The 56,629-nt window shown below is 68.3% G+C and carries 54 protein-coding genes and 1 tRNA gene (2 of these 55 only partly in view); 45 read left to right on the forward strand and 10 right to left on the reverse strand.

The features are described 5' to 3' along the window. Positions 1-844: the 5' portion of an MFS transporter gene (locus AC1DSA_RS16295; RefSeq protein WP_477891007.1), read on the reverse strand. Its footprint begins 371 nt before the window's first position; the window shows 844 of its 1,215 coding nt (coding positions 1-844); its start codon is at positions 842-844; its stop codon lies beyond the left edge, outside the window. Positions 845-936: 92 nt separating this feature from the next. Here AC1DSA_RS16295 and AC1DSA_RS16300 point away from each other — a divergent pair, with 92 nt between their 5' ends. The 10 genes from AC1DSA_RS16300 to rimO all read left to right on the forward strand — a co-directional run bounded on the left by AC1DSA_RS16300 (position 937) and on the right by rimO (position 10,246). Next, positions 937-1,830, forward strand: coding sequence for a LysR family transcriptional regulator (locus AC1DSA_RS16300; RefSeq protein ID WP_477891009.1), 894 nt, complete (start codon positions 937-939; stop codon positions 1,828-1,830). Between the two features lie 435 nt (positions 1,831-2,265). Further along, positions 2,266-2,826, forward strand: coding sequence for a YSC84-related protein (locus AC1DSA_RS16305; protein WP_477891011.1), 561 nt, complete (start codon positions 2,266-2,268; stop codon positions 2,824-2,826). Between the two features lie 169 nt (positions 2,827-2,995). Beyond that, on the forward strand, positions 2,996-3,784 hold the full coding sequence (locus AC1DSA_RS16310; protein WP_477891013.1) for a DUF2189 domain-containing protein: 789 nt from the start codon (positions 2,996-2,998) through the stop codon (positions 3,782-3,784). A 91-nt stretch (positions 3,785-3,875) separates the two neighbouring features. Continuing rightward, on the forward strand, positions 3,876-4,202 hold the full coding sequence (locus tag AC1DSA_RS16315; protein ID WP_477891015.1) for an ArsR/SmtB family transcription factor: 327 nt from the start codon (positions 3,876-3,878) through the stop codon (positions 4,200-4,202). Positions 4,203-4,225: 23 nt separating this feature from the next. Then, positions 4,226-4,714: an ArsI/CadI family heavy metal resistance metalloenzyme gene (locus tag AC1DSA_RS16320; RefSeq protein WP_477891017.1), complete on the forward strand. Its 489-nt coding sequence runs from the start codon at positions 4,226-4,228 to the stop codon at positions 4,712-4,714. A 100-nt stretch (positions 4,715-4,814) separates the two neighbouring features. After that, complete coding sequence (locus AC1DSA_RS16325; RefSeq protein ID WP_477891019.1) at positions 4,815-5,303, forward strand: arsenate reductase ArsC; 489 nt, start codon at positions 4,815-4,817, stop codon at positions 5,301-5,303. A gap of 1 nt (position 5,304) precedes the next feature. Beyond that, positions 5,305-6,399, forward strand: a complete 1,095-nt coding sequence (gene arsB, locus AC1DSA_RS16330) for an ACR3 family arsenite efflux transporter (protein ID WP_477891021.1) — start codon at positions 5,305-5,307, stop codon at positions 6,397-6,399. A 190-nt stretch (positions 6,400-6,589) separates the two neighbouring features. Beyond that, the gene (locus tag AC1DSA_RS16335; RefSeq protein ID WP_477891023.1) at positions 6,590-8,221 is read left to right on the forward strand and encodes a mechanosensitive ion channel family protein; all 1,632 of its coding nucleotides are present in this window, start codon (positions 6,590-6,592) and stop codon (positions 8,219-8,221) included. 86 nt (positions 8,222-8,307) lie between these two features. After that, positions 8,308-8,844: a polyhydroxyalkanoate synthesis repressor PhaR gene (phaR, locus tag AC1DSA_RS16340; RefSeq protein ID WP_477891025.1), complete on the forward strand. Its 537-nt coding sequence runs from the start codon at positions 8,308-8,310 to the stop codon at positions 8,842-8,844. A 28-nt stretch (positions 8,845-8,872) separates the two neighbouring features. Continuing rightward, the gene (rimO, locus tag AC1DSA_RS16345) at positions 8,873-10,246 is read left to right on the forward strand and encodes a 30S ribosomal protein S12 methylthiotransferase RimO (protein ID WP_477891027.1); all 1,374 of its coding nucleotides are present in this window, start codon (positions 8,873-8,875) and stop codon (positions 10,244-10,246) included. A 145-nt stretch (positions 10,247-10,391) separates the two neighbouring features. Here the strand turns inward: rimO and AC1DSA_RS16350 are convergent. After that, positions 10,392-10,476 (reverse strand) — tRNA-Leu (locus tag AC1DSA_RS16350). 18 nt (positions 10,477-10,494) lie between these two features. Here AC1DSA_RS16350 and rnr point away from each other — a divergent pair. Both rnr and AC1DSA_RS16360 read left to right on the forward strand, forming a co-directional pair. Then, on the forward strand, positions 10,495-12,765 hold the full coding sequence (rnr, locus tag AC1DSA_RS16355; protein WP_477891029.1) for a ribonuclease R: 2,271 nt from the start codon (positions 10,495-10,497) through the stop codon (positions 12,763-12,765). Between the two features lie 35 nt (positions 12,766-12,800). Beyond that, the gene (locus AC1DSA_RS16360; protein WP_477891031.1) at positions 12,801-13,562 is read left to right on the forward strand and encodes an SDR family oxidoreductase; all 762 of its coding nucleotides are present in this window, start codon (positions 12,801-12,803) and stop codon (positions 13,560-13,562) included. Here AC1DSA_RS16360 and AC1DSA_RS16365 read toward each other — a convergent pair. From AC1DSA_RS16365 to AC1DSA_RS16375, 3 genes are read right to left on the reverse strand one after another with little or no spacing between them, the layout of a single operon-like run. Continuing rightward, positions 13,559-14,995: an NAD(P)H-hydrate dehydratase gene (locus tag AC1DSA_RS16365; RefSeq protein ID WP_477891033.1), complete on the reverse strand. Its 1,437-nt coding sequence runs from the start codon at positions 14,993-14,995 to the stop codon at positions 13,559-13,561. The two genes, AC1DSA_RS16360 and AC1DSA_RS16365, sit on opposite strands and share 4 nt — an antisense overlap. A 23-nt stretch (positions 14,996-15,018) precedes the next feature. After that, positions 15,019-16,293, reverse strand: a complete 1,275-nt coding sequence (locus AC1DSA_RS16370; protein WP_477891035.1) for a D-amino acid dehydrogenase — start codon at positions 16,291-16,293, stop codon at positions 15,019-15,021. Continuing rightward, a complete protein-coding gene (locus AC1DSA_RS16375) occupies positions 16,293-17,633 on the reverse strand; it encodes an amidase (protein ID WP_477891037.1) in 1,341 nt (446 codons plus the stop codon). The genes AC1DSA_RS16370 and AC1DSA_RS16375 overlap by 1 nt, the downstream gene beginning before the upstream one ends. A gap of 180 nt (positions 17,634-17,813) precedes the next feature. Here AC1DSA_RS16375 and rpsB point away from each other — a divergent pair, with 180 nt between their 5' ends. The 16 genes from rpsB (at position 17,814) to AC1DSA_RS16455 (ending at position 32,971) form a co-directional block, all read left to right on the forward strand. Beyond that, positions 17,814-18,569, forward strand: coding sequence for a 30S ribosomal protein S2 (gene rpsB / locus AC1DSA_RS16380; RefSeq protein ID WP_477891039.1), 756 nt, complete (start codon positions 17,814-17,816; stop codon positions 18,567-18,569). Positions 18,570-18,655: 86 nt separating this feature from the next. After that, positions 18,656-19,579 (forward strand): translation elongation factor Ts, encoded by a 924-nt coding sequence (gene tsf, locus AC1DSA_RS16385; RefSeq protein ID WP_477891041.1) that lies wholly within the window; start codon positions 18,656-18,658, stop codon positions 19,577-19,579. A gap of 117 nt (positions 19,580-19,696) precedes the next feature. After that, positions 19,697-20,413, forward strand: a complete 717-nt coding sequence (gene pyrH, locus AC1DSA_RS16390) for a UMP kinase (protein WP_477891043.1) — start codon at positions 19,697-19,699, stop codon at positions 20,411-20,413. Between the two features lie 14 nt (positions 20,414-20,427). Continuing rightward, complete coding sequence (gene frr, locus AC1DSA_RS16395; RefSeq protein WP_477891045.1) at positions 20,428-20,991, forward strand: ribosome recycling factor; 564 nt, start codon at positions 20,428-20,430, stop codon at positions 20,989-20,991. Positions 20,992-21,007: 16 nt separating this feature from the next. Next, positions 21,008-21,745, forward strand: coding sequence for a polyprenyl diphosphate synthase (uppS, locus tag AC1DSA_RS16400; protein WP_477891047.1), 738 nt, complete (start codon positions 21,008-21,010; stop codon positions 21,743-21,745). Between the two features lie 13 nt (positions 21,746-21,758). Next, positions 21,759-22,613: a phosphatidate cytidylyltransferase gene (locus tag AC1DSA_RS16405; protein ID WP_477891049.1), complete on the forward strand. Its 855-nt coding sequence runs from the start codon at positions 21,759-21,761 to the stop codon at positions 22,611-22,613. Continuing rightward, the gene (gene ispC / locus AC1DSA_RS16410) at positions 22,610-23,800 is read left to right on the forward strand and encodes a 1-deoxy-D-xylulose-5-phosphate reductoisomerase (protein ID WP_477891050.1); all 1,191 of its coding nucleotides are present in this window, start codon (positions 22,610-22,612) and stop codon (positions 23,798-23,800) included. The genes AC1DSA_RS16405 and ispC overlap by 4 nt, the downstream gene beginning before the upstream one ends. 12 nt (positions 23,801-23,812) lie before the next feature. Further along, positions 23,813-25,189, forward strand: a complete 1,377-nt coding sequence (rseP, locus tag AC1DSA_RS16415) for an RIP metalloprotease RseP (protein WP_477891051.1) — start codon at positions 23,813-23,815, stop codon at positions 25,187-25,189. 54 nt (positions 25,190-25,243) lie between these two features. Beyond that, complete coding sequence (gene bamA, locus AC1DSA_RS16420) at positions 25,244-27,538, forward strand: outer membrane protein assembly factor BamA (RefSeq protein WP_477891053.1); 2,295 nt, start codon at positions 25,244-25,246, stop codon at positions 27,536-27,538. Beyond that, positions 27,538-28,050 carry an OmpH/Skp family outer membrane protein gene (locus tag AC1DSA_RS16425; RefSeq protein ID WP_477891055.1) on the forward strand — a complete coding sequence of 171 codons (513 nt, stop codon included), beginning with the start codon at positions 27,538-27,540 and terminating at the stop codon, positions 28,048-28,050. Before bamA ends, AC1DSA_RS16425 begins: the two co-directional genes overlap by 1 nt. 12 nt (positions 28,051-28,062) lie before the next feature. Beyond that, positions 28,063-29,031, forward strand: a complete 969-nt coding sequence (gene lpxD, locus AC1DSA_RS16430; protein ID WP_477891057.1) for a UDP-3-O-(3-hydroxymyristoyl)glucosamine N-acyltransferase — start codon at positions 28,063-28,065, stop codon at positions 29,029-29,031. A gap of 8 nt (positions 29,032-29,039) precedes the next feature. Then, the gene (gene fabZ, locus AC1DSA_RS16435; protein ID WP_477891059.1) at positions 29,040-29,477 is read left to right on the forward strand and encodes a 3-hydroxyacyl-ACP dehydratase FabZ; all 438 of its coding nucleotides are present in this window, start codon (positions 29,040-29,042) and stop codon (positions 29,475-29,477) included. A gap of 90 nt (positions 29,478-29,567) precedes the next feature. Beyond that, positions 29,568-30,356 (forward strand): acyl-ACP--UDP-N-acetylglucosamine O-acyltransferase, encoded by a 789-nt coding sequence (gene lpxA, locus AC1DSA_RS16440; RefSeq protein ID WP_477891061.1) that lies wholly within the window; start codon positions 29,568-29,570, stop codon positions 30,354-30,356. Between the two features lie 2 nt (positions 30,357-30,358). Next, the gene (lpxB, locus tag AC1DSA_RS16445; RefSeq protein ID WP_477891063.1) at positions 30,359-31,504 is read left to right on the forward strand and encodes a lipid-A-disaccharide synthase; all 1,146 of its coding nucleotides are present in this window, start codon (positions 30,359-30,361) and stop codon (positions 31,502-31,504) included. A 58-nt stretch (positions 31,505-31,562) separates the two neighbouring features. Continuing rightward, a complete protein-coding gene (gene rnhB, locus AC1DSA_RS16450; RefSeq protein WP_477891121.1) occupies positions 31,563-32,186 on the forward strand; it encodes a ribonuclease HII in 624 nt (207 codons plus the stop codon). Further along, positions 32,183-32,971: a TrmH family RNA methyltransferase gene (locus AC1DSA_RS16455; RefSeq protein ID WP_477891065.1), complete on the forward strand. Its 789-nt coding sequence runs from the start codon at positions 32,183-32,185 to the stop codon at positions 32,969-32,971. Before rnhB ends, AC1DSA_RS16455 begins: the two co-directional genes overlap by 4 nt. Positions 32,972-33,018: 47 nt before the next feature. Here AC1DSA_RS16455 and AC1DSA_RS16460 read toward each other — a convergent pair whose 3' ends face one another. Continuing rightward, entirely contained in the window at positions 33,019-34,218 is a 1,200-nt protein-coding gene (locus tag AC1DSA_RS16460; RefSeq protein ID WP_477891067.1) for an ATP-binding protein, read from the reverse strand. A gap of 225 nt (positions 34,219-34,443) precedes the next feature. On the opposite strand from AC1DSA_RS16460, the gene AC1DSA_RS16465 reads away from it, so the two are divergent. The 7 genes from AC1DSA_RS16465 (at position 34,444) to AC1DSA_RS16495 (ending at position 41,736) form a co-directional block, all read left to right on the forward strand. Continuing rightward, positions 34,444-35,268 (forward strand): beta/gamma crystallin-related protein, encoded by an 825-nt coding sequence (locus AC1DSA_RS16465; RefSeq protein ID WP_477891069.1) that lies wholly within the window; start codon positions 34,444-34,446, stop codon positions 35,266-35,268. 55 nt (positions 35,269-35,323) lie between these two features. Next, positions 35,324-35,635 (forward strand): BON domain-containing protein, encoded by a 312-nt coding sequence (locus tag AC1DSA_RS16470; RefSeq protein WP_477891071.1) that lies wholly within the window; start codon positions 35,324-35,326, stop codon positions 35,633-35,635. Between the two features lie 14 nt (positions 35,636-35,649). Then, positions 35,650-36,024, forward strand: coding sequence for a hypothetical protein (locus tag AC1DSA_RS16475; RefSeq protein WP_477891073.1), 375 nt, complete (start codon positions 35,650-35,652; stop codon positions 36,022-36,024). 227 nt (positions 36,025-36,251) lie between these two features. Next, complete coding sequence (gene carA, locus AC1DSA_RS16480; protein ID WP_477891075.1) at positions 36,252-37,421, forward strand: glutamine-hydrolyzing carbamoyl-phosphate synthase small subunit; 1,170 nt, start codon at positions 36,252-36,254, stop codon at positions 37,419-37,421. 3 nt (positions 37,422-37,424) lie between these two features. Continuing rightward, positions 37,425-40,694, forward strand: a complete 3,270-nt coding sequence (gene carB / locus AC1DSA_RS16485) for a carbamoyl-phosphate synthase large subunit (RefSeq protein WP_477891077.1) — start codon at positions 37,425-37,427, stop codon at positions 40,692-40,694. A 126-nt stretch (positions 40,695-40,820) separates the two neighbouring features. Next, the gene (gene greA, locus AC1DSA_RS16490; RefSeq protein WP_477891079.1) at positions 40,821-41,300 is read left to right on the forward strand and encodes a transcription elongation factor GreA; all 480 of its coding nucleotides are present in this window, start codon (positions 40,821-40,823) and stop codon (positions 41,298-41,300) included. Position 41,301: 1 nt separating this feature from the next. After that, on the forward strand, positions 41,302-41,736 hold the full coding sequence (locus AC1DSA_RS16495) for a DUF4149 domain-containing protein (protein ID WP_477891081.1): 435 nt from the start codon (positions 41,302-41,304) through the stop codon (positions 41,734-41,736). Here AC1DSA_RS16495 and AC1DSA_RS16500 read toward each other — a convergent pair. Beyond that, positions 41,714-42,187, reverse strand: coding sequence for a YhbY family RNA-binding protein (locus AC1DSA_RS16500; RefSeq protein WP_477891083.1), 474 nt, complete (start codon positions 42,185-42,187; stop codon positions 41,714-41,716). The genes AC1DSA_RS16495 and AC1DSA_RS16500 overlap by 23 nt on opposite strands. 20 nt (positions 42,188-42,207) lie before the next feature. Between AC1DSA_RS16500 and AC1DSA_RS16505 the strand changes: the two genes are divergently transcribed. The 5 genes from AC1DSA_RS16505 (at position 42,208) to AC1DSA_RS16525 (ending at position 47,903) form a co-directional block, all read left to right on the forward strand. Continuing rightward, positions 42,208-42,870 carry an RlmE family RNA methyltransferase gene (locus AC1DSA_RS16505; RefSeq protein ID WP_477891085.1) on the forward strand — a complete coding sequence of 221 codons (663 nt, stop codon included), beginning with the start codon at positions 42,208-42,210 and terminating at the stop codon, positions 42,868-42,870. 140 nt (positions 42,871-43,010) lie between these two features. Next, entirely contained in the window at positions 43,011-44,918 is a 1,908-nt protein-coding gene (gene ftsH, locus AC1DSA_RS16510; RefSeq protein WP_477891087.1) for an ATP-dependent zinc metalloprotease FtsH, read from the forward strand. 77 nt (positions 44,919-44,995) lie between these two features. After that, a complete protein-coding gene (gene folP, locus AC1DSA_RS16515; protein ID WP_477891123.1) occupies positions 44,996-45,850 on the forward strand; it encodes a dihydropteroate synthase in 855 nt (284 codons plus the stop codon). Next, on the forward strand, positions 45,847-47,181 hold the full coding sequence (glmM, locus tag AC1DSA_RS16520) for a phosphoglucosamine mutase (protein WP_477891089.1): 1,335 nt from the start codon (positions 45,847-45,849) through the stop codon (positions 47,179-47,181). Before folP ends, glmM begins: the two co-directional genes overlap by 4 nt. 239 nt (positions 47,182-47,420) lie before the next feature. Next, a complete protein-coding gene (locus AC1DSA_RS16525) occupies positions 47,421-47,903 on the forward strand; it encodes a hypothetical protein (RefSeq protein ID WP_477891091.1) in 483 nt (160 codons plus the stop codon). A gap of 3 nt (positions 47,904-47,906) precedes the next feature. On the opposite strand, the gene AC1DSA_RS16530 is transcribed toward AC1DSA_RS16525, so the two are convergent. From AC1DSA_RS16530 to AC1DSA_RS16540, 3 genes are all read right to left on the reverse strand, one after another. After that, entirely contained in the window at positions 47,907-50,210 is a 2,304-nt protein-coding gene (locus AC1DSA_RS16530; RefSeq protein ID WP_477891093.1) for a PhoX family protein, read from the reverse strand. Positions 50,211-50,409: 199 nt separating this feature from the next. Continuing rightward, a complete protein-coding gene (locus AC1DSA_RS16535) occupies positions 50,410-51,537 on the reverse strand; it encodes an ABC transporter substrate-binding protein (RefSeq protein ID WP_477891095.1) in 1,128 nt (375 codons plus the stop codon). 76 nt (positions 51,538-51,613) lie between these two features. Beyond that, positions 51,614-52,096 (reverse strand): fasciclin domain-containing protein, encoded by a 483-nt coding sequence (locus AC1DSA_RS16540; RefSeq protein ID WP_477891097.1) that lies wholly within the window; start codon positions 52,094-52,096, stop codon positions 51,614-51,616. A gap of 196 nt (positions 52,097-52,292) precedes the next feature. Between AC1DSA_RS16540 and pstS the strand changes: the two genes are divergently transcribed. The 5 genes from pstS to phoU form a co-directional block, all read left to right on the forward strand. Then, positions 52,293-53,330: a phosphate ABC transporter substrate-binding protein PstS gene (pstS, locus tag AC1DSA_RS16545; RefSeq protein ID WP_477891099.1), complete on the forward strand. Its 1,038-nt coding sequence runs from the start codon at positions 52,293-52,295 to the stop codon at positions 53,328-53,330. 141 nt (positions 53,331-53,471) lie between these two features. After that, on the forward strand, positions 53,472-54,437 hold the full coding sequence (gene pstC / locus AC1DSA_RS16550; protein ID WP_477891125.1) for a phosphate ABC transporter permease subunit PstC: 966 nt from the start codon (positions 53,472-53,474) through the stop codon (positions 54,435-54,437). Between the two features lie 53 nt (positions 54,438-54,490). Beyond that, entirely contained in the window at positions 54,491-55,318 is an 828-nt protein-coding gene (gene pstA, locus AC1DSA_RS16555) for a phosphate ABC transporter permease PstA (protein ID WP_477891127.1), read from the forward strand. Positions 55,319-55,323: 5 nt separating this feature from the next. Then, a complete protein-coding gene (gene pstB, locus AC1DSA_RS16560) occupies positions 55,324-56,106 on the forward strand; it encodes a phosphate ABC transporter ATP-binding protein PstB (protein ID WP_477891101.1) in 783 nt (260 codons plus the stop codon). Between the two features lie 12 nt (positions 56,107-56,118). After that, positions 56,119-56,629: the 5' portion of a phosphate signaling complex protein PhoU gene (phoU, locus tag AC1DSA_RS16565; protein ID WP_477891103.1), read on the forward strand. It continues 194 nt past the right edge of the window; 511 of the gene's 705 nt are visible here — the first part of the coding sequence; the start codon lies at positions 56,119-56,121; its stop codon lies off the right edge, out of view.

The following is a 56,629-nucleotide window of genomic DNA, read 5'->3' on the forward strand; positions in this document are numbered from 1 at the left end:
GGAACCAGCCGATGACCGTTGTGCCAATGAAGCCCGCCACGCCGATCGCGAGCAGTACCAGGGATAGGGTCGAGGCGTCGACGTTCGTCGTCCCTTCCAGGAAGGGGCGGACGTAGGTGAAGAGCGCGAACTGCCCCATGAAGAAGAGGCTGATCGCCGTCATCCCCAGCAGCACCAGCGGATCCCCCAGCAGGCGCAGCACATTGCGGGATCCGGGAGCAGGTGCGCCCGCGGGCATCGACGGGAGGCTGGCCCACTGCCAGGCGAAGGCGAGCGCCGCGACGGGCACGAGGCCGAAGAAGGCACCACGCCACCCGACCAGCGACCCGATGAAGCTGCCCAGCGGAGCGGCGATCACCGTGGCGAGGGCATTGCCTCCGTTGACGATCGCCAGCGCTCGCGGCACCTTGGGCCCGGGCACCAGCCGGATGGCGGTCGCGGCGGACATGGACCAGAAGCCGCCGACGGACACGCCAATGAGCATTCGGCCCATCATGTACGTCGCCAGGCCCTGCGCCGAAGCGATCAGGGCGCCGGACGCGGCCAAGAAGGCGGTCATCCACAGCAGGATGGACTTGCGATCGATCCGCCGGGCCAGCGCCGGAAGTCCGAGGCTCGTCAACACCGCGAAGACACCGGAGACGGCGATCCCCTGGCCGGCCACGCCCTCGCTGACGCGCAGGTCCGCCGCGATCGGCGTCAGCAGGCTGACCGGCATGAACTCCGATGCGATGAGCGCGAACACGCACAGCGCCATGGCGAAGACGCCGCTCCAGGGGCTCGGCTGCTCGTCCGTGGCAGGACTGTGGAACTCGGGGGGTAGGGTCGATGCCGCTTCGGTCATGCCATCAACTATGGCGACGACCCGCGCGCGTGACTAGATAATGAATCCTGAATGCATTTAGAAGGCGCGCTAATGGATCGGAGGACGCAGGCTTGGCCAGGAGAAACCTGAACGATCTACTGGGGTTCGTGACCGTCGCGCGGGAGGGCAGCTTCACGCGCGCCGCGGCGACCCTGGGCGTGACGCAATCCGCGTTGAGCCAGTCGATCCGCGGCCTGGAGGAGCGGCTGCAGATCCGCCTGTTGACGCGGACGACACGCAGCGTGTCGACCACGGCGGCCGGGGAGCGCCTGATGCGGGCCATCGGCCAGCGCTTCGACGAGATCGAATCCGAGCTGGATGCCTTGACCGAGCTGCGGGACAAGCCTGCCGGCACGGTGCGCATCACGTGCGGCGACCACGTGCTGCAAAGCATCCTTCTGCCCAGGCTCGCCCCCTTGTTGCGGGACTACCCGGACATCACGGTGGAGTTCGACGTGAACTACGGGTTCCGCGACATCGTGGCCGACCGCTTCGATGCCGGCGTGCGCATGGGCAGCACCATCGACAAGGACATGATCGCCGTCGCGATCGGGCCATCATTGCGCCTCGCGGTGGTCGCATCTCCCGGCTATTTCGCGGCCCACCCGGCGCCGAAGGTGCCCCGGGACCTGACGGAGCATCGTTGCATCAACCAGCGCATGTTGACCTCGGGCGGCCTGTACGTCTGGGACTTCGAGCGGCGCGGCCGCAAGGTCAACGTGCGCGTGGACGGCCCCCTCATCTTCAACACCTCGCCCCCGCAGGTGGACGCGGCGCTCGCTGGCTTGGGCGTCGCCCTGCTGCCCGAAGACGAGGTGATGTCCCATGTCAGCGCCGGGCGGCTGGTGCGCGTGCTGGAGGACTGGTGCCCGAAGTTTGCCGGGTACCACCTTTACTACCCGAGCCGACGGCAGCCTTCTCCGGCGTTCTCGCTGGTCGTGGAAGCCTTGCGGTTTCGCGGGTGAGGTGATCGCGGTGAGGGCTGCACGCTGATACGAGCCCTCGGGGAACCATTTTGGGGAAATTGAAGGGGCGCGCAGGGCATCGAGGGGGCGCCGCCTCGCCGGCTCCTCCAATAAGGCTTGTGTTTGCTGAGGCCACTTTTGGTTCGAGTCCAATCGCGCCGACCAATCCCGCAGGCCCGGAACCCCATCCACGTTGGGTTCCGGGCCTTTTCCATTGCGTGGCGGGAACGCGCGCCCCCGGCCCAAGGCTGGCGGCGCCTCAGGCTTCCGGGCTCTTTCCTTTCCGCGCTGCGGCCCGGCAGGCGCCGCCGGCATGGGACCTAGGTCCAATGCGCACCAGCAGCGAGTGCCCGAATAATGTCCACTGGACTGCCCGGGCTTTTTCCGTCCGCGAGCGCCGTCCGTTCCATCGATATCGGCCCAACCGGAGGTTGCATGCAACGACGCAAACTACTCTTCATCGCTCCTGCGCTCGTCGCAGTGGGAGCCCGTGTCCACGCTCAGGGCGACAAGGCCGCCAAGCAGAAGGAAGTCAAGGTGAAGGCCATGCAGGCCCTCGACGACTTCTACAAGGCCGACCCCAAGCTCAAGGACGCCGTTGCCACGGCGCCGGGTTTTGCGGTCTTCACGACCTATGGCCTGAGCTTTGGCCTGGGCGGAGCCGGCGGCAAGGGCGTTGCCCGTGACGCCGCATCGGCCAAGGAGACCTACATGAGCATCGCGCAGGCCAGCGCGGGCCTGCAACTCGGCGCTTCCGACACCCGGTACCTTTTCATCTTCAACTCGCCGAAGGACCTGACCGAGTTCATCGACAAGGGCTGGGATGCATCGGCCGGCGCGTCCGCGGGTGCTGGTGCCGGCAGCAAGGACGCCAACGCCAAGGCAGGCGCCGGAACCTTCACGGGCGGGAAGATGTACGCCCTGACCAAGACCGGCCTGCAGGTCGGCGTCGCGGTGTCCGGCATGAAGGCCTGGAAGGACGACGACCTGAACTAGGGCGGCTGCGCCGGCGAAGCGTCGGCCGCTCCTGGTGTCCTGCTGTCGAGCGAATTCGCGCCCAGCGCCTTTGCTCGAGGACACCCGTGGCGCTGCCGCGGCGCCCGCACCACTGGCGCGCGCTCCCTCCAAGGAATAGGATTTCTGTCCCATTCCAAGGGGGATCGCCATGGACCATTCGTTCGATCACGCCCACGCCCTGCAACCGGTGGCCGAGCCGCAGGTGAACCAGGTGGCCTGGGGGGCGCCCTTCCATTGGCTGCGCTTGGGCGCGCGCGACCTGCGGGGCAGCCTGCGTCCCAGCCTGGCGGTGGGGGCCGCCGTGGCGGCGGCCGGATGGCTGCTGATGGCGGCGAGCTGGAAGGTCGCCTACCTCGCGCCGGCGCTGCTCGGCGRCTTCCTGTATGTCGCGCCCTTCGCCGCCATCGCGATCTACGGATACTCGCGCCAGCTCGAGCGCGGCGACATCCTCGACCCGGCCGAAGCGCGTCGCGCCTGGCGCGCCAACGCGCAATCCATCGCGCTGTTCGGGCTGATGCTCGCGGTGGCCGTGATCTTCTGGGAGCGGGTGGCCGCGATCGTGTTCGCCGCGTTCTATCGCGGCGAGCCGCTGCAGTTCTCCAGCCTGTTCATGACGTTGCTGTTTTCCGGGGCGCATGTCCCGCTGCTGCTCGCCCTGGGCAGTGCGGCGCTGCTGATCGCCGCGGTCGTGTTCGCCCTCAGCGTGGTCACCGCGCCGCTGCTGCTGGATCGGCCGGTCGACGTCATCACCGCGGCCATCACCAGCGTGCGCTGCTGCCTGCGCAACCCCGCGGCGATGCTGCTGTGGGCGGCGCTGATCGCGGTCATCACCTGGGTCGGCCTGGCCACCTTCATGCTGGGCCTGGTCGTGGTCTTCCCGTGGCTCGCGCATGCCAGCTGGCACGCCTATCGCGCACTGGTCGCGCCGGAGGGCTGACCCCCCGCATCCGGAGGAGCCAGCTGCGCTGGCCTGCGGCGAATCTGGGAACGCGCCGCAGCCCGCCTCATAGTTCGATATACTTCGAACTATGGAAGAAAAACAGGCCGTCGCGTCCCTGGCTGCCCTGGCCCAGCCAAGCCGCCTGCGGGTGTTCCGCGCGCTCGTCGGCGCTGGGCCCGAAGGCATGAACCCCGGCGCGCTCGGGCTCATGCTGGACGTCGCGCCCTCCACGCTGTCGTTCCACCTGAAGGAGCTGACGCATGCCGGCCTGGTGCAGCAGGAGCGGGACGGACGCAACCTGATCTATCGCGCTGCCCTGGAGCAGATGGGCGCCCTGATGGATTACCTGACCGCCCATTGCTGTCTCGGCGCCGGTTGCGAGGAGATCACCTCGCCTGCCTGCAAGAACTGCTGATTCCCCCGCCCCGGAGAACCCCGATGAAGCGTTTCCATGTCCACCTGCACGTCGACGATCTCGACCGGAACATCGCGTTCTACAGCAAGCTGTTCGCCAGCGACCCGGCCCGGCGCGAGGCCGATTACGCCAAATGGATGCTGCAGGATCCGCCGGTGAACTTCGCCATCTCCAGCCGCGGCCATGCGGTGGGGATCGACCACCTGGGAATCCAGGCCGACAGTGCCGAGGAACTGGACGTCCTGAAGGCGCGCGCCGCGGCCGCCGACCTAGCGCTGCGCGACGAAGGCGAGACCACCTGCTGCTACGCCCGCAGCGAGAAGCACTGGATCAGCGACCCGCAGGGCGTCGCCTGGGAGCACTTCCACACGCTGGGCGACATTCCCCTGTTCAACGAGCAGGCGCCGGAGCCGGCAACGATGGCCGGCGAGGCGCCCGCCTGCTGCGCGCCGCGCCAGCCCACCGGCCAGCCCGTCGGCGTTCCGGTCCGGGCCGGATCCTCCTGCTGCTAGGGTCGCCGCGTCGCCGGCAGTCGCCCGGCAAGTCGGGGGCGCGACCCGGGGGACCGCCTCGCCTTCCAGAATGCCCGCCGCGCCAGCCGTACTGCCTGACATGACCACGAACGTCCTGATCCTCTGCACCCACAACTCCGCGCGCAGCGTCCTGTCCGAGGGCATGCTGAACCACTGGGCCGGCCAGCTTGGCAAGGACGTCCGGGCTTTCAGCGCCGGCAGCGCACCCAGCGGCCGCATCAACCCGCATGCGCTGCAAGCGCTGGCCGAAGCCGGGGTGGACGGCTCCGGCTTCCGCAGCAAGAGCTGGGACGAGTTCACTGCGCCCGGCGCTCCGGAGATGCGCATCGTGATCACCGTCTGCGACAGTGCCGCCGCCGAGCCGTGCCCGTACTGGCCCGGCAGCCCGGTGCGGGTGCACTGGGGCTACCCGGACCCCTCCAACGCTCCGGAGAGCGAGAAGAAGAAAGCCTTCGAGCTGACCCGCCAGGCGATTGCCTACCGCATGCTGCAGCTGCTGCGGCTTCCCCTGGATTCCATGGGAGACGCCGACCTCCAGAAGGCGCTGGCCGCCATCTCCGCGAGCTGACATGAGCACCTCCCAACTCGCGCGCACCACCGCGCCGCAGGCGCCTGCCGCCATCGGCTTCTTCGAGCGCTACCTCACGGTGTGGGTGGCGCTGTGCATCGTCGCCGGAGTGCTGCTGGGACAGGTGCTGCCCGGCTTCTTCCACGCGGTTGCGGCGCTCGAAGTCGCCAAGGTCAACATCCCCGTGGGCATCCTCATCTGGGTGATGATCATCCCGATGCTGCTGAAGATCGACTTCGCGGCACTCGGGCAGGTGAAGTCCCATGTCCGCGGCATCGGTGTCACGCTGTTCATCAACTGGGCGGTCAAGCCGTTCTCGATGGCGCTGCTCGGGTGGATCTTCATCCGCCACGTGTTCGCGCCCTGGCTTCCCGCGGAGCAGATCGACAGCTACATCGCCGGCCTGATCCTGCTGGCGGCGGCACCCTGCACGGCCATGGTGTTCGTCTGGAGCCAGCTGTGCAAGGGTGATCCGTACTTCACGCTGTCGCAAGTGGCCCTGAACGACGCGATCATGGTCGTCGCGTTCGCGCCCATCGTGGCGCTGCTGCTCGGGCTGTCCTCCATCACGGTGCCCTGGGACACGCTGCTCACCTCGGTGGCGCTGTACATCGTGGTGCCGGTGATCGTGGCGCAGCTTTGGCGCAGGTCGCTGCTGGCCAAGGGGGCGACGCACTTCGCGGCGGTGGCCGGCAAGCTCGGGCCGTACTCAATCTCGGCACTGCTGCTGACCCTGGTGCTGCTGTTCGCCTTCCAGGGCAAGGCGATCCTGGACCAGCCGCTGGTGATCGCGCTGCTCGCGGTGCCGATCCTGATCCAGGTGGTCCTGAACTCGGGGCTGGCCTACTGGCTGAACCGGCGGATGGGGGTCCGGCATTGCGTCGCCGGCCCGTCGGCGCTGATCGGCGCCAGCAACTTCTTCGAGCTGGCGGTCGCGACTGCGATCAGCCTGTTCGGGTTCCAGTCCGGAGCCGCGCTCGCCACCGTGGTCGGCGTGCTGATCGAAGTGCCGGTCATGCTGGCCGTCGTCGCGATCGTGAATCGCTCGCAAGGCTGGTACGAGTCCGGCCTGAGAGCGGGGCCGCGCGCCTCCTGAGGCTGGCCCGTCCCCCAGGGGCGCTTTCGACCCCGACGAGCGGGCAACCACGGCGCGGGGAATCCCTCGCATTGGCCCAAAGGCCAGTTGCCGGCGCAAGGCAAAGCAAGCACATTGGCGCAGCCCGGCCTGGTGGAGGAGGGCGCCGGCCACCTTGCCGGACCGATGGATGCCTGGAAGAGGACCCCCGATGCCGACGATCCCGTCGACGACTCCCTGGTGGCTGCGAGGCCTGGCCCTGCGCTGGCTGCTGGCACTTTGTTGCGGCCTGGTTGCCGCCGGCGCGTTGGCGCAGCCGTCCCCCGCGAAGGCCGATGCCCCCCGTTCGGAGGCGACGGTGTCGCTGTACAACCGTCCGATCGCGGTCTTCCGGGCGCCGTTCCTGGGCCTGTCGCCCGCCGAACGGGCGGAGCGCACGCAGCGTGCGATCGCCGACCTGCTCGATCGCGGCGGCCCGGGCCAGGTGAGCGTGCAGAAGGAGCCCCAGGGCAGCGTGCTCCTGGTCGATGGCGGACTGGCGCTGATCCTGACGCCGCAGGACGTCGACGCCCTGCGCGGCGAGACCCTCGACTCCGCGACGCGCACGGCGGCCGCGGCCCTGTCGCGGGTGATCGACGACAAGAAGGAGGAGCGCGACCGCCGCCGGGTGCTCGGAGCCGTCGGCCTCTCGCTGCTGGCCACCGCGCTCTTCGCAGTGGCCCTGCACCTGCTGGGCCGGCTGCGGGCGATGCTCTGGCGCCGGGCGAGCGCGCTGCTGGAGCGGGCCCACATCGCGGCGACTCCGCTCGGCCAGGCGACCGGCTTCCAGACCTCGGCCCTGTGGATCGTCCGGGGGCTGGGCTGGCTGCTGGCCGCGGTGCTCACCTACCAATGGCTGGTCTTCGTGCTGCTGCAGTTCCCGCGCACGCGCGCGGCGGGCGAGCAGCTCGGGTCGTTCGTGCTGGACATCCTGGGCCGCCTCGGCGCCGGCGCCCTCGACGCGTTGCCGGACCTCGCAGTGGCGGTCGTCATCTTCGTCATGGCCCGCCTTCTGGTCGCGGTGCTCGGCGCGCTGTTCGACCGGGTGGAGGAGTCGCGCGACACCCTGGGGTGGATGCCGTCGGACCTGGCCCCGCCGACGCGCCGCCTGGTGAACGTCGGCATCTGGATCTTCGCCGTCGTGATGGCCTATCCGTACCTGCCGGGGGCGCACAGCGAGGCGTTCAAGGGCATGTCCGTGTTCGTGGGCCTCATGATCACGCTGGGCGGGTCCAGCCTGTTCGGGCAGGGCGCGAGCGGGCTGATCCTGATGTACACGCGCAGCCTGCGCAAGGGCGACTACGTGCGCATCAGCGGGGAGGAGGGCACGGTGGTGGGGCTGGGCATGTTCACCACGCGCGTGCACACGGGCATGGGCCACGAAGTGACCCTGCCGAACGCCGTGGTCATGGGCAGCGTGATCCGGAACTTCTCGCGCGCCAGCGTGGCAAGCAACACGCTGATCGACACCTCCGTGACCATCGGGTACGACGCGCCATGGCGCGAGGTGCACGCGATCCTGCTGGAGGCCGCCCGGCGCACGCCCGGCGTGGTGTCCGAGCCCAAGCCGTGGGTGGCGCAGACGGCGCTGTCGGACTTCTATATCGAGTACCAGCTGATCGCCCAGATGGACGCGACGCGTCCGGAAAAGCGGCTGGAGGTGCTGACCACGCTGAACGCCAACGTGGTGGACGTGTTCAATGAACACGGCGTGCAGATCATGTCGCCGCACTACATGGGCGACCCGCAGCAGGCCAAGGTGGTGGACCCGGGCAACGCGTACGCGGCGCCCCGTAAGGGTTAGACCTTGGGCAGGGGGGCGGGCCGGTCCCTAGAATCTGTTGCAATGCAATAGAAAGCGGGGCGCGCGCCCCGTCGGGAGAATCCTTCGTGAGCACCAGGAAAGCCAGCGCCGGTCCCCGGCCGACGCAGCGCGTCATCAAGAAGTATCCCAACCGCCGGCTCTACGACACGGAGACCTCGACGTACATCACGCTGACCGAGGTCAAGCAGCTGGTGATGGACAGCCAGCCGTTCGTGGTGCGCGACGCCAAGACCAACGAGGACCTGACGCGCAGCATCCTGCTGCAGATCATCCTGGAGGAAGAGGCCGGCGGCGCGCCGATGTTCAGCGAGCCCGCGCTGGCGAACATCATCCGCTTCTACGGCCACGCGATGCAGGGCTTCATGGGCACCTACATCGAGAAGAACGTGCAGGCGTTCACCGACCTGCAGACCAAGATGGCCGAGCAGTCGAAGACCATGTCCCCCGAAATGTGGGCGCAGTTCCTGAGCGTGCAGAACCCGCTGATGCAGGGAATGATGGGCAACTACGTCGAACAGTCCAAGAACATGTTCGAGAAGATGCAGGAGCAGGTGCAGAAGAACACCGAGCAGATGCTGGGCGCATTCGGCATCAAGAAATAGGTTTTCCCCGTTCGGGGACAATACGGGGATGAGCGAGACCGCCGTCCCCACGCCCAAGGTGGGCTTCGTCAGCCTGGGTTGCCCCAAGGCCCTCACGGATTCCGAACTGATCCTGACTCAGCTGAGCGCCGAGGGCTATTCCACGTCCAAGACCTTCGAGGGCGCGGACCTGGTGATCGTCAACACCTGCGGCTTCATCGACGACGCGGTCAAGGAGAGCCTGGACACCATCGGCGAGGCGCTGGCCGCCAATGGCAAGGTGATCGTCACGGGCTGCCTGGGCGCGCGCGCCGGCGAGGCCGGCGGCAACATGGTGCGGCAGGTCCATCCCTCGGTGCTGGCCGTCACCGGCCCGCACGCCACCCAGGAGGTGATGGATGCCGTGCACGCCCACCTGCCCAAGCCGCACGATCCCTTCGTGGACCTCGTGCCGGCCGCGGGCATCAAGCTCACGCCGAAGCACTACGCCTACCTGAAGATCAGCGAGGGCTGCAACCACCGCTGCACCTTCTGCATCATCCCCTCCATGCGCGGCGACCTGGTGAGCCGTCCCATCGGCGACGTGCTGAAGGAGGCGAGGGCGCTGTTCGAAGGCGGCGTGAAGGAACTGCTGGTGGTGAGCCAGGACACCTCCGCGTACGGGGTGGACGTGAAGTACCGCACCGGCTTCCACGAAGGCCGCCCGGTGAAGACGCGGATGCTGGAACTGGTGCAGGCGCTGGGCGAGCTGGCGGAACCCCACGGCGCCTGGGTCCGCTTGCATTACGTGTATCCGTACCCACATGTCGACGAAGTGATTCCGCTGATGGCCCAGGGCAAGGTCCTGCCTTACCTCGACGTGCCGTTCCAGCACAGCCACCCCGACGTGCTGCGCCGTATGAAGCGGCCGGCCAGCGGCGAGAAGAACCTGGAGCGCATCGCCCGCTGGCGCGAGATGTGCCCCGAACTGGTGGTCCGCAGCACCTTCATCGCCGGCTTCCCCGGCGAGACGGAGCAGGAGTTCCAGCACCTGCTCGATTTCCTGCGCGAGGCGCAGATCGACCGCGCGGGCTGCTTCGCATACAGCCCGGTGGAGGGCGCGGCCGCCAACGATCTCCCGGGCATGCTGCCGCAGGAAGTGCGCGAGGAGCGTCGCGCGCGCTTCATGGCGGTGGCCGAAGAGGTCTCCGCGGCGCGCCTGCAGCGGCGCATCGGCGCCACCATGCAGGTACTCGTCGATTCGGCACCTGCGCTGGGACGCAAGGGCGGCCTCGGCCGCACTTACGCGGACGCGCCGGAGATCGACGGGACGGTGCGGCTGCTGCCACCGCGCAAGCTGAGCAAGCGGCTGGCGGTGGGCGAATTCACGCAGGCGCGCATCGTGGCCACCGACGGGCACGACCTGGTGGGCGAGCCCATCTGAGCACCGTTCGCGCCCGAGCCCAACCGGGCGACGGTTCCCCCGCAAACGACGAAGCCGCCCGCAGGCGGCCTCAGTGCATCTTTATCTCTTTCACAAACAACAAAGCCGGCGAAGCCGGCCTTATCATTCCTCTCGTGTCGAGAGTTGGTGCCCAGGAGAGGACTCGAACCTCCACGGAGTTACCCGCTAGTACCTGAAACTAGTGCGTCTACCAATTCCGCCACCTGGGCATTTCAGGAAAAACAAGATTGTATATCAAAAACGCAGAGCGAAACAACGGTACCGGCCTTCTCGATGAGATCGAGGGCGTGATCCAGGGACACCGCGACGGCCACGGCTACGTGGTGCGTGACGACGGTGAGGCGGACATCTACCTGCCCCCCAACGAAATGCGCGCGGTGCTCCATCGCGACCGCGTCCGCGCGCGGATCGTGCGGCACGACCGCAAGGGGCGGCCCGAGGGGCGCGTCCTCGAAATCATCGAACGGCCGCCGCAACCCATCATCGGCCGCCTGCTGCACGAAAGCGGCGTGTGGCTGGTGGCGCCGGAAGACAAGCGCTACGGCCAGGACGTGCTGGTGCCCAAGGGCGCCACCGGCCTCGCCAAGACGGGTCAGGTGGTGGTGATCGAACTCACCGAACCCCCGAGCCTGTACGGCCAGCCGGTGGGCCGTGTCAAGGAAGTGCTGGGCGAGGTCGACGATCCCGGCATGGAAATCGAGATCGCGGTGCGCAAGTACAGCGTGCCGCACGAATTCTCCGAAGCCTGCATCGCGCAGGCGCGTTCGCTGCCGGACAAGGTGCGGGCGCAGGACCACAAGAACCGGGTCGACCTCACCGACGTCCCGCTGGTCACCATCGACGGCGAGGACGCGCGCGACTTCGACGACGCGGTGTACTGCGAACCCGCCAAGGTGGGGCGCGGCAAGGGCTGGCGCCTGCTGGTGGCGATCGCCGACGTCAGCAACTACGTGGAAACCGGCAGCCCGCTCGACGTCGACGCCTACGAGCGCGCGACCAGTGTCTACTTCCCGCGCCGGGTGATCCCGATGCTGCCGGAAAAGCTGTCCAACGGCCTGTGCTCGCTCAACCCCGAGGTCGAGCGCCTGTGCATGGTGTGCGACATGCTCGTCACGGCCACGGGTGACGTCCACGCGTACCAGTTCTATCCGGCGGTGATGTGGAGCCATGCGCGCATGACCTACACCGAGGTGGCGGCAATCCTCGCGAACACGCGCGGCCCCGAGGCGGCGCGCCGCAAGGACCTGGTGCCGCACTTCCTGAACCTGCACGACGTGTACCGGGCGCTGCTGAAGTCGCGCAACCAGCGCGGCGCGGTGGACTTCGAGACGACCGAGACGCAGATCATCTGCGACGAGAACGGCCGCATCGAGCAGATCGTGCCGCGGGTGCGCAACGACGCCCACAAGCTGATCGAGGAGGCGATGCTCGCCGCCAACGTCTGCTCCGCCGACTTCATCCAGCAGGCCGCGCATCCCGGGCTGTTCCGCGTGCACGAAGGCCCGACGCCGGAGAAGAAGGAAATCCTGCGGGGCTACCTGAAGGCCATGGCCGTCGGGATGACCATCTCGGACGACCCGACGCCGATGGAATTCCAGAAGATCGCGCTGGCAACCAAGGACCGTCCCGACGCGCAGCAGATCAGCACCATGCTGCTGCGGTCCATGCAGCAGGCGATCTATTCGCCCCACAACAGCGGCCACTTCGGCCTGGCCTACGAGGCCTACACGCACTTCACCAGCCCGATCCGGCGCTATCCGGACCTGCTGGTGCACCGCGTGATCAAGGCGATCCTGGCCAAGGAGCGCTACCAGCTGCCGGTGCTGCCCACGCCCGGCGAAGCGCACGAGAAACTGGCGAAGCGGCTCGCGTCGCGGGTCGCGCCGCCGTCGCAGAAGCCGAGGGCCAAGATCGCGGCCTCCCCGCGCGAACTGCAGGCCTGGGAAGCCGCCGGCCTGCACTGCAGCGCCAACGAGCGCCGCGCCGACGAAGCCAGCCGCGACGTCGAGGCCTGGCTCAAGTGCAAGTACATGCGCGACCACCTCGGCGAGGAGTACTCCGGCGTGGTCACGGCGGCCACCAGCTTCGGCATCTTCGTCACGCTGGACGCCATGTACGTCGAGGGGCTGGTGCACATCACCGAACTGGGCGGCGAGTACTTCAAGTTCGACGAGGCCCGGCAGGAGCTGCGCGGCGAGCGCACCGGCATCCGCTATGCCATCGGCACGCGGCTGCGCGTGCAGGTGAGCCGCGTCGACCTGGACGGCCGCAAGATCGACTTCCGCCTGGTGCGCGAGGACGAGGAACTGCTGGCGCGCGCGATGAAGGAAAAGGGCGTGGCCCCGAACGCGCGTGAGGGCGTTCCGGTCAAGGCGTCCGCCAAGCGGGCGGCGAAGAAGGCGGCGGGCAAGGTGAAGAAGTCCCCGCTGGACGCGGTGAAGGCCGCGGCCAAGAAGGCCGCGGGCAAGACGCGCGCGGCCCGCAAGAGCCGGCGCTGAGCCCGGCATCCCGATCCATCCACGAGGAGAATTCCATGGCGACAAATTCCGCCGCGGCCGGCCAGGTCGCGATCGTCACGGGCGGCGGCACCGGCATCGGCCGTGCCGCTGCGTTGGCCCTGCTGGGAGCCGGCTGGCGCGTGGCGGTGGCGGGCCGCCGTCCCGAGCCGCTGCAGGAAGTGGTCAAGCAGGCGCCGGACCGCGCGCTCGCGGTCCCCACCGACATGACCGACCCGGATGCGGTGCGCGCACTGTTCGATGCGACGGTGAAGGCGTTCGGACGGGTCGACCTGCTGTTCAACAATGCCGGCCGGGGCTTGCCCGCGGCGCCGCTGGAAGACATGTCCGTCGCCGACTGGAAGAGCGTGGTGGACACCAACCTCAACGGCATGTTCTACGCGATCCAGAACGCCTTCCGCGTGATGAAGTCGCAGCAGCCGCGCGGCGGCCGCATCATCAACAACGGGTCGATCTCGGCGCACGCGCCGCGCCCGCACTCCATCGCCTACACGGCGACGAAGCATGCGGTGGCCGGCCTCACCAAGACCGCCTCGCTCGACGGCCGCCGCTACGACATCGCCGTCGGGCAGATCGACATCGGCAATGCGATGACCGACTTGGCCGCGCGCATGGCCAAGGGCGTGCCGCAGGCGAACGGCGAGATCGCCGTGGAACCGCTGATGGACGTGAACATCGTCGGCCAGTCCGTGCTGTACATGGCGAGCCTGCCGCTGGAGGCCAACGTCCTGTTCCACACGGTGATGGCGACGAAGATGCCCTTCGTCGGTCGCGGCTAGGGCTGCAAGGCCGCTGCCGCCAGTGCGCTGGCGGTCAGCACATCGCCGGCCGGCCAGCGGTCCGCGGCGAGGCCGTGCAGGAACACGGCGGCGCTCGCGGCCGTCATGGCGTCTTCCCCGCCCGCCAGCCGCGCCGCGATCATCCCGGCCAGCACGTCGCCCGTTCCGGCGATCGCCAGCCGCGCGTTCCCCGTGGGATTGATGCGCGCGCCGCCGTCCGGATCCGCGATCACGCTGCCCGAACCCTTGAGCACCACCACGCAGCCGAAACGCCGCGCGATCGCGCGCGCCGCGCCCAGCCGGTCCTCCTGCACGAACGAGACATCGCTTGCGAGCAGCCGCGCCGCTTCCAGTGGATGGGGCGTCAGCACGGTCGGTGCGCCGCGGCGCCCGCGCGCCTCCAGCAGGGACTGCAGCTGGGGATCCGCGCCGATCGCATTGAGCGCGTCGGCGTCCAGCACCAGCGCCCGCGCGTGCAGCGCCCGCGGCAATGCGACCCGTACCGCTGCGCCGCCGCCGCAGCCGCAGGCCACGGCCATGTCCGACAGGTCGAGGCTGTCCCAGGGCCGCACCATCAAGTCGGGCTGCAGCGGATCGACGGCCGGCGCGGACGGATCCAGGAAGCCGACGAACACGCGTCCCGCGCCGAGGTGCATCGCCGCGCGCGCCGCCAGCAACGCTGCGCCGGCCATGCCGGGCGCGCCGCCGATCACGGCGACGTCACCATAGCTTCCTTTGTGGCTCGCATGCGGGCGGATCCGGCTTGCGGGAGGGGCCGACAGCAGGGCCGCGGGCTGCGCGTCCGGCGCCACGCCGAGGTCGTCGAACCACACCGCGCCGGCTGCGTCACGGCCACTGCCCGTGAAAAGACCGGGCTTCAGCGCGAGCAGGCTGAGCGTGTGGGCCGCGTGGACCACGAGCCCCGCCTGGCCGGTGCCGGCGTCCAGCCCGGAGGGCACGTCCACCGCAAACACCGGCGCCGTGCCGGCATTCAGGCGTTCGATGTGCCGGGCCAGCATGCCCGCGGGCGCGCGGCTGCTGCCGATGCCCAGCAGGGCATCGAGTGCGAAGTCGTACTGCGCGGGCGGTTCGTCGGCGAACTGGACGCCCGCCGCGCGTGCGCGTTGCAGCGATGCCTTGGCGTCGTCCGGCGCACGGGCTTCATCGCCCAGCCAGGTCACCAGCACATGCTTGCCCCATTGCCGCAGGTGCATGGCCGCTTCCAGCCCGTCGCCCCCGTTGTTGCCGGGGCCGCAGGCCACCCAGATCCTTTGCGCATGCGGCGCGAGGGCCAGCGCCAGGCGGGCGACGGCGAGGCCGGCGCGCTGCATCAGGGTGTGCGCCGGCAGGCCGGCGGCGGCCTGCTTCTCCAGGTGGCGAAGCGCCGTGACCTCGAAGAGGGGCCAAGGGCGGTCGGTCGTGACGCGCTGCATGGGGCGATTGTGCCCCGCGCCGATTACCCCGCGAGGCGTTCGACGCCCAGCCCTTCGAGGTCCACTTCGGGCGCGCGCGCGGCCATGAGGTCCGCGACCGCCCGCGCGCTGCCGCAGGCGAGCGCCCAGCCGCTGGAGCCGTGGCCGATGTTGATCCAGACGCCCGGGATGCCCGTGGCGCCGAGCACCGGCGGCCCGTCGGGCAGCATGGGACGCGCGCCCTTCCATTCCTGCACCGCGGCGCCGGTGTTGGCCAGCTGCGCCGCGCCCGGAAACCAGTCGTGCAGGACCTTGTAGAGGGTCTGGATCGCAGACGGCCGCTTGTGGTTCGGCTGGCCGCCGATCTCTGCGCTGCCGGCGACGCGCACCCGGTTGCCCAGGCGCGAGATCGCCACCTTGTAGCGGTCGTCCATGATGCCGCTGCGCGGTGCGTTCAACGGCTCGCGGATCGGGGCGCTGATCGAATAGCCGTGGACCGCCGCCAGCGGCACGTTCAGGCCGATGGGCCGCAGCAGCGCCGCCGAGGACAGCCCGCCGCACACCACCACCGCATCGAAGCGTTCGGTGGCGGGGACGGCATCCTCGCCGTGCGTGATCCGCAGCAGGGTGGGCTGGGCCGGGTCGAGCGGCGCCACCGCGCTGTTGAACTCGAAGCGCGCGCCGAGCGCCTGCGTCTGGTTCTTCAGCAGCAGGGCGAACTGGCGGCAGTTGCCCACCTCGTCCTCGGGCAGGTGCACCGCGCCCACGAACTCGGTGTCGGGATTCAGCGCCGGCTCCAGCGCCCGGGCCTTCGCCGCGTCGATCTCCTGGAACTTCACGCCGGCGTCGCGCAGCACCTGCAGTCCCGGCAACACCATCTTGCGATCCTTCTCGGAACGCATCAGCACCATGTAACCGGTGCTGTGGTCGTATTCGAGCTGCAGGTCTTCGGTCAGCTGGTGCAGGCGGCCGCGGCTGTAGAAGGCCAGGCGCTGCAGGCGGGCCCGGTTGGCCAGGTAGGTGTCGAGTTCGCAGGCGCGGCGCCACTGCATCATCCACCCCACCTCGTGCGCGCTCAGGGGCCAGCACACGCGCACGGGTGCGTGCCGGCTGAACAGGTAGCGTGCGACCTTGCGGGCCATCCCGGGCGCGGCCCAGGGCGTGACGTAGCCCGGCGCGACCACGCCGGCGTTGGCGAAGCTGGTTTCGAGTGCGGCGGCGCCGTGGCGCTCGTAGACGGTCACTTCATGGCCGTCGGCCGTCAGCTCGTAGGCGGTGGTCACGCCGATGATGCCGGCCCCCACGATGGCGATTTTCATCAGTTCGGGCGGGCGGTGGAGAGCAGTTGTTCGATCTGGAGCGACAGGTTCAGGATGGCGTCGTCGCGCATCGCGCCGTGCCACACCATGAGTCCCACCGGCAGTTCGTCCGGTGCCTGGCAGGGCAGGGACAGCGCGCAGCCATCGAGCATGTTGACGACGCTGGGGTTGCGCAGCAGGAGCGCATTGGTGCGGAAGAAGGCTTCGTCGCGTTCCGCGCCGGGGGCCACGTCGGCGATCGGCGGGGCGACCATGGGCACGGTGGGCGACAGCACGGCGTCGAAGCCCGCGAGCGCGTCCTCCACGCCGCTGATCCAGGCGGCGCGCGCGCGCTGCAGGTCCAGGTACTCCCACGCCTTCATCTGGGTGCCGCGCTCGATGCGCATGCGCACCCGCGGGTCGTAGCGCGAGCCTTCCTGCGCCAGCAGCTGCCGGTGCCAGGCGTAGCTTTCGGCCGCGGCGAAGCCGCCGGTGGACTGGATGGTCCCCAGGTCCTGGATCTGCGCCAGCGGAATCTCCTCGATCCGCGCACCCGCACCGCGCAGCAACGCGATCGTGCGCTCGAAGGCGCGTGCCACGGTGGCGTCCAGGCCTTCGAGCATCTGCGTCGTTGCCACGGCGAGCCGCCAGGCCGACAGCGGCTTGTCGCTGCGCACCACCTTGCGGTCCGCCAGAATCTCGTGCGCCAGGATGGTGTCGCGCACGCTGCGCGTCATGGCGCAGACCGTGTCCAGCGTGGTGGACAGCGGATAGGCGCCTGCCAGCGGCGTCAGCGCCGCAGTGTTCTTGAAGCCGACGATGCCGCACAGGGCCGCGGGGATGCGGATCGAGCCGCCGGTGTCGGAACCCAGGCCGATGAAGGCCGCGCCGGTGGCGACCGACACCGCCGCACCGGACGACGAGCCGCCCGGGATGCGGCGCGTCTTCGGGTCGCACGGATTGGGCGGCGTGCCGTAGTGCGGGTTGATGCCGACCCCCGAGAAGGCGAACTCGGACATGTTGGTGCGCCCCACCAAGACCCCGCCCGCGGCGCGCAGCCGGGCGACCGACACGGCATCCACCGCCGCCGGTGCGGCGTCCACCAGCGCCACCGAACCGGCGGTGGTCACGTCGCCGGCGAAGTCGAACAGGTCCTTGATGGAGACCGGAAGCCCGGCGAGGGGCGCCTTGGGCGAAGCGGATTTCGCCTCCGCCCGCGCCGCCTCGAACCGCGTCTTCAGGAAGACGTGCGTGTTGGCCGCGGAGTGCGCGGCGGCCTGGGCGGCCTCCAGTTCCTGGGCGGCGGTCGTCTGGCCCTGGTGCAGGCGCTCTCGGGTGCTGTGGAGGTCAGGGCGGGACATGGCTGAGGCAGGTGGTGAGAGGGAGGCCTGTGCTAGAATCTCGCGGTTTTGCTGGGCGGCACGCACAAGGTGTGCGGACGTTGTCAGCAAGACAAATCGCGGATCCCGCCCCCTCAAGGTGTCGCAACAACATGCCGTTGCGATGTTGGGCGGATTCTAGACCCAACCTTCGGAGCTCTCATGCCTGTATCCATGCGCGAAATGCTGGAAGCCGGTGTCCATTTCGGACACCAGACCCGCTTCTGGAACCCCAAGATGGCCCCCTTCATCTTCGGGCACCGCAACAAGATCCACATCATCAACCTCGAAAAGACGTTGCCGATGTTCGAGGAGGCGACCAAGTTCGCCAAGCAGCTGGCCGCCAACCGCGGCACCATCCTGATGGTGGGCACCAAGCGCCAGGCGCGCGAACTGGTGGCCTCCGAAGCCGGACGTGCCGGCATGCCCTTCGTGAACCAGCGCTGGCTGGGCGGCATGCTGACCAACTTCAAGACGGTCAAGACCTCGCTGAAGCGCCTGAAGGACATGAAGGCCCAGCAGGAAACCGGCCTCGACGCGATGTCCAAGAAGGAACAGCTGATGTTCCAGCGCGAGCTGGACAAGCTGGAAAAGGACATCGGCGGCATCCAGGACATGAACACCCTGCCGGACGCCCTGTTCATCGTCGACGTGGGCTACCACAAGATCGCCGTGGCCGAAGCCCAGAAGCTGGGCATCCCGATCATCGCGGTGGTGGACTCCAACCACTCGCCCGAGGGCATCGACTACGTCATCCCCGGCAACGACGACTCCTCCAAGGCCGTGACCCTGTACGTCCGCGGCATGGCCGACGCCATCCTGGAAGGCAAGAGCAACCCCGCCGGTGACGTCCAGCGCGCCGTCGCCGAAGGCAGCAGCGACGAGTTCGTGGAAGTGAAGGAAGGCGCGTCCGCCTGAATTCCGGCTCCCCCGCCGCGATGCAAGGGGGCTTTCGGGCCCCCTTTGCACACCCAGATTCAACTGAACAGAGATACGAGGACAAGATGGCTGCAATCACCGCAAGCATGGTCGCCGAACTGCGCGCCAAGACCGACGCCCCGATGATGGAGTGCAAGAAGGCGCTGACCGAAGCCGAAGGCAACATGGACAAGGCCGAGGAGCTGCTGCGCGTCAAGCTGGGCAACAAGGCCGGCAAGGCCGCCTCCCGCATCACCGCCGAAGGCGTGGTCGCCGCGTCCATCTCGGGCACCACCGGCGCTTTGCTGGAGACCAACTGCGAGACCGACTTCGTCACCAAGAACGACAGCTTCCTGGCGCTGGCCCGTGCCGCCGCCGAACTGGTCGCCAAGAACAACCCCGCGGACATCGCGGCGCTGGGCGCGCTGCCCTATAGCCAGGACGGCTTCGGCCCCACCCTGGAAGACGTGCGCAAGGGCCTGATCGGCAAGATCGGCGAGAACATGAGCTTCCGCCGCTTCAAGCGCTTCGCCGGCGACAACAAGCTGGTGAGCTACCTGCACGGCACCCGCATCGGCGTGGTGGTCGAGTACACGGGTGACGACGTCGCCGCCAAGGACGTCGCCATGCACGTCGCCGCCATGAAGCCGGTCGCGCTGTCGTCCGCCGACGTGCCCGCCGAGCTGATCGAGAAGGAACGCGCGGTCGCCACCGGCAAGGCCGAGGAAGACCGCAAGGCCGCCGAAGCCGCCGGCAAGCCGGCGCAGTCCGCCGAGATCGTCGCCAAGCGCATCGAAGGCGGCGTGCAGAAGTACCTCAAGGAAGTCTCCCTGCTGAACCAGCAGTTCGTGAAGAACGACAAGCAGACCGTGGAGCAGATGCTCAAGGCCGCCAACACCACCATCAAGGGCTTCACCCTGTACGTGGTCGGCGAGGGCATCGAGAAGAAGGCCGACGACTTCGCCGCCGAAGTCGCCGCGCAGGTCGCCGCCGCGAAGCAGGCCGCCTGAGGACCAGGGGCCCGCCGGGCCGGGCTGTCGGAGGTGTCCGACAGTCCTGCCGGCGGGCCTTTTCACATCGCGGCCCCCGTTACACTCACCATCGTTCGAACCAGGAGAGACCGACCCATGCCCCAGCCAGCCCACAAGCGCATCCTGCTCAAGCTGTCGGGGGAGGCCCTGATGGGGGAGGACGCCTTCGGCATCAACCGCGCGACCATCGTGCGGATGGTGGAAGAGGTGGCCGAGGTGGTGCACATGGGCGTGCAGGTCGCCGTGGTGATCGGCGGCGGCAACATCTTCCGCGGCGTCTCCACCGGCTCGGTCGGCATGGACCGCGCCACGGCAGACTACATGGGCATGCTGGCCACGGTCATGAACGCGCTGGCGCTGTCGGACGCGATGCAGAAGCAGGGCCTGGTGCCGCGCGTGATGTCGGCGATCGCGATCGAGCAGGTGGTCGAGCCCTACGTGCGGCCCAAGGCGCTGCAGTACCTGGAAGAAGGCAAGGTCGTGATCTTCGCGGCCGGCACCGGCAATCCCTTCTTCACGACCGACACCGCCGCCGCGCTGCGCGGGGCCGAGATCGGCGCCGAGATGGTGCTCAAGGCGACCAAGGTCGACGGCGTCTACACCGCCGACCCGCAGAAGGATCCCACGGCCGAACGCTATTCGCGCATCAGCTTCGACGAGGCGATGCAGAAGAACCTGGGCATCATGGACGCCACGGCCTTCGCGCTGTGCCGCGACCAGAAGCTGCCGATCAAGGTGTTCTCCATCTTCAAGCACGGCGCGCTCAAGCGCGTGGTGCTCGGCGAGGACGAGGGCACCCTGGTGTACGCCTGAGAGAGGAGAAGAGCATGGCAACGATCCCCGAAATCAAACAGACCACGCAGGCCAAGATGGACCAGTCCATCGCCGCCTTCAAGCACACCCTGACGAAGATCCGCACCGGCCGCGCGAACCCGGGCCTGCTGGACACGGTCCACGTGGACTACTACGGTTCCTCCGTGCCGATCAGCCAGGTTGCCAACGTGAACCTGCTGGACGCCCGGACCATTTCGGTCCAGCCCTGGGAAAAGGGGATGGGCGCCAAGATCGAGAAGGCCATCCGCGAAAGCGACCTGGGCCTCAACCCGGCCTCCATGGGCGACCTGATCCGCGTGCCGATGCCGCCGATGTCGGAAGAGCGCCGCAAGGAAATGACCAAGCTCGTGCGGCACGAGGCGGAGAACGCCAAGATCGCCATCCGCAACCTGCGCCGCGACGCCAACGAGCACGTGAAGAAGCTGGTCAAGGACAAGACCGCGACGGAAGACGACCTCAAGCGCGCCGAAGGCGACGTGCAGAAGGCCACGGACAAGCACATCAACGAGATCGATGCGCTGGTCGCCTCCAAGGAAAAGGAGATCATGGAGGTCTGACGGCCTGCATGCGCCCATGACCGCCAACCGCGCCGTCCCGCACCACATCGCCATCGTCATGGATGGCAATGGCCGCTGGGCCACCAAGCGCTTCCTGCCGCGCGTTGCCGGCCACAAGAAGGGCGTGGACACCTTGCGCGCCTGCGTGCGCCACTGCGGCGACGTCGGCGTCAAGGTGCTCACGGTGTTCGCGTTCTCCTCGGAGAACTGGAACCGTCCCGCCGACGAGGTCTCCGGCCTGATGGAACTGCTGGCGATGGCGCTGTCGCGCGAGGTGCCCCAGCTGCAGGCCGAGGGCGTGCGCATCCATTTCGTCGGCGACCGATCGGCGCTGTCGGAAAAGGTGCGCACCGGCCTGGCGCATGCCGAGTCGCTGACGGCCGGCAACCAGCGGCTGGTCCTCAACGTCTGCTTCAACTACGGCGGCCGCTGGGACATCGCCCAGGCCGCCGCCAGGCTCGCCGCGGCCGGCGAACCGATCACCGAGCAAAGCCTCGATCGCGCCATGGCGCTGGCGCACGTGCCGGACCCCGACCTGGTGATCCGCACCGGTGGCGAACAGCGCATCAGCAACTTCCTGCTCTGGCAGTCCGCCTACAGCGAGCTGTACTTCAGCGACAAGCTCTGGCCGGAATTCGATGCGGCCGCGATCGACGAGGCCATCGCCGACTACGCCCGGCGCGAACGCCGCTTCGGCCTCACGTCCGAACAGGTCGCCCCCACCACGCCTCCGGTGCGCAGGAAGGCCGCTTGAACGCGGCACCGCGATGCTGAAGCAGCGCGTCATCACGGCCCTGGTCCTGCTGGCCATCCTGCTGCCGGCCCTGTTCTGGCGCACGCCCGAACCCTTCCTCGCGATCACGCTCCTGCTGCTGGCCGCCGGCGGCTGGGAGTGGGGACGGCTGAACGGCCTGGAGCAGGGCGCCAGCCTGGGGCTCGGCGCGCTGACGCTTGCGCTGTGCGCCGGCGCCTGGGCGCTCGGCTGGACGCATGCCCCCTCGGTGCTGCTGTGGAGCGCGGTGGGCGCAGCGTGGGTGCTGGCGGGCGCCGCCCTGGTGAACGCGGGGATCGCGGGCTGGCCGCACATCCCGCGCGCGCTTCGCGTCGTGGGCGGCCTGGTGGCCCTGGTGCTGGCCTGGCTGGCCATGGCGCAGGCGCGCGTCATCGGCGTCAATTTCCTGCTGTCCATCCTGGTGCTGGTCTGGGCCGCGGACATCTTTGCCTACTTCGCGGGACGCGCCGTCGGCGGCAAGTTCACGCAACGCAAACTGGCCCCCGAGATCAGCCCGAAGAAGAGCTGGGAGGGCGTCTGGGGCGGCATGGCCGGCGTCGTCGTGATCGCCATCGCCTGGACCCTGGCCGACTCGGCCGCGCAGGCGACGGTGCCCAGCCTGTATTCGCGCCTGGCCTCGCTCGGATGGTTCATCCTGGTGCTGGCTTCGGTGTTCCTGGCGGCCATGAGCGTGGTGGGCGACCTCACCGAATCCCTGGTCAAGCGGGCAGCGGGCATGAAGGATTCCAGCCAGCTGCTGCCCGGCCACGGCGGCGTGCTGGACCGCGTGGACGCGCTGCTGCCGACCCTGCCGCTCGCGATGATGCTGGCCACCCTGGCGCAACGATGAAACAACGCATCGCCGTCCTCGGCTCGACCGGCTCGGTCGGCGCCAACACGCTGGACGTGGTCGCACGCCACCCGGACCGCTTCGAGGTGTTCGCCCTGAGTGCCGCCCGCCAGGTCGACCTGATGCTGCAGCAGTGCCTGCAGTTCCGTCCCGCTCTTGCGGTGATGGCGCAGGAGGAAGCCGGCCGCGCCCTGGCCGCCCGCATCGAATCCAGCGGCCTCGCCACGCGCGTGCTGTGGGGCGCCGAGGCGCTCGACACGGTTGCCGCCCACCCGCAGGTGGACACGGTGATGGCCTCCATCGTCGGGGCGGCCGGCCTGTCCTCGTGCATCGCCGCCGCGCGGGCCGGCAAGAAACTGCTGCTGGCCAACAAGGAAGCCCTGGTGGTCGGCGGCGAGCTGTTCCTGGCCGCCGTGCGGGAAGGCGGCGCCACGCTGCTGCCGATCGACAGCGAACACTCGGCGATCTTCCAGTCGCTGCCGGAAGACGCAGCCACGTGGGACGCGCGGGTCGAGAAGATCATCCTGACCGCGTCCGGCGGCCCGTTCCGCACCCGCGAACCCGCCAGCCTGCGCGAGGTGACGCCGGAACAAGCCTGCGCGCATCCCAACTGGGTGATGGGCCGCAAGATCTCGGTCGACTCCGCGACCATGATGAACAAGGCGCTGGAGGTGATCGAGGCGAGGTACCTCTTCGGGCTGGCGCCGCAGCGCGTGCAGGTGGTGATCCATCCGCAGAGCGTCATCCACTCGATGGTGCAGTACCGCGACACCTCGGTGGTCGCGCAGCTGGGCACGCCGGACATGCGGGTGCCCATCGCCTACGGCCTGGCCTGGCCGGACCGAGTGAGCTCCGGCGCGCAGGCCCTGGACTTCGGCGCGCTGGCCGACATGAGCTTCGAGTCGCTGGACAGCCGGGGCCACCGCGAGCGCTTCCCGGGCCTGCAGCTCGCCTGGGACAGCCTGGCCGCCGCGCCGGGCACGACCGCGGTCCTCAATGCCGCGAACGAGCTGGCCGTCGCCGCCTTCCTGGACCGGCGCATCCGCTTCGACCAGATCCATTCGGTAAACCTTGCAACTCTGGAGGCACTCGTGCCCTCCAAGCCACAATCGCTGCCGGACCTGCTGGCCCTGGATGCCGAAGCCCGCCGCACGGCGGAGCAGGCCATCCGCGGCCTCGCATCCTGACCGAACGCCCGCATGCTGACCATCGTCGCCTTCATCGTCGCCCTGGGCCTGCTGATCGCCGTCCACGAGTACGGCCACTACCGCGTGGCCGTGGCCTGCGATGTCAAGGTCCTGCGCTTCTCCATCGGCTTCGGCAAGGTGCTGTACCGCTGGAAGCCGCGCCGCCCGCGCCCGGGCCAGGACACCGAGTTCGTGATCGGTGCGTTTCCCCTGGGCGGCTACGTGAAGATGCTGGACGAGCGCGAGGGCGACGTGCCGGCGGCCGAGCGGCACCGCGCCTTCAACACGCAGCCGCTCAGGTCCCGCACCGCGATCGTGGCCGCGGGTCCCATCGCCAACCTGCTGCTGGCCATCGCGCTGTACGCGGCGGTCAACTGGATCGGCGTGGAGGAGCCCGAACCGGTGCTGGGCAGCCCGGTCGCCGGCTCCATCGCCGCCCAGGCGGGCTTGAAGGGCGGGGAGCGCGTGGCCATGGCTGCGCTGCAAGGCGACGACCTGGAGCCGGTGCGTTCCTTCGAGGAACTGCGCTGGCTGCTCACGAGCGCCGCCCTGGACGGCCGCGACCTGCGGATGGTGCTCGCGCGCGAGGGCGGCAGCCGCGGCGGCGAACTGGTGCTGCCCCTGTCCCGCCTGGACGCGCGCGATGCCGACGCCCAGCTGCTGCGCAAGGTGGGCATCGCCTCGCCCTGGAGCCCGCCGGTGCTGGGCGAGGTGATGGCAGGCGGCGCCGCCGAGCGCTCCGGATTGCGCAAGGGCGACCTGGTGCTGCGCGCCAACGGGCAGCCGGTGGGCGACGCGCAGCAGCTGCGCGACCTGATCCGCGCCCAGGTGCAGGACGGCCGCGCGCTCGCCTCCAGCTGGGAGATCGACCGGGCCGGCCAGCGCATGCAGGTGGCGGTCACGCCGGACGTGGTGGCCGACGGCAAGAACGCGCCCATGGGCCGCATCTCCGCCTACGTCGGCGCGCCTCCAGCCATGGTGACGGTGCGCTACGGTCCGATCGACGGCCTGTGGAAAGGCGTGGTGCGCACGTGGGACGTGTCGGCGCTCACGCTGCGGATGATGGGCCGCATGCTGGTGGGTGAAGCTTCGGTAAAGAACCTCAGCGGGCCCCTCACCATCGCCGACTACGCGGGCAAGTCCGCCAGCCTGGGACTGACCCAGTACCTGCTCTTCCTGGCGCTCATCAGCGTGAGCCTCGGTGTCCTCAACCTGCTGCCGCTCCCGGTCCTGGATGGCGGACACCTGATGTATTATCTTTGGGAGGCCGTCACGGGCAGGAGCGTCTCCGACGCCTGGATGGAGCGCCTGCAGCGCGGTGGCGTGGCGGTGCTGCTGGTGATGATGTCGATCGCCCTGTTCAACGACGTCGCCAGGCTCTTTGGATAGAACAACTGCCGCCGCGGCCTGCCAGCAGATGCCGCCGGCGCCTTTCCTGATTCAATGAAGAAACACATCAAGCGCTTGCGCGTGCGTACCGTTTCGGCCGTGTGCGTCCTCGCCTTCGCCGCCAACACCTGGGCCGTCGAGCCCTTCACCGTCCGCGACATCCGGGTCGAGGGCCTGCAGCGCGTGGAGCCGGGCACCGTGTTCGGTTCGCTGCCCTTTCGCGTAGGCGACCAGTACAACGACGACAAGGGCTCGGCGGCAATCCGGGCCCTCTTCGCATTGGGGCTCTTCAAGGACGTGCGCCTCGAAGTGAACGGCGACGTGCTGATCATCGCGGTGGAGGAGCGTCCCACGGTGGCGGACGTCGACTTCGTCGGCACCAAGGAATTCGACAAGGACACGCTGAAGAAGGCGCTGCGCGAGATCGGCCTGACTGAAGGACGCCCGTACGACCAGGCGCTGGCCGACCGGGCCGAGCAGGAGCTCAAGCGTCAGTACATCAACAAAAGCCTGTACGGCGCCGACGTGGTGACCACGGTCACCCCGATCGAGCGCAACCGCGTCAACCTCACGTTCACCGTGAGCGAGGGCGAGCCCACCCGCATCCGGGACATCCACATCGTCGGCGCCAAGACCTTCAGCGAATCGACGCTGAAGGACCAGATGGAGCTGGATACCGGCGGCTGGCTGGCCTGGTACACCAAGTCCGACCGCTATTCGCGCACCAAGCTCAACGCCGACCAGGAAGCGCTGCGTTCCTACTACCTGCAGCGCGGCTTCCTGGAATTCCGCATCGACTCGACCCAGGTCGCGATCTCGCCGAACAAGCAGGACATCAGCATCACCATCAACGTCACCGAGGGTGAACGCTACGTGGTGTCCGGGGTCCGGCTGGAAGGCGACTTCCTGGGCAAGGAAGACGAGTTCAAGGCGCTGGTGAAGATCAGGCCGGGCCAGCCCTACAACGCCGACCTGGTGACGGAGACCACCAAGGCCTTCACCGAGCACTTCGGCAACTTCGGCTACGCCTTCGCGCAGGTCGAGGCGCGGCCCGAAATCGACCGCACCAACAACCGCGTCAATTTCGTGCTGCTGGCGGAGCCCTCGCGCCGCGCCTACGTGCGCCGCATCAACGTCTCGGGCAACAACCGCACCCGGGACGAGGTGATCCGCCGCGAATTCCGCCAGTTCGAGTCCAGCTGGTACGACGCCGAGCGCATCAAGCTCTCGCGCGACCGCGTGGAGCGCCTCGGCTATTTCAAGGAAGTGAGCGTCGAGACCTCCGACGTGCCGGGCGCGCCGGACCAGGTCGACCTGAACGTCGTGATCACGGAAAGGCCCACCGGCAGCCTGCAGCTGGGCGCGGGCTTCTCCACGGCGGAAAAACTGGCGCTGTCCTTCAGCATCAAGCAGGAAAACGCCTTCGGCACCGGCAACTACTTCGGCCTGGAGATCAACACCAGCAAGTACAACCGCACGCTGGTGCTGAACACGGTCAACCCCTATTTCACGCCGGACGGGGTCTCGCGGACGATCGACCTGTACCACCGCACGTCCAAGCCGTACGAGGACCAGGGCGGCAACTACGAGCTCATCACTTCCGGCGCCGGCCTGCGCTTCGGCGTGCCCTTCACCGAGGTGGACACCGTCTTCTTCGGCGGCAGTCTCGAGCGCACGGAGATCAAGCCGGGCACCAACATCCCGGCCGCCTACCTGCTGTACGCCGAACGCTTCGGCTACACCAGCAGCACGATCCCCCTGACCGTCGGCTGGTCGCGCGACGACCGCGACAGCGCGATGTCGCCCACCAGAGGCCGGCTGCAGCGCTTCGGCGGCGAGTGGGGCGTGGCGGGCGACGCCCGCTACGTCCGGGCCAACTACCAGTACCAGCAGTTCTTCCCCCTGGCCAAGCTGTACACCTTCGCCTTCAACGGCGAGCTGGGCTGGGGCAAGGGACTGAACGGGCAGCCGTACCCGGTGTTCAAGAACTTCTACTCGGGCGGCCTCGGCTCGGTGCGCGGCTTCCAGCAGGGCACCCTGGGCCCGCGCGACGTGACCGGGTCCTCGATCGGCGGCCCGCGCAAGATCACGCTGAACGCGGAGGTGATCACGCCTTTCCCCGGCGCCGGCAACGACAAGAGCCTGCGGCTGTACGGATTCATCGACGCCGGCAACGTGTACGGCGAGAACGACCCGATCAACTTCAACACGCTCCGCGCCTCCGCCGGCATCGGACTTTCCTGGCTTTCGCCCGTCGGTCCGCTGCGCATTGCGGTGGCGGAACCGATCCGCAAGGAGCCTGGGGATAAAATCCAGAAATTGCAATTCCAGATCGGAACCTCCTTCTGATGAAGAAGATCCTGTCCCGTCCCTGCCTGGCCATCCTGCTGGGCGCGCTGGCCTTCAGCGTCCAGGCGCAGGCGGAGGATTTCCGCGTGGGCTTCGTCAACACCGACCGCATCTTCCGGGAGGCCAACTCCGCGAAGCAGGCGCAGGTGAAGCTGGAGCAGGAATTCTCCCGCCGCGAGAAGGAGCTCAACGATCTGGGCAACTCGCTCAAGGCCGCGTCCGAGAAGTTCGAACGCGAGGCGCCCGCGCTTCCGGAAGCGCAGCGTTCGCAGCGCCAGAAGTCGCTGGTCGACCAGGACCGCGAGTTCCAGCGCAAGCGCCGCGAGTTCCAGGAGGACCTCAACGCGCGCAAGAACGAGGAACTGCAGCAGGTGCTGGATCGCGCCAACCGCGTCGTCAAGCAGGTGGCCGAGCAGGAGAAATACGACCTGATCCTGCAGGAGGCGGTCTACATCAACCCCAAGCACGACATCACCGACAAGGTGATCAAGGCCCTGAACTCGGTGCGCTGACGCGCCAAAGCCGTGGCGCTGCAAATCGGCGAGATCGTCGCGGCCCTCGGGGGCGAACTGCATGGGGATCCCACCCTGCGCATCGACGGGCTCGCCCCGCTGGAAAGCGCTCAGCCGGGCCACCTCGCTTTCCTGAGCCATCCCCGCTACCGGGCCCAGCTCGATGCCACGGCCGCCGGCTGCGTGATCGTGGCGCCGGCCCTGCGCGACGCGGCGCTCGCCCGCGGCGCCTGCATCGTCGCCGACGACCCCTACCTGTATTTCGCCCGGGCCACGCAACTGTGGAAGCGCACCCACGCCAGGCCCGCCGGCCCCGCCATCCATTCCAGTGCCGTCATCGATGCCGACGCCGTGATCGGGCAGGACGTGCGCATCGGCCCGCACTGCGTCGTGGAACGCGGCGCCCGCGTGGGCGACGGCACGGTGCTCAAGGCCCGCGTGCACGTGGCCGAGGATTGCGTGATCGGCGCGCGCTGTGTGCTGCATCCTGGGGTGGTGATCGGCGCCGACGGCTTCGGCTTCGCTCCGTCGCCCGAGGGCTTCGTGAAGATCGAGCAGCTGGGCGCCGTGCGCATCGGCGACGACGTCGAGATCGGCGCCAACACCTGCATCGACCGCGGCGCGCTGGCCGACACGGTGGTGGAGGACGGCGTGAAGATCGACAACCTGGTGCAGATCGGCCACAACTGCCGCATCGGCCGGCACACGGTCATCTCGGGCTGCACCGGCATCGCCGGCAGCGCCACGATCGGCGCGCACTGCATGATCGGGGGCGCCGCGATGATCCTGGGGCACCTGTCGATCGCCGACCGCGTGCAGGTTTCGGCCGGCACCTTCGTGTCGCGCTCGATTTCGAAGCCCGGCCTGTACACCGGCATCTTCCCCATGGACGACAATGCCGCCTGGGAAAAGAACGCCGCGACGCTCAAGCAGCTGTACATGCTGCGCGAGCGCATCAAGGCACTGGAAAAGAAATCCTGAACCTCGCCATGGACATCCACCAGATCCTCAAGAAGCTTCCGCACCGCTACCCGTTCCTGCTGGTGGACCGCGTGCTGGCCGTGGACCCCGGCAAGTCGATCAAGGCGCTGAAGAACGTCACGATCAACGAGCCCTTTTTCGTGGGGCACTTCCCGCACCGCCCGGTGATGCCGGGCGTGCTGATGCTCGAAGCGATGGCCCAGACGGCGGGCCTGCTCGCCTTCGCCGACGAATCGTCCACGCGCGACCCCAACTCGGTCATCTATTTCGCGGGCATCGACGGCGCGCGCTTCAAGCGGCCGGTCGAGCCGGGTGACCAGCTGGTGATGGACGTGGAACTGCTGCGCCAGAAGGCCGGCATCTACAAGTTCAAGTGCACGGCCCGCGTGGGCGAGGACATCGCTTGCGAGGCCGAGCTGATGTGCACGATGCGCACGGTTCCCTGAAGAAATGGATGCCCCCACGTTTGCGGCAAGGCCGCTGCACTGCCCCCCGAGGGGGCTGGGCCTCCTAGGGGCGGCCCGTCGGAGGCCCGCATGACGAACATCCATCCGACCGCGATCGTCGATCCCAAGGCGGAACTTGACCCCAGCGTCACGGTCGGCGCGTACACGCTGGTCGGACCGCACGTGAAGATCGGCGCGGGAACGACCGTGGCGGCCCACGTGGTCCTCGAGGGCCGCACCACGATCGGCCGCGACAACCGCATCTTCCAGTTCGGCTCCATCGGCGCGGCCAACCAGGACAAGAAGTACCAGGGCGAGCCAACCGAGCTGGTGATCGGCGACCGCAACACCATCCGCGAATTCGTGACCCTGCACGTGGGCACGGTGCAGGACAAGGCGGTCACGCGCATCGGCGACGACAACTGGATCATGGCCTACACCCACATCGCGCACGACTGCGTGGTGGGCAACCACACCACGCTCGCCAACAACACGACGCTCGCGGGCCACGTGGAGCTGGGCGACTGGGTCACGGTGGGCGGGCTCACGGGCATCCACCAGTTCGTGAAGGTCGGCGCCCATGCGATGGTCGGCTTCGCCAGCGCGGTGTCGCAGGACGTGCCGCCCTTCATGCTGGTGGACGGCAACCCGCTGGCGGTCCGCGGCATCAACGTGGTGGGCCTGCGCCGGCGCGACTTCAGCGCGGACCGCATCGCCGGCGTCAAGCAGATGCACAAGCTCCTCTACCGGGAAGGCCGGACGCTGGAAGCCGCCCGCGCCGCCATCGAGGCGCTGGCGCAGTCGGCGCCCGAGGCCAGGGACGAAGTCGCGCTCATGAGCGGCTTCCTCGCGGCGGCCACCCGCGGCATCGCCCGCTGACCATGGAGCCGCAGGGACCGCGCGCCGCTTTCGTCGCGGGCGAAGCCTCGGGCGACCTGCTGGCCGGCCTGCTGCTCGCCGGCATGCGCCAGCGCTGGCCCGGGCTGGCCTCCGCGGGCATTGGCGGGCCGCACATGGCGCGGCACGGCTTCGAACCCTGGTGGCCCTACGAGAAGCTCGCCGTGCGCGGCTACGCCGAGGTGCTGCGGCATTACAAGGAGATCGCCGGCATCCGCGATGCGCTGCGCGAGCGGCTGCTGAAGGAGCGCCCCGACGTGTTCATCGGCGTGGACGCGCCGGACTTCAACCTGGGACTGGAGGCCGACCTGCGCCGCGCCGGGATCCGGACGGTGCATTTCGTGTGCCCCTCCATCTGGGCCTGGCGGATGAAGCGGGTGGACAAGCTGCGCAAGGCGTGCGACCACGTGCTGTGCATCTTCCCCTTCGAGCCCGAGCTGCTGGCGCGCCACGGGGTGGCCGCGACCTACGTGGGACATCCGCTCGCGAACGTGATCCCCCTGGACCCGGACAAGGCCGCCGCCCGCATCCCGCTGGGCCTGCCGGCCCACGGGGAGGTGATCGCACTACTGCCCGGCAGCCGGGCCTCCGAGGTGGAGGCGATGGCGCCGCGCTTCCTGGCCGCCGCCGCCCAGCTGCAGAAAAGCCGGCCCGGCGCCTGGTTCGTGATCCCGGCGATGCCCGCGCTGCAGGCGCGCATCAGCCAGCTGGCCCGCTCGGGACCGGCGCCGCGCCACCTCACCATCGTGACCGGCCAGTCCCACCCGGTGCTGGCGGCCTGTGACGTGGCGCTGGTGGCCAGCGGCACCGCCACGCTGGAGGCGGCCCTGTTCAAGCGGCCCATGGTCATCTCGTACCACACGCACTGGGCCACGTACGCGCTGATGAAGCCGCGGCAGCTGCAGCCCTGGGTGGGGCTGCCGAACATCCTGTGCCGGGACTTCGTCGTGCCCGAGTTGCTGCAGTCCAACGCAAAACCCGAGTTGCTTTCCGGGGCGCTCGCCGACTGGCTGGACAGCCCTGACAGAATGCAGGCCGTGCAGGCGACATTCCGCGACCTGCACCTGCGCCTGAAGCGCGACACCGCCCAACTCGCCACCGATGCCATCGAACAAGTCCTCGCCTCCTGAAGCGGACAGGCGCATCCGGACCACGACGATCCGGACGAAGGCGGTCCGGCCGCGCCAGGTGCCGCTGCTCTTTCCGGAGCCGGTCGGGTTGCTGGCAGGGGTCGACGAAGCCGGCCGCGGTCCGCTGGCAGGGCCGGTGGTTGCCGCGGCGGTGATCCTGGACGACAAGAAGCGCATCCTCGGGCTGGCCGATTCCAAGGTGCTCACGCCGCTGCAGCGCGACAAGCTGTACGACAAGATCCGGGAGAAGGCCCTGTGCTGCTCGGTGGGGATGGCGTCCGTCGAGGAAATCGACGACCTGAACATCTTGCACGCCACCATGCTCGCCATGAAACGGGCCGTCGAGGGACTGCGCCTGAAGCCGGTGAAGGTGCTGGTGGACGGTAACCGCTTGCCGAAGCTGGAGATCCTTTCGGAAGCCATCGTGGATGGCGACGCCAAGATCAGGTCGATCTCGGCGGCATCCATCATCGCGAAGGTCACGCGCGACCGCATGCTGGTGGAGCTGCACGACCAGTTCCCGCAGTACGGCTTTGCCGCCCACAAGGGCTACGGCACGCCCGAGCACCTCGAAGCCCTGCGCGTGCACGGCCCCTGCATCCACCATCGCCGTCATTTCGCGCCGGTGGCCGCGCAGTTGCTCACCATCGAGGGCGCGACGGTGTCGGTGCAGGTCCAGTGACCGACACCGGCCCCCAGCACATCCACTCCCGCGACAACGCGCTGCTGAAGGACCTGCGCAAGCTGGCGCACGACAGCACCGCCTACCGCAAGCAGGGGCGCGTCTGGCTGGAAGGGGACCATCTCTGCCGGGCTGCATTGCAGCGCGGCCTGCAGCCGACCCACGCGGTGTTCCAGGCGTCCTATTGGGACCAGGTCGGCCACGATTGGGCGGACACGGGCGGGAAGATCGTCACCATCGAGGACGCGCTGTTTGCCACGGTCAGTGCACTGGAGTCGCCGGCGCGGATGGGCTTCGTGCTGCCGCTGCCGGCGCAGCCCGTGCTGCAGCCGGACGCGCCCACGGTCATCCTGGATGGCCTGCAGGACGCCGGCAACGTGGGCACCATCCTGCGCAGCGCCGGCGCCTTCGGCTTTCGCCAGGTGCTGGCGATCAAGGGCACGGCCGCGCTCTGGAGTCCCAAGGTGCTGCGCGCCGGCATGGGCGCGCATTTCGGCCTGGGCCTGCTCGAGGGACTGGAGGCTGACCGGCTCGATGCACTGCGGGTCCCGCTGCTGGCGACCAGCTCGCACCAGGGCGACTACCTGCACCGGGCGAAGCTGCCTTGGCCCTGTGCCTGGGTGCTCGGGCATGAAGGGCAGGGCGTCGGCACGGCGCTGGCGGCGCGGGCGCGGCAGTTCGTGCGCATCGTGCAGCCGGGGGGCGAGGAGTCGCTCAATGTCGGCGCCGCGGCGGCGATCTGCCTGCATGCGAGCGCGGCGGCGCACTTCGCCGGCCGGTCCTAGCGCGGGCCATCGGGGGCGGGCGAGCCGCGCCTCCAGGCCCCTGCGCGCTATGCCGCCGGATGCGGCAAGGACACCGAGAAAGTGGTGCCCTCCGCTTCCGTCGAGTCCACGTCGAGCACGCCGCCGTGGGAGCGCACGATCTCCCGGCAGATGAACAGCCCGAGCCCGAGACCGTTCGCCTCGGGGCGACCCTCCCGGTTCTGGACGCCCCTTTGCAGCGGTTCGAAGATGCGTTCCCGGTCCGCGGGATCGATCGGATGCCCTTCGTTGTGCACCGAGAAGCCCGCAGCCTGCTGCGTCCCCCAGGTCTTGACCGTCACCTCCGCGTCCTGCGAGCCGTACAGCAGCGCGTTTGCCAGCAGGTTCGACAGCAGTTGCCCGATGCGCGCTTCGTCCCAGCTTCCCGCCAGGTGCCCCGGGCCTTCCAGCCGGATCGTCCGCGCCGGGTGCCGGACCTGGGTCTCCTGCACGATCTTGGCCACCTGCTTGGCCAGGTTTCCGGGCGACCGCACGATCGGCATGACGCCGTCCGATTGTGCGCGCGTGAAGTCCACGACCTGCTCGATGATTCCCTTGATGCGGACCGCCGCGTTCGCGATGGGCGCCGCCGCCTGGCGTGTCAGCTGGCCGGAGCGCACCAGGTGTTCGGCGCTGAAGACGATGGTGCCCAGGGGATTGCGGATGTCGTGGCCCAGGATGCCGATGAAGAGATCCGTGGCCGTCTTGGTCTGCCGGGTGTACCTGCCCACGGATTCCGCGATCGACTGGTCGATCGCTTCGTTGAAGCGGGTCAGGTCGGTCAGGTCGGCCGCGGTGGCGCCGCCTCCCGCCTTCGCCCAGATCTTCAGCACGCTCGCGCGCAGGGCCCGATACTCCGTGATCAGGGCGTCGACCGCGAAGCCGGCCACCATCCTGAAGTCGGCATGGGTTTCAGCTGGGGTGGGGAAGGGGCTGGGCGGGGCCTGGCCCTTGCCCTTCGCGTCCTGTTCGGCAGTGGACTGGGGTTGGGCGAGATCCAGTGCGATCGTGTCGAGGATCTCGGCCGCATGGTCGCGCAGCGCGGCGTGGTCCAGCGTCTTTCCGTCGTGCACCACCGTCGCCGCGAACTCGTCCCAGGCCTGCAGAATTTCGCCGGCGTGGGAGCGGATGAAATCACCCAGCCGGACAGGAGGAGCCGGTCCTGCTGCGGCCAGCCTGGCCAGGTCGCTCGGCGATGACCAGGCCGCGATGTGCGGGGAATGTTGCATGGCTGCACCCAGGTTGCGGTGCAGAGGCGAACTGAGCGGGCGGAGGCCCATCGGCTTGGGGCACTAGGTAAGCCGACTCAGTGGATTGACCAGTTTAGCTGGAGGCGGGCCGGCTGCCCACGAGCCAGGGACATCGCTTCCGGCCGAGCAGCAATGCACCTCGGTACGGTGGCGCACAGACAGCAGGCCGCGCGCTGCGTACCGTGTGGGCTGAAAGAGGTCCGCATGAAAAACATCACCGTCGTCCAAGCCCTGTTCGCCACGAGCGCGCTGGCCTTCGCCGCGCAGGCATCGGCGCAAGTCACCTTCTACGAGCAGGAAGGTTTCCAGGGCCGCTCCTTCAGCACCCCGCAGCGCGTCGGCAACCTGGAGCGCTCCGGATTCAACGACCGCGCCTCTTCGGTGGTCGTGGTTGGGCAGCGCTGGGAGGCCTGCGAGAACACCCGCCTCGAAGGCCGGTGCACCGTGCTGCGGCCGGGCCAGTACCCCTCGCTCAGCGCCATGGGCCTGAACGACCGGATCTCCTCCGTGCGGCCGCTGCCCGCGAACGAGCATGTCGCCGAGGCCAGCTACGCGCCCATGCCCATGGTCACGCAGGACTTCCGTCGCCGCCGCAACGAGCGCCTGTACGACGCCGACGTGACGTCCGCGCGCGCCGTGGTCGGCACGCCCGGCCAGCGTTGCTGGATGGAGCGCGAGCAGGTGGTGCAACAACCCCCGCAGCAGGGCAACCCGAACCTGGCGGGTGCGGCGATCGGGGCCGTGATCGGCGGCGTCCTGGGGCACCAGGTCGGCGGCGGAACGGGCAAGCAGATCGCAACCGTGGGCGGCGCCCTAGGCGGTGCGGCCCTTGGTTCGCAATACGGACGCGGCACCGCGCCCACCGCCGTGGCGCAGGACGTGCGCCGCTGCGACTCCAACCCGGTCCAGGCCACGCCCAGTTACTGGGACGTGACCTACGACTTCCGCGGCCAGCAGCACCGCATGCAGATGGCCGACGCCCCGGGTCGCACCGTCACGGTCAACCGTGACGGTGAACCGCGGATCTGACGCGCCCGTCGCCCGCAACGAAATCCCCTCCCATTTCTCTCACTGGAAACACACCATGAACAACCGCAACATCCTCCCCTTCGCGCTGGCCGCCTGCCTGCTCACCCTGTCCGGCTGCGCCGTCACGCGCGGCCAGGAAACCGTGGGTGCGTATGTCGACGACACCGCCATCACGACGAGCGTCAAGGCGCGCTTCGTCGACAGCAAGGCCGTCGATGCATCCAGCATCACGGTCGAGACACTCAACGGCACCGTGATGCTGTCCGGCTTCGCCAAGAACACGACCGAACGCGCCACCGCCGAAACCATCGCGCGCGGCGTGTCCGGCGTCAAGTCGGTGCGCAACGAGATCAGCGTCAAGCCGTGAGCCGGGAGAACTGCGTGAACCGCATCCCATTCACGGCCGCCGCCGCGCTGGTCCTCGCCACGGCCCTGGCACCCGCCTGGGCCGGGGGCAAGGTCACGCCTTCCGCGGCGCAAACCGCCTACCAGCAGGAGCGGGCGCGCTGCCTGAGCGGCCAGTCCCAGCAGGACCGCACGACCTGCCTGAGGGAAGCGGGGGCTGCATACGACGAGGCCCGCAGGGGCGGGCTGGGCAATGTGTCCGCTTCCGACCTGTCGCGCAATGCCACGCAGCGATGCGAAGTGCAGCCGCCGGCGGACCGCCAGGCCTGCATGCAGCGGATCCTGGGCGGATCGGCCCAGGGCAGCGTGGAAGGCGGCGGCCTGCTGCGGCAGACCGAGACCAAGCAATGACGGCCAGCGTCCCGGCTTCCGCCGATCGGTGGAAGCCGGAACGCTGCCGGGCTGCGCGACCGGCGAGTAACCCCACGCCGGCGGCGCAGTGTCGCCGCGCTATAATCAAGGGCTTTCCCGCAAACCCCCGTACGTCCTAGCGCATCGAGCCACTCCCCCGACAAAAGCAACATCGAGAGTCCGCTTTCGATCGCGTTTTGGGCGTACCCGCATATCCGGAGAACCCAGTGCTTTCGTCGCTTCAGGGAGCTTTCCCGCCCGCCATCCTGGCGCTCGCAGACGGCACGGTCTTTATCGGCAACTCGATCGGAGCCACAGGTTCCACCACCGGCGAAGTCGTGTTCAACACGGCGCTCACCGGCTACCAGGAAATCCTGACCGACCCGAGCTACTGCCAGCAGATCGTCACGCTCACCTATCCGCACATCGGCAACTACGGCGTCAACCGGGAGGACGTCGAGGCGGCCAAGGTGCATGCCGCCGGCCTCGTCATCCGCGACCTGCCGCTGATCGCCTCCAGCTTCCGCGCCGACATGACCCTGCAGCAGTACCTGCAGGGTGAGAACACGGTCGCCATCGCCAACATCGACACCCGCAAGCTGACCCGCATGCTGCGCACCAAGGGCGCGCAGAACGGCTGCATCCTCGGCCTGAAGCAGGGCGAGGAAGTCACGCCCGAGGCCATCGCACAGGCCGTCGCCGCGGCGCGCAAGGCGCCCGCCATGAACGGCCTGGACCTGGCCAAGGTCGTGACCGTCGAGCGCGAGTACGACTGGGAGCAGACCGAGTGGCAACTGGGCTCGGGCTACGGCCACCTGGAGAACCCGAAGTACCACGTGGTCGCCTTCGACTACGGCGTGAAGCAGAACATCCTGCGCATGCTGGCCGAGCGCGGCTGCAAGGTCACTGTCGTGCCGGCGAAGACCCCTGCGGCGGCAGTAAAGAAGATGAAGCCCGACGGCGTGTTCCTGTCCAACGGCCCGGGCGACCCGGAGCCGTGCGATTACGCGATTGCCGCCACCCGCGAGCTGATCGAGGACGGCTACCCCACCTTCGGAATCTGCCTGGGCCACCAGATCATGGCGCTCGCTTCCGGCGCGAAGACCTTCAAGATGAAGTTCGGCCACCACGGCGCCAACCATCCGGTAAAGGACCTGGACACCGGCCGCGTGAGCATCACCAGCCAGAACCACGGTTTCGCGGTCGACGAGAAGACGCTGCCGGCCAACCTGCGCGCCACGCACGTGTCGCTGTTCGACGGCACGCTGCAGGGCCTGGCGCGCACCGACAAGCCGGCCTTCTGCTTCCAGGGCCACCCTGAGGCCTCCCCCGGGCCGCACGACATCAGCTACCTGTTCGACCGGTTCACCGGCCTGATGGACCAGGCGAAGAAGTAAGACATGCCCAAGCGCACAGACATCAAGAGCATCCTCATCATCGGCGCCGGCCCGATCATCATCGGCCAGGCCTGCGAGTTCGACTACTCCGGCGTGCAGGCCTGCAAGGCCCTGCGCGAGGAGGGCTACAAGGTCATCCTGATCAACTCCAACCCGGCGACGATCATGACGGACCCGGCCACGGCCGACGTCACCTACATCGAACCGATCACCTGGCAGACGGTCGAGAAGATCATCGCCAAGGAAAAGCCCGACGCGATCCTGCCGACCATGGGCGGGCAGACCGCGCTGAACTGCGCGCTCGACCTGTGGCGCAATGGCGTGCTGCACAAGTACAAGTGCGAGCTGATCGGCGCAACGCCGGAGGCGATCGACAAGGCCGAGGACCGGCTGAAGTTCAAGGACGCGATGACCCGCATCGGCCTGGGCTCGGCGCGCTCCGGTATCGCCCACACGATGGAAGAGGCGTGGGGCGTGCAGAAGCAGGTCGGGTTCCCGACCGTCATCCGCCCCAGTTTCACGCTGGGCGGCACCGGCGGCGGCATCGCCTACAACCCGGAAGAATTCGAGACCATCTGCAAGCGCGGCCTGGAGGCCTCGCCCACCAGCGAACTGCTGATCGAGGAGTCGCTCCTCGGCTGGAAGGAGTTCGAGATGGAGGTGGTGCGCGACAAGAAGGACAACTGCATCATCATCTGCTCGATCGAGAACCTCGACCCGATGGGCGTGCACACCGGCGACTCGATCACCGTGGCCCCGGCGCAGACGCTGACCGACAAGGAATACCAGATCATGCGCGACGCCTCGCTGGCGGTGCTGCGCGAGATCGGCGTCGACACCGGCGGCTCCAACGTGCAGTTCTCGATCAACCCGAAGGACGGTCGCATGATCGTCATCGAGATGAACCCGCGGGTGTCGCGTTCCTCGGCGCTGGCGTCCAAGGCCACCGGCTTCCCGATCGCCAAGGTCGCGGCCAAGCTGGCGGTGGGCTACACGCTGGACGAACTGCGCAACGACATCACCGGCGGCGCCACGCCCGCCTCGTTCGAACCCTCGATCGACTACGTCGTCACCAAGATCCCGCGCTTCGCCTTCGAGAAGTTCAAGGACGCCAACGACCGCCTGACCACGCAGATGAAGTCCGTGGGCGAGGTGATGGCCATGGGCCGCACCTTCCAGGAATCGTTCCAGAAGGCCTTGCGCGGCCTGGAAGTGGGCGTCGACGGCCTCAACCAGAAGACCACCGACCGCGAAGTGCTGGAAAAGGAACTGGGCGAGCCCGGTCCCGAGCGCATCTGGTACGTGGGCGACGCCTTCGGCATGGGCCTGTCGGTGGACGAGGTCTACGACCTGACCAAGATCGACAAGTGGTTCCTGGTGCAGATCGAGGAGATCGTGAAGATCGAACTCGACCTGGACAAGCTGGTGGAAGAGAAGGGCGCCCAGGCGCTGGCCTCGCTCGACGCCGCCACGCTGCGCGCGCTCAAGCGCAAGGGTTTCTCGGACCGCCGCCTGGCCAAGCTGCTGAAGACCGGCGACAAGGCGGTGCGCGACCTGCGCAAGAAGCTCGGTGTGCGCCCCGTGTACAAGCGCGTGGACACCTGCGCCGCCGAGTTCGCCACCAACACCGCCTACATGTACTCGACCTACGAGGAAGAGTGCGAGGCCGAACCGACCGACCGCAAGAAGATCATCGTGCTGGGCGGCGGCCCCAACCGCATCGGCCAGGGCATCGAGTTCGACTACTGCTGCGTGCACGCCGCGCTCGCCCTGCGCGAGGACGGCTACGAGACCATCATGGTCAACTGCAACCCGGAGACGGTCTCGACCGACTACGACACCTCCGACCGCCTGTACTTCGAGCCGCTGACGCTGGAAGACGTGCTGGAGATCGTCGACAAGGAAAAGCCCACGGGCGTGATCGTGCAGTACGGCGGCCAGACGCCGCTGAAGCTGGCGCTGGGCCTGGAGGCGGAAGGCGTGCCGATCATCGGCACCTCGCCGGACATGATCGACGCGGCGGAAGACCGCGAGCGCTTCCAGAAGCTGCTCACCGAGCTGGGCCTGCGCCAGCCGCCGAACGCCACCGCGCGCACCGAACCCGAGGCCCTGCAGAAGGCCGAATCCCTGGGCTATCCGCTGGTGGTGCGGCCTTCGTATGTCCTGGGCGGCCGCGCGATGGAGATCGTGCACGAGCAGCGCGATCTCGAGCGCTACATGCGCGAAGCCGTGAAGGTGTCGAATGACTCCCCCGTGCTGCTGGACCGCTTCCTGAACGACGCCGTGGAGTGCGACGTGGACTGCATCGCCGACAGCAGCGGCCGCGTGTTCATCGGCGGCGTGATGGAGCACATCGAGCAGGCCGGCGTGCACTCGGGCGATTCCGCCTGCTCCCTGCCCCCTTATTCGCTGTCGCAGGCGACCGTCGAGGAACTGAAGCGCCAGACGGCCGCGATGGCCAAGGCGCTCAATGTCATCGGCCTGATGAACGTGCAGTTCGCCATCCAGGAGAAGGACGGCCAGGACGTCATCTTCGTGCTGGAGGTGAATCCACGGGCTTCGCGCACGGTGCCCTACGTGTCCAAGGCCACCGGCATCCAGCTGGCCAAGGTCGCGGCGCGCTGCATGGTGGGCAAGACGCTGGAGCAGCAGGGCGTGACGAAGGAAGTCACACCGCCGTACTTCAGCGTCAAGGAAGCCGTGTTCCCGTTCGTGAAGTTCCCGGGCGTGGACACCATCCTCGGCCCCGAGATGAAGTCCACGGGCGAGGTGATGGGCGTGGGCAAGACCTTCGGCGAGGCCTTCGTGAAGAGCCAGATCGGCGCCGGCACCAAGCTGCCCAAGCCGATGGACGCCGACGGCAAGTCGAACGGCAAGGTGTTCCTGACGGTCAAGAACGGTGACAAGCCTCGGACCGTCGAAGTGGCGCGCCAGCTGCACGGCATGGGCTTCCCGCTGATCGCCACCAAGGGCACCTCGGCCGCCATCAATGCAGCCGGCATTCCCTGCGAAACCGTCAACAAGGTGACGGAAGGCCGCCCGCACGTGGTCGACATGATCAAGAACAACGAGATCATCATGGTGGTGAACACGGTCGAAGAGCGCCGCAACGCCATCGCCGACTCGCGCGCGATCCGCACGTCCTCGCTGCTGGCCCGGGTCACGACCTTCACGACCATCGCCGGCGCCGAAGCGGCGGTCGAGGGCATGAAATCCATGGACAACCTCGACGTGATTTCCGTCCAGGAGATGCACGCACAGCTGGCGGCCTGAGCTTTTATAATCAGGCCCATCACAAGAACCGCCGAGCGGCAACGTTCGGCGGTTTTTCATTGCAATCCCTCGCAGGCGCCGTGCGCCCGGGTGCTTGCGCTGCATGTGCAGAAGGAGACATTGCGAATGGCCACCACGATCCCCATCACGACCCGCGGCGCGGAAAAACTCAAGGCTGAACTGCACCGCCTGAAGACGGTCGACCGTCCCGGCGTGATCCAGGCGATCGCCGATGCGCGCGCCCAGGGCGACCTGTCGGAAAACGCCGAGTACGACGCCGCCAAGGACCGCCAGGGCTTCATCGAAGGCCGGATCCGCGAACTGGAAAGCAAGCTGGCGGCGGCGCAGGTGATCGATCCATCCGCGCTCGACGCCGGCGGGCGCGTGGTGTTCGGCGCCACCGTCGAACTGGAGGAGGAGACCTCCGGCGAGACGGTGAAGTACCAGATCGTGGGTGAGGACGAAGCCGACTTGAAGCAGGGCCTGATCAACGTGTCCAGCCCGATCGCCCGCGCGCTGATCGGCAAGGAAGAGGGCGACACGGCCGAAGTGCAGGCGCCCGGCGGCACCAAGCGCTACGAGATCGTGGCGGTCCATTACCTCTGACATGGACTGGAAGGCGCGGCTTGCGGTGCTGTCCGCCGCCCTCTGGTGGGGCAGCCTGACAGCCATCGGCTTCATCGCCGTGCCGCTGCTTTTCGCCAATGCAAGCTCCCCGGCGGTGGCCGGCGGGCTGGCGGGCAAGCTGTTCCAGGCGGAATCCTGGATCGGGATCGCATGCGGCATGCTGCTGCTGATGGCGGCCCGCAGCGCGGACGGGACGCCCGCGATCGGCTGGGCCGGCGGGGCCGTCGCCTACGTGCTGCTGGGGATGCTGTGCGCCTTGCTGCAGGAATTCGCGATCGCTCCCCGCATCGTCGCCCGCCAGGACCTGCGCTTCTGGCACAGCGCCGGGACGGTCGTGTATGCCGCCCAGTGGCTGTGCGCGCTGGTGGTGCTTTGGCGCACCAGCGGCGGCCTCAGTCCGCGCGGGTCTTCTTGACCGACTTCTGCTTGGGCTTGGCCTTGCGCACGTTGCCGCCGCTGGTCAGGCGCTGATTGCCAAGCACCCGGACGCGCTTGACCTCCGGACGCTGGCCGCCCCGGCTGGAGTTCTTGATGACCTTGAACTCGCGCGGACCGGGACGGCGGTCCTCGTCTTCGGCCTTTTCCTTCTTCGGCTTCGGGCGCCACAGCACCAGCAGCTTGCCGATGTGCTGGATCGGCGCCGCGCCGAGCTCGTCGCACAGCTGCTGGTACACGGCCTCGCGCTTCTCCCGGTCGTCGCCGAGCACGCGGACCTTGATCAGCCCGTGGGCGCTCAGCGCCGCGTCGGTTTCCTTTTTCACGGCGGCGGTCAGGCCGTCATTGCCGATCATCACCACCGGGTCGAGGTGATGGGCTTCGGCCCGATGCGTCTTGCGCTCGGCCACACTCAGTTGAATCGCTGCCATCCGCTTATTATCCCCTGCACATGAAGATCCAGACGAAGAGCAAGAAGGTCAACAAGGCGTGGCTGAACGACCACGTGAACGACCCGTACGTGAAGCTCGCGCAGAAAGAGGGTTTCCGCGCCCGTGCCGCGTACAAGCTCAAGGAGATCGACGAGAGCCTGGGCCTGATCAAGCCCGGGCACGTGGTCGTGGACCTGGGCTCCACCCCGGGCGCCTGGAGCCAGTACGTCCGGCGCAAGCTCGCGCCCGATGGCGCTGCGTCCGGCGTCCTGGCCGGCCAGATCCTGGCGCTGGACCTGCTGCCCATGGAGCCGATCGAAGGCGTGACCTTCGTGCAGGGCGACTTCCGCGAGCCGGAGCCGGCTGCGGAACTGGAAAGGCTGCTGGCCGGCCGCAAGGCGGACGTGGTCGTCTCGGACATGGCGCCCAACCTGTCCGGCATTCCCTCCTCCGATGCCGCCCGGGTGGGGCACCTGGTCGAACTGGCGATCGAATTCGCCCAGGGTCACCTGAAACCCGAGGGAGCCCTGGTCTGCAAGGTGTTTCACGGCAGCGGTTACAGTCAGCTGGTGAAGGAGTTCAAGGAGCGGTTCCGCGTCGTGAAGCCCCTGAAGCCCAAGGCGTCGCGCGACAAGTCCTCCGAGACCTTTCTGGTGGGCATTGGGCTGAAAGTGCCCCGTTGAGTGGGGTCTTGTCCTGCAAGAATGGGGTGGGTCCTCCTATGGAGCGACTGGTAAAAATAGATCGGCCGGCAGCTTGAAACCCCTAAAATGGTCGTCAATTGGTCCAGTACACATGGGCCAAACCGTCCCGGAGACTCGTTTTGAATAATCAGTGGTTTTCGAAGATCGCCGTCTGGCTGGTGATCGCCCTGGTGCTTTTCACCGTATTCAAGCAGTTCGACACCCGTGGTGCCGCTGGTGCTTCGGTGGTTGGCTACTCGGATTTCCTGGAACAGGTCCGCAACAAGCAGATCAAGAACGCCGTGATCCAGGAGGGCCAGGGCGGCACCGAGATCGTGGCCATCACCAACGATGACCGCAAGGTGCGCACCACCGCCACCTACCTCGACCGCGGCCTCGTCGGCGACCTGATCAACAACGGCGTCAAGTTCGACGTCAAGCCGCGCGAGGAAGGTTCCCTCCTGATGACGCTGCTGGTGAGCTGGGGGCCGATGCTCCTGCTGATCGGGGTGTGGATCTACTTCATGCGCCAGATGCAGGGCGGCGGCAAGGGCGGCGCCTTCAGCTTCGGCAAGAGCAAGGCGCGCATGCTCGACGAGAGCAGCAACCAGATCACCTTCGCCGACGTCGCGGGCTGCGACGAGGCCAAGGAAGAGGTCAAGGAAGTCGTCGACTTCCTGAAGGACCCCCAGAAATTCCAGAAGCTCGGTGGCCGCATCCCGCGCGGCCTGCTGCTGGTCGGCCCTCCCGGCACCGGCAAGACCCTGCTGGCCAAGGGCATCGCCGGCGAGGCGAAGGTGCCGTTCTTCTCGATTTCCGGTTCCGATTTCGTCGAGATGTTCGTCGGCGTGGGCGCGGCCCGCGTGCGCGACATGTTCGAGAACGCCAAGAAGAACGCCCCCTGCATCATCTTCATCGATGAAATCGACGCGGTCGGCCGCCAGCGCGGCGCCGGTCTGGGTGGCGGCAACGACGAGCGCGAGCAGACCCTCAACCAGATGCTGGTGGAGATGGACGGCTTCGAGACCAACCTGGGCGTGATCGTGGTCGCGGCCACCAACCGTCCCGACATCCTGGACGCCGCGCTGCTGCGTCCCGGTCGCTTCGACCGCCAGGTGTACGTGACGCTGCCGGACATCCGCGGCCGCGAGCAGATCCTGAACGTGCACATGCGCAAGATCCCGATCGGCCAGGACGTCAACGCGTCGATCATCGCGCGCGGCACGCCGGGCATGTCGGGCGCCGACCTCGCCAACCTCTGCAACGAGGCAGCGCTGATGGCCGCCCGGCGCAGCGCCCGCGTGGTGGAAATGCAGGACTTCGAGAAGGCCAAGGACAAGATCCTGATGGGCCCGGAGCGCAAGTCCATGGTGATGCCGGAAGAAGAGCGCCGCAACACGGCCTACCACGAGTCCGGCCACGCCATCATCGGCAAGCTGCTGCCCAAGTGCGACCCGGTGCACAAGGTCACCATCATCCCGCGCGGCCGCGCGCTGGGCGTGACGATGAGCCTGCCGGCGCAGGACCGCTACAGCTACGACCGCGAGTACATGCTCAACCAGATCGCCATGCTGTTCGGCGGCCGGATCGCGGAAGAGGTGTTCATGCACCAGATGACCACCGGCGCGAGCAACGACTTCGAGCGGGCCACCCACCTGGCACGCGACATGGTGATGCGCTACGGCATGTCCGACGCGCTGGGCCCGATGGTCTACGCCGAGAACGAGGGCGAGGTGTTCCTGGGCCGTTCGGTGACCAAGACGACCAACATCTCCGAGCAGACCATGCAGAAGGTGGACCTGGAAGTCCGCCGCATCATCGACGAGCAGTACACCCTAGCGCGCAGGCTGATCGAGGACCACCAGGACAAGATGCACCGCATGGCGCGGGCGCTGCTCGAGTGGGAAACCATCGACGCCGAGCAGATCGACGACATCATGGCCGGCAAGGAGCCTCGTCCGCCCAAGGACTTCACGCCGCGCACGCCGACTTCGGGCGGCACGGGCGGTCCCACGGTGGGTGCCGACCCGGCCCCGAACGCCGCGTAAAATCCGCTCGAAAATGACCAAGGGGCCCCTCGGGGCCCCTTTGCTTTGGCCCCTGGCGCAAAATCCCGCCCATGCACATGGAGTGGCAGACGACCCGTTTTGCTATCGCCCTCGACCGTCCGCGGGTCATGGGCATCGTGAACGTCACGCCCGACTCGTTCTCGGACGGCGGGCGATTCGTGAGCACGCGCACGGCACTGCAACACTGCGAAAAGCTGATGCGGGAGGGGGCGGACATCCTGGACATCGGCGGCGAGTCCACGCGCCCCGGCATCCCGCCGGTGCCCCTGGAGGAAGAGCGGGCCCGCGTGCTGCCGGTGGTCCGGGAGGCCGTGAAGTTCGGCGTGCCGCTTTCGGTCGACACCTACAAGCCGGAGCTGATGCGCGAGGTGCTCGAGCTGGGCGCGGACATCATCAACGACATCTGGGGGCTGCGGCAGCAGGGCGCGCTCGACGTGGTCGCGGGGCATCCGAGCTGCGGTGTCTGCGTGATGCACATGCACGGCGAGCCCCAGACCATGCAGCGCGCGCCCATGGACGGCGACGCGGTGCCCCAGGTCCGTGATTTCCTGCGCGAGCGCAGCCAGGCCCTGCGCGAGCGAGGCGTGTCCGTGTCGCGCATCGCCTGGGATCCGGGGATCGGCTTCGGCAAGACGCTGGAGCAGAACTTCGCGCTGCTGGCGCGCCAGAGGGAGCTTCTGCACGACGGCTATCCGCTGCTGGCGGGCTGGTCGCGCAAGTCCTCGCTGGGCACGGTGACCGGTGCCGCGGTGAACGAGCGGGTGCCGGCCAGCATCGCGGCGGCGCTGCTGGCGGTGGACCGGGGAGCGGCGATCGTGCGCGTGCACGACGTCAAGGAGACGGTGGCCGCGCTCAAGGTCTGGAGCGCGACCGAGGCGGCCCTCACGGGCCAGGGAGCAGGGAACACATGAGCAGAAAGTATTTCGGCACGGATGGAATCCGCGGGACGGTGGGCGAGGCGCCCATCACCCCGGACTTCGTGCTGCGGCTCGCGCACGCGGTCGGTCGCGTGCTCAAGCGCACCGAGGAACGCCCCACGGTGCTGATCGGCAAGGACACGCGCATTTCCGGCTACATGCTCGAAAGCGCGCTCGAATCGGGCTTCAATTCCGCCGGGGTCGACGTCGTGCTGCTGGGCCCGCTGCCCACGCCCGGCGTGGCTTACCTCACCAGGGCGCAGCGCGCGAGCCTGGGCGTGGTGATCAGCGCCAGCCACAACCCCTTCCAGGACAACGGCATCAAGTTCTTCAGCGCCCAGGGCACCAAGCTGCCGGACGAGTGGGAGATCCAGGTCGAGGCCGCGCTGGAGGAGCCGCCACGGTGGGCCGACTCGGCCACGCTCGGCAAGGCGCGGCGCCTGGACGACGCCGCCGGCCGCTACATCGAGTTCTGCAAGAGCACCTTCGCGAACGACCTGACGCTCAAGGGAATGCGCATCGCGGTCGACGGCGCGAACGGCGCCGCGTACCACATCGCTCCCAAGGTGTTCCACGAGCTCGGTGCCGAGGTCTTCTGCATCGGCTGTTCGCCGGACGGGCTGAACATCAACGACAAGGTGGGCGCAACCCATCCCGATGCGCTGGTGGGCACCGTGCGAGAACACCATGCGCACTTCGGCATCGCGCTGGACGGCGATGCCGACCGCCTGCAGATGGTCGACGCCGCCGGGCGCCTCTTCAACGGCGACGAGCTGCTCTACGTGATGGTCATGGACCGCCTCCAGCGCGGCGAACGCGTGCCGGGCGCGGTGGGCACGCTCATGACCAACATGGCCGTCGAGCTCGCGCTGAAGGCCAGGAACGTGGAGTTCGTGCGCGCCAAGGTCGGTGACCGCTACGTGCTCGAGGAACTCGAGAAGCGCGGCTGGCTGCTGGGCGGCGAAGGCTCCGGCCACCTGCTGTGCCTGGACCAGCACACGACGGGCGATGGCCTGATCAGCGCCTTGCAGGTGCTCAAGGCGGTCGCCCGCAGCGGCAAGTCCCTGGCGCAATTGCTGGAAGGCGTCAGCCTGTTCCCGCAGACGCTGATCAACGTCCGCCTGGCGCCGGGGCAGGACTGGAAGAAGAGCGAGAAGCTGGCTTCCGAATGCGAGACGCTGCAGAAGGAGCTGGATGGCTCCGGCCGCGTCCTGATCCGTGCCAGCGGCACGGAACCCGTGCTGCGGGTGATGGTGGAGGCCAGCGACGAACAGGTCGCCCGCAAGGGCGCCGAACGGCTGGTCGAGGCGGTCCGGGCGGGTTGACCCACGGTCGGGCTGGCCTGACGGCGGTCTTCAGCGCCAAATCCGCCGGGAACGGTCGGGAATTGCCGCGAAGTTGCCGTTCGTTCCGCACCAGTTCATCTCCAGTGTTGCGTCGACGCCGCGGCGTGCCGACAGCTCCTTAGGGCGGTTGGATGCCGCCCGGCGGAAGCTCGTCGCTGCCCTGCCACAACGTCCTTTTGGGCAATGCGGTCGCGTGCGCGAAGGTCTACATTGGTTTCATGCGCACCGCTTCCACCCCCCGCATCGCCAACCTCCTGGTCGGTGTGCTCCTTTCCGGGGCCGCTGTGTCTGCTGGTGCGCAGCTGCTGTCCCCGGACTACACATTGACGTCGCCGTCGTGGCATTCCGAGCCTGAAATGCTGCCTCGGCTGCCGCTGGCCAGCTGGGGGCCGGTGCGCCTGTCCCTTGCCGGATCGGACTCGGGCAGCGGCCTGTCGGTGGAGGCCGGCGAGAGCTGGTTCGCCCGCGCGGGCATCGGCCGCAGCCTGGAGACCGAGGTGATGAGCCTCGGCGGCGGGTACCGCTTCGGCGGCGGCGACGCGCTGTCCTTGCAGGTGACGCGCCAGCTGGCGCAGGACCGGCTGGGACTGGCGGTGCGCTACGACTGGCGCTGGTCCTACCTGCGCCTGTCCTACGACCAGCCGCTGCGCACCCCGGGTCCGTCGGACCGCCTGCGGTTCTCCGCGGGCATGCGCTTCTAGCCCTCAATCCTCGTTCAGCAAGATGTCGCCGTCGGCGCCGATCAGGCCGCCGTCGGTGCGAGTGATCACGAGGGTTGCCGACCGCGGCCGCGCACTGCTGCCGCCAGCCCCGTAGCCGGCGTTGCCCGGCCAGTGGCTCAGGTACCTGGACGGGTCCGCGATGTTGGCCTTGCTGATCGTCTCGCCGGGATGCTGGATGTTGACGAAGAGTGCGCGGCCATCCGGCGTTTCGGTCAGGCCGGTGATCTCGCAGTCGACCGGGCCGACGAGGAACCGGCGCAGGTTGGCCGCAGTCGGCTTCGCGCCGACACGCGTCTGCACGTCGAGCGTGCTGCCGTCGCCCTTGGTGTACGACAGCGTCTTCACCTCGCCATCACCGACGCCGCCGGGCATGCCGATCAGGAGCATGCAGTTGGTGACGTCGGTGAACGCGCCGTCGTCGGTCTCGATGAAGATCAGGCCCGTCTTCCGGCTGAAGCACAGCCCATCGGGACTCGAGAAATCGTTGTCGTCCGTCAGCGAGGACAGGTTGATCTTCGCTGCGTCCATGCCGGCTTCGGCGCCGAACAGGTAGATGTCCCAGGTGAAAGCGGCCGCGCTGGCGTCACCGCCCGTTTCCCGCATCCGCACGATGTGGCCGTTGATGTTGCCGGGAGAAGTCGAGGCGGTCGGCGCGTCGGTGTACGAGCGCGGGTTCGCGCCGTCCACCTGCATCTGGCTGCTGCCCACCGGTTCCACCTTGCGATTGGAGTTGTTGGTCAGCGTGTAATAGATCTCGCCGGTCACGGGATGCACCGTGCACCACTCCGGTCGATCCATCTTCGTCGCGCCGACGGCGTCGGCCGCGAGCCGGGCGTTCACCAGCACGTCGGCCTGGTCCGCGAAGGCATAGGTGGCGTAGCCGGAGATCGCAGGGTTCGCGATGGTCAGTTCGATCCATTGGCCACTGCCGTCGGCGTTGAATTTCGCGACGCACAGCCTGCCGTCGTCCAGGTACTTGTCGCCGGTGGTGAGCCGGTTCGCCGGGTTCGCGTCGGCCGCATCCCAGTTGGCACTGGAGACGAACTTGTAGATGTACTCGCCGCGCGAGTCGTCGCCCATGTACACGGCCAGCGGCCGGCCAGCCTTGCGCAGCCCGAAGCTCGCGCTCTCGTGCGCGAACCGGCCGAGCGCCGTGCGCTTGCGAATGGCCTGCGCCGGGTTGTACGGATCGGCCTCGATCACCCAGCCGAAGGTGTTGAGCTCGTTGCGGTAGTCGTCCGTGCCGTCGGTCGAGACACCCACCTGGCTCACGTCCCAGCGCCGGAAGCGGTCGTCGCTGCCCGCGGTTTCCCAGCCATGGCGGCTGGTTCCGCCCTGGGCCTTGCCATAGCGGTTCAGCGAGACGACGCTGCGTGCGGTCGCGCCGCCGCGCGCGGTGTTGTCGGTGGCCGCACGGGCGAAGTAGTTGACCCAATTCTCCTCGCCCGAGAGGTAGGTGCCCCAGGGCGTGCGGCCGGTGCCGCAGTTGTTGATGGTGCCCCGGCCATCCAGGCCGGCGGTCGAATACTTCGTCTTCACCAGTGCGTTTCCGCGCACCGGACCGCTCAGCCGCATGGGGGTGAGCGGGGTGACGCGGCGGTTGTAGATCGAGTCCTTGACGCAGGCGAATTGGCCACCGCTCTTGCGGACCTCGACGAAGGAGAGCCCGTGCACGGCGATCTCCTTGTCCGCTTCCGCCACGGGCCGCGGGTTCGGAGTGCTGCCCGCCACGTGCAGGAACTGGTCGGTGGTCGCCTCGTGGTTCATGCCGAGGATGCCGCGCTCCGAGCCCGCGACGTCGGCCGCGGTGCCGGCGGCATTCAGGCCGAAGTACTCCATGCCGTCGTGGTGGTCGCCGGCGCGGTTGCCGTGGTCGGTGTCGCTGCCATCGTTGGCATAGGCGGGCGTCGTGCTGGTGAGCGGGTCGCCCATCGCGTACAGCACGGTCGCGGTGTAGCCGGCGGCGACGGTGACCCCGTCGTTGCGGTTCTTGGCGACCGGGGCAAAGCTGAGGGCGAGGGGTCGGGGCGCTGCGGGCGCAGCCGCCGCGGGCGCGGGGGCCGATGCAGGGGCGGACGCCAGGGCGTCGCCGTTGCCGCCTCCGCCGCACGCGGCAAGCGCACCGAGCACCGTCGTACCGGCACTGCCGACGCCGACGCGCAGCACGTTGCGGCGCGACAGGCGGGTCTCCAGGACTTCCAGGAGGGACGGGTTGCGGCTGGTATTGCAGTCCTCGGCGTCATGTTCCGCGATCGCGGCACGTTCTTGGTTGGTGTTGGCGTTCATTGGGTTGTTGGGTTGCCGGGTTGGTTGGAGGGGATGGCCGCCGCGGAGCTTAGAAAGCGCGTGTGTCATGCGCGTGGCTGCGACATGGCGGTTTCGTGACACGCGGATCCAGGACGCTGCACGTTCGAGACGGCCCGCTCGAAGTGGTGGAACCGGAAGAACTGGAAAAAATGAACGACGGACCGCAGCCCGCACCGCTTCAGCCGACCACGCGGCCGTCGGGCGTGAGCATCGACTGGGTGACGAACGAGGCACCACGGCGCTGCCCCTGGAAGCTGATGCGGTAGCCACCCAGGTCGATCTCGCGCCGCTTCTGGAAGGCAGCCAGGGCCGACGCGCGCGTGATCTGCCCGTCGATGTCTTCCAGCACTTGGTACGTGTAGCGCGCGGCGATGAAACCGGCGAGGCTCAACGCGGTCGGAGCTTCGTCGAAGAGGCGCTTCAGCACCTCACGGTACTGCCGCACGACTGGGAGGGAGGCCGTGACCAGCGGAACCGACTGCGTGGCGATGATCGGCGTCGTGCGGCCGGCGCCCATCTGCTGCACGGTCTGCAGGTTCACGTCCGCCAATGCCACCACGTAACGCTGGCGTGCCTGGCGCTCGAGACCCTGCGTGAACTGCACGAGCTCCGGCGAACCGCCGAGGAACAGCAAGAGCGCCGGCGTGGCCGCGCCCAGCCGCTGGCCCAGCTGCGCGAGATCGCCGTTGCCCGCCCAGGTGGCGAGCTTCATGCCGACGGCGGCGGCCGCGTGCTGCACGTCCTCGCGGTAAAGGCCGGCTTCGCGCTGCGACGCGAACACCGCGCCGATTTCCCTCACGCCGCCGACGGTGAGCGACTTCAAGGCATGTGCGATCTGGTCCGTGCGGCTGGAGAAGATGGCGAAGGTCCGTTCGTCCGGGGCGACGCCTGAGTTCTGCAGCCACGGCGCGGCATGGGCGATGGCCGCATCCTCCTGCTGCAGCAGGCCGGCGAGTCCGGTGGCCACGGGGTCGCCGGCCGTCCCCGAGAGCACGACGCAGGCCGGGTTGTCGCGCAACGCGTCCCAGGCCCGTTGCAGGCTGGCCCGGCTGCCATCCACCTCCAGCGCCAGGTGTTCCACGGCACGGCCGCGGAGGCCGCCGCGGGCATTCACGTCCTGCCAGGCCGCGCGTGCGCCGACCAGGAAGTCCCTCGTGACGTCCTGTGCCTGCGTGGAGACGTCGCAGACCTGGGCGACGACGACGCGCCGCGGCGCCGCGCGGCCGGGTTGCGCCAGGGACGGCAGGACGATGGTCGACGCGCTGCCGGCCAGGAAGGCGCGTCGGCGGACAAGGGATGTGGGCATGGGTTCCCCGGTGCCGCCAACGGGGCGCGTGGGCGGTTCTTGTTGTGGGAGGGGGCGAGGGCGAACGCTTGCGGGCTTAGCGACGCGGCGGCATCAGCACGCGATCCACCTTGTGCACCACGCCGTTGCTGGCGCCGATGTCCGCGGTCTGCACCATCGCGTCTTCCACGGTGACGAAATCGCCGGCACGGGAGACGGCGATGCTGCCGCCCTCGGCGGTTTTCGCGTTGCCGTTTTGCATGGCTGCGGCCGTCACGCGCTGGGGCAGCACGTGGTAGCTCAGCACGCTCTTGAGCTTCGTGGGGTCGGCGGACAGCTCCTGCATCGTCTTGGCGGGCACGGCGGCGAAGGCGTCGTTCGTCGGCGCGAACACGGTGTAGGGTCCGGCGGCCTTCAGGGTGTCGGCCAGGCCGGCACGCTCCACCAGCGCATTCAGCGTGCTCAGCTGCGGGTCGCGGGCGATGGTGTCGGCGACGGTGGCGGGCGCCTGGGCGGGTTGACTGGCGCAGGCGCCCAGCAGGACGAGGGCGGGGACGAGGGCCAGGAGACGGCGGTTCATGGGTTGCACTCCGTTGGAAAGTCGCGGCCGAGCTTAGGGACGGCGCGTGACGATGCCGTGACCGATTCGTGACGGCGCCATGACGGCCGCGTCCGGCTTTTCCCCTGTGCAGGGCGGCTCGGGGCGTGTCACGGAGCTGTCACGAAAGCTCCCTAAAGTGCAGGGCAATCGTTTCCCTACCCCAAGAGGTGATTGCATGAATTTCCGATTCCACGTGGCTTCCGCTGCCCTGGTTTCCCTCGCGTTCGCCGGCGTTGCGGCCGCGCAGGACGTGACCGGCGCCGGCGCCACCTTCCCCGCACCCCTGTACGCCAAGTGGGCGGCCGACTACAACAAGGCCACCGGCGTCAAGATCAACTACCAGTCGGTCGGCTCCGGCGCGGGCATCAAGCAGATCGACGCCAAGACCGTGGCTTTCGGCGCGAGCGACATGCCGCTGAAGGACGAAGACCTGGCCAAGAAGGGCCAGATCCAGTTCCCGACCGTCATCGGCGGGGTCGTGCCGGTGGTCAACATCAAGGGCATCGCCGCGGGCCAGCTGCGCCTGAACGGCCAGGTGCTGGGCGACATCTACCTGGGCAAGATCACGAAGTGGACCGATCCCGCGATCAAGGCGCTGAACCCCGGCCTGAACCTGCCCGATGCCGCCATTTCACCCGTACGCCGCGCGGACGGGTCCGGCACCAGCTTCATCTTCACGAACTACCTCTCCAAGGCGAACGCCGAGTGGAAGACCAAGGTCGGTGAGGGCACCGCCGTCAACTGGCCGACCGGAGCGGGTGGCAAGGGCAACGAGGGCGTCGCCGCCTTCGTGGGCCGCCTGCCCAACTCGATCGGCTACGTCGAATACGCGTACGTCAAGCAGAACAAGATGACCTACGCCCTGATGCAGAACGCCGCCGGCCAGTTCGTGGCCCCCGACGACACTGCCTTCAAGGCCGCCGCCGCGGGTGCCGACTGGTCCAAGAGCTACTACCAGATCCTCACCAACCAGCCGGGTGCGCAATCGTGGCCGCTCACCGGGGCGACCTTCATCCTGATGCACAAGGTGCAGGAGAAGCCGGCCGAAGCCGCCGCCACGCTGAAGTTCTTCGAATGGGCGTACAAGAACGGCGACAAGACCGCGGACGACCTCGACTACGTGCCGATGCCGGCGGCGGTGAAGGCGCAGGTCGAGAAGCTGTGGGCCGCCGAGATCAAGGACGGCTCCGGCAAGAATGTTGCGTACAAGTAAGCTGGAACTACCGAAGATGAGTCGCCGGGGCGCGCCGCGTCCCGGCTTTTTCGCATGACAAGAGGGGTCGACGTGTCCTCTACACTCCCCGCCCATGACGCCTCGCTGGACTACCGCACGCTGCTGGAGCGGCGCGAAGAGATGAGTTCGCCCCCTCCCGCCGGCCGTGCCCGCGCCGGCGCCGTGCTCGACCGGCTGTTCGGCTGGGCCGCTCGCGCCGCCGCACTGCTGACACTGGGCCTGCTCGCCGGGATCCTCGTGGCGCTCGTGATCGGCGCCTGGCCGGCGATCCACAAGTACGGGCTCAATTTCCTCACCTCGACCGTGTGGGATCCCGTCGGCGAGGAGTTTGGCGGCGCGGTGATGATCTACGGCACCCTCGCCACCTCGGCCATCGCCCTGGTCATCGCCGTGCCGGTCAGCTTCGGCATCGCGGTGTTCCTCACCGAACTGTCGCCCGCGTGGCTGAAGCGTCCGCTGGGCACGGCGATCGAGTTGCTCGCGGCGGTGCCGTCGATCGTCTACGGCATGTGGGGCCTGCTGGTGTTCGGCCCGCTGCTGGCGACCTTCGTGCAGCAGCCGCTGCAGGGGCTGTTCGGGAACGTGCCGCTGCTGGGGGCCCTCTTTTCCGGCCCCCCGGTGGGCATCGGCCTCCTGGCCGCCGGGATCATCCTGGCCATCATGATCATTCCCTTCATCGCCGCGGTGATGCGCGACGTGTTCGACGTCACGCCGCCCATGCTCAAGGAGTCGGCCTATGCGCTGGGCTCCACCACCTGGGAAGTGGTGTTCAAGGTGGTGCTGCCCTATACCAAGAGCGGCGTCATCGGCGGCATCATGCTGGGCCTGGGCCGCGCGCTCGGCGAGACCATGGCCGTCACCTTCGTCATCGGCAACTTCAACCAGCTCGATACGATCAGCCTGTTCGCGGCCGCCAACAGCATCACTTCCGCGCTGGCCAACGAATTCGCCGAGGCCGGCAGCGGCATGCACCAGGCGGCCCTGATCTACCTGGGGCTGGTGCTGTTCTTCATCACCTTCGTGGTGCTGTCGCTGTCCAAGCTGCTGCTGGCCCGGCTGCGCCGCAACGAGGGAGCCCGCTCGTGAGCACCGGCGACTCCCTGCTGCGCGCCGCGGAGCTCGCCGAGCAGCGCGAGCGCATGTACCTGGCGCGCAAGCGCGTCAACCGGATCGCGCTGACGCTTTCGCTGGTGGCCATGTCCTTCGGCGTGTTCTGGCTGGTGTGGATCCTCTGGTCCACGGTCCAGCTGGGCATCGGCGGCCTGACCTGGACGGCGCTCAGCCAGATGACGCCGCCGCCGAACGAGGCCGGYGGGCTGCTCAATGCCATGTGGGGCTCGCTGCTGGTCGTGCTGCTGGCCACCTTCGTGGGAACGCCCATCGGCATCATGGCCGGCATCTTCCTGGCGGAGTACGACGTGAAGGGATGGCTCGGAACCACGACGCGCTTCGTGAACGACATCCTGCTGTCGGCGCCGTCGATCGTGATCGGCCTGTTCGTCTATGCGGTGGTGGTGGCGCGCTACCGGCAGTTCTCCGGCTGGGCCGGCGTGATCGCGCTGGCCCTGATCGTGATCCCGGTGGTGATCCGCACGACCGAGAACATGCTCCTGCTGGTGCCTTCGGCCCTGCGCGAGGCCGCCTACGCGCTCGGTGCGCCGAAGTGGAAAGTCATCACCCGGATCACCCTGCGCGCCGCCCGTGCCGGCGTGGTGACGGGCGTGCTGCTGGCGGTGGCCCGCATCTCCGGCGAAACCGCGCCGCTGCTGTTCACGGCGCTCAACAACCAGTTCTTCACCACCGACCTGGCGCAGCCGATGGCCACGCTGCCCGTGACCATCTTCAAGTTCGCGATGAGTCCCTACGAAAACTGGCAGCAGCTGGCCTGGGCCGGCGTCTTCATCATCACCCTGGCCGTGCTGGGCCTGAACATTCTCGCGCGCGTGGTCACGCGCAACCGGATCTGAGCCCCATGGACGCAACCCTCGCCCCCGCCCGCGTGCGCGCCAAGCTGGCCGTGCGCAACCTGGACTTCTACTACGGGAAATTCCATGCACTGAAGGGCATCAACCTGGACATCCCCGAAAACCAGGTGACCGCCTTCATCGGTCCTTCCGGCTGCGGCAAGTCCACGCTGCTGCGCACCTTCAACCGGATGTACGAGCTGTATCCCGACCAGCGCGCGGAAGGCGAGATCCTGCTGGACGGCGAAAACCTGCTGACGTCCAAGAAGGACGTCGCCTTGCTGCGGGCGAAGGTGGGCATGGTCTTCCAGAAGCCGACCCCGTTCCCCATGTCGATCTACGAGAACATCGCGTTCGGGGTGCGCCTGTTCGAACGGATGGGGGCCGCGGACATGGACGACCGCGTCGAGTGGGCCCTGCGCAAGGCGGCGCTGTGGAATGAAGTGAAGGACAAGCTGAACCAGAGCGGCGCTGGCCTGTCGGGCGGCCAACAGCAACGCCTGTGCATCGCCCGTGGCATCGCCATCAAGCCGGACGTGCTGCTGCTGGACGAGCCGTGCTCCGCCCTGGACCCGATCTCCACCGGCAAGATCGAGGAATTGATCGTGGAGCTGAAGAACGACTACACCGTCGTGATCGTCACGCACAACATGCAGCAGGCTGCGCGGGTGTCCGACCACACGGCCTACATGTACCTGGGCGACCTGGTGGAAGTGGGGGAGACGGAGCAGATCTTCTTCAAGCCCAAGCGCCAGGAGACCGAGGACTACATCACGGGACGCTTCGGCTGAGGAGTACGACACATGACCGACAAGCATCTTTCCACCCAGTTCGACAGCGAACTCAACAGCCTGTCCTCCCGCGTGATGGAACTCGGCGGGCTGGTCGAATCGCAGATCCGGCAGGCGATCCATGCGCTGGCGGAGTTCAACTCCGACATCGCGCGCCAGGTGATCGAGACCGAGGACCGCGTCAACCAGATGGAGGTCGACATCGACCGGGAGCTGTCCTCGGTGATCGCGCGCCGCCAGCCGACCGCGCGTGATCTCCGGCTGCTGATGGCGATCTCCAAGACCACGGCGAACCTCGAACGCGTGGGCGACGAGGCGCGGCGGATCGCGCGCATGGTGCTGTCCATCGTGGAGAAGAGCGGGGCGGTGCGGACGCTGCCCGCCGGCGAATTGCGCGTGGCGGCCGACCTCGCGTCGGCGCAGCTGCGCAAGGTGCTCGACGCCTTCGCGCGGCTGGACACGGCCGCGGCCGTCGCCATCATGAAGGAGGACCACCTGCTGGACCAGGAGTTCGACGGCTTCG

This window comes from Ramlibacter sp. P4_H7 (genome assembly GCF_056400765.1).

Bases quoted from the DNA above. Each gene is read 5' to 3' on its own strand.
- AC1DSA_RS16305 (WP_477891011.1), top strand. From the start codon at position 2,266: ATGCAACGACGCAAACTACTCTTCATCGCTCCTGCGCTCGTCGCAGTG.
- AC1DSA_RS16315 (WP_477891015.1), top strand. From the start codon at position 3,876: ATGGAAGAAAAACAGGCCGTCGCGTCCCTGGCTGCCCTGGCCCAGCCA.
- AC1DSA_RS16320 (WP_477891017.1), top strand. From the start codon at position 4,226: ATGAAGCGTTTCCATGTCCACCTGCACGTCGACGATCTCGACCGGAAC.
- AC1DSA_RS16325 (WP_477891019.1), top strand. From the start codon at position 4,815: ATGACCACGAACGTCCTGATCCTCTGCACCCACAACTCCGCGCGCAGC.
- arsB (WP_477891021.1), top strand. From the start codon at position 5,305: ATGAGCACCTCCCAACTCGCGCGCACCACCGCGCCGCAGGCGCCTGCC.
- AC1DSA_RS16335 (WP_477891023.1), top strand. From the start codon at position 6,590: ATGCCGACGATCCCGTCGACGACTCCCTGGTGGCTGCGAGGCCTGGCC.
- rimO (WP_477891027.1), top strand. From the start codon at position 8,873: ATGAGCGAGACCGCCGTCCCCACGCCCAAGGTGGGCTTCGTCAGCCTG.
- AC1DSA_RS16360 (WP_477891031.1), top strand. From the start codon at position 12,801: ATGGCGACAAATTCCGCCGCGGCCGGCCAGGTCGCGATCGTCACGGGC.
- AC1DSA_RS16365 (WP_477891033.1), bottom strand. From the start codon at position 14,995: ATGCAGCGCGTCACGACCGACCGCCCTTGGCCCCTCTTCGAGGTCACG.
- AC1DSA_RS16370 (WP_477891035.1), bottom strand. From the start codon at position 16,293: ATGAAAATCGCCATCGTGGGGGCCGGCATCATCGGCGTGACCACCGCC.
- AC1DSA_RS16375 (WP_477891037.1), bottom strand. From the start codon at position 17,633: ATGTCCCGCCCTGACCTCCACAGCACCCGAGAGCGCCTGCACCAGGGC.
- rpsB (WP_477891039.1), top strand. From the start codon at position 17,814: ATGCCTGTATCCATGCGCGAAATGCTGGAAGCCGGTGTCCATTTCGGA.
- tsf (WP_477891041.1), top strand. From the start codon at position 18,656: ATGGCTGCAATCACCGCAAGCATGGTCGCCGAACTGCGCGCCAAGACC.
- pyrH (WP_477891043.1), top strand. From the start codon at position 19,697: ATGCCCCAGCCAGCCCACAAGCGCATCCTGCTCAAGCTGTCGGGGGAG.
- frr (WP_477891045.1), top strand. From the start codon at position 20,428: ATGGCAACGATCCCCGAAATCAAACAGACCACGCAGGCCAAGATGGAC.
- uppS (WP_477891047.1), top strand. From the start codon at position 21,008: ATGACCGCCAACCGCGCCGTCCCGCACCACATCGCCATCGTCATGGAT.
- AC1DSA_RS16405 (WP_477891049.1), top strand. From the start codon at position 21,759: ATGCTGAAGCAGCGCGTCATCACGGCCCTGGTCCTGCTGGCCATCCTG.
- ispC (WP_477891050.1), top strand. From the start codon at position 22,610: ATGAAACAACGCATCGCCGTCCTCGGCTCGACCGGCTCGGTCGGCGCC.
- rseP (WP_477891051.1), top strand. From the start codon at position 23,813: ATGCTGACCATCGTCGCCTTCATCGTCGCCCTGGGCCTGCTGATCGCC.
- bamA (WP_477891053.1), top strand. From the start codon at position 25,244: ATGAAGAAACACATCAAGCGCTTGCGCGTGCGTACCGTTTCGGCCGTG.
- AC1DSA_RS16425 (WP_477891055.1), top strand. From the start codon at position 27,538: ATGAAGAAGATCCTGTCCCGTCCCTGCCTGGCCATCCTGCTGGGCGCG.
- fabZ (WP_477891059.1), top strand. From the start codon at position 29,040: ATGGACATCCACCAGATCCTCAAGAAGCTTCCGCACCGCTACCCGTTC.
- lpxA (WP_477891061.1), top strand. From the start codon at position 29,568: ATGACGAACATCCATCCGACCGCGATCGTCGATCCCAAGGCGGAACTT.
- lpxB (WP_477891063.1), top strand. From the start codon at position 30,359: ATGGAGCCGCAGGGACCGCGCGCCGCTTTCGTCGCGGGCGAAGCCTCG.
- AC1DSA_RS16460 (WP_477891067.1), bottom strand. From the start codon at position 34,218: ATGCAACATTCCCCGCACATCGCGGCCTGGTCATCGCCGAGCGACCTG.
- AC1DSA_RS16465 (WP_477891069.1), top strand. From the start codon at position 34,444: ATGAAAAACATCACCGTCGTCCAAGCCCTGTTCGCCACGAGCGCGCTG.
- AC1DSA_RS16470 (WP_477891071.1), top strand. From the start codon at position 35,324: ATGAACAACCGCAACATCCTCCCCTTCGCGCTGGCCGCCTGCCTGCTC.
- carB (WP_477891077.1), top strand. From the start codon at position 37,425: ATGCCCAAGCGCACAGACATCAAGAGCATCCTCATCATCGGCGCCGGC.
- greA (WP_477891079.1), top strand. From the start codon at position 40,821: ATGGCCACCACGATCCCCATCACGACCCGCGGCGCGGAAAAACTCAAG.
- AC1DSA_RS16495 (WP_477891081.1), top strand. From the start codon at position 41,302: ATGGACTGGAAGGCGCGGCTTGCGGTGCTGTCCGCCGCCCTCTGGTGG.
- AC1DSA_RS16500 (WP_477891083.1), bottom strand. From the start codon at position 42,187: ATGGCAGCGATTCAACTGAGTGTGGCCGAGCGCAAGACGCATCGGGCC.
- AC1DSA_RS16505 (WP_477891085.1), top strand. From the start codon at position 42,208: ATGAAGATCCAGACGAAGAGCAAGAAGGTCAACAAGGCGTGGCTGAAC.
- folP (WP_477891123.1), top strand. From the start codon at position 44,996: ATGGAGTGGCAGACGACCCGTTTTGCTATCGCCCTCGACCGTCCGCGG.
- glmM (WP_477891089.1), top strand. From the start codon at position 45,847: ATGAGCAGAAAGTATTTCGGCACGGATGGAATCCGCGGGACGGTGGGC.
- AC1DSA_RS16525 (WP_477891091.1), top strand. From the start codon at position 47,421: ATGCGCACCGCTTCCACCCCCCGCATCGCCAACCTCCTGGTCGGTGTG.
- AC1DSA_RS16530 (WP_477891093.1), bottom strand. From the start codon at position 50,210: ATGAACGCCAACACCAACCAAGAACGTGCCGCGATCGCGGAACATGAC.
- AC1DSA_RS16535 (WP_477891095.1), bottom strand. From the start codon at position 51,537: ATGCCCACATCCCTTGTCCGCCGACGCGCCTTCCTGGCCGGCAGCGCG.
- AC1DSA_RS16540 (WP_477891097.1), bottom strand. From the start codon at position 52,096: ATGAACCGCCGTCTCCTGGCCCTCGTCCCCGCCCTCGTCCTGCTGGGC.
- pstS (WP_477891099.1), top strand. From the start codon at position 52,293: ATGAATTTCCGATTCCACGTGGCTTCCGCTGCCCTGGTTTCCCTCGCG.
- pstC (WP_477891125.1), top strand. From the start codon at position 53,472: ATGAGTTCGCCCCCTCCCGCCGGCCGTGCCCGCGCCGGCGCCGTGCTC.
- pstB (WP_477891101.1), top strand. From the start codon at position 55,324: ATGGACGCAACCCTCGCCCCCGCCCGCGTGCGCGCCAAGCTGGCCGTG.